Genomic DNA, 55696 nt, shown 5'->3' with positions numbered 1-55696 from the left:
GTCGGTCCGCGGATCATCACCGAGGAAACCAAGGCCGAGATGAAGCGCGTGCTCGCCGACATCCAGTCGGGCCGCTTCGTCAAGGCGTTCGTGATGGACAACCGCGCCGGCCAGCCCGAGCTCAAGGCCTCGCGCAAGGCCTCGCAGCGCCACCCGATCGAGGAAACCGGCGCCAAGCTGCGCGCGATGATGCCGTGGATCGCGAAGAACGCGCTCGTCGACAAGTCGAAGAACTAAGGCTAGTCAGCACCCCGCGCGTCGCGAGGCAATCATGCACCGCGACGCCGGGAGGCTACGGCCATGACGTTCAGGTCCCTGCTACTTTCCACGACCCTCGTCGCGCTTTCGCTTTCGGGCTGCGGCCAGTCCGCCGACAGCGACGCGGAGGACGATTTCGCCAGCCGGATCGCCGGCAAGCCGCAGTTGCAGATCGACAAGACCCCCGTCCCCGAGGCACCGATGGAGCCGGGCACGGTCACCGACCCCCAGTCTTCCTCCTGCGGGGCGCCCCAAGTGAAGGGCTTCATCGGGCAGGTCGACAGCCCCGACATCCGCGCCAAGATCACCGAAGCGGTCGGCGACAAGGCGCCGGGCGGCGTCCGGTTCGTGCTGCCGGGCGAGGCCACCACCGACGACATGCGTCCCGATCGCCTCAACGTGATGATCGATACGATCAACATCGTGCGCGACCTGCGTTGCGGATGACCGGAAATTCCGCCAGGAACCGTCGCACCCGGCAAGGGTTCCCATCCCGAATATCCATCATGCAAGGAACGACCGCATGAACCGCAAGCTTGCCGCCGCCTGTACCGCCGCTCTCCTCTTCTCGATGCCGCTCGCGGCGCAGAGCGATCCCGCGCAGACGGCGCCCGGCTCGCCCGACGCCTCGCGCATCACCGGCGGCACCTATCAGGCCGATCCCAATCACACGCTCGTGGAGTGGGAAGTCGATCACCTGGGCTTCTCACCCTACTTCGGCCTGTTCGGCGACGTAACGGGCACGCTCCAGCTCGATCCCGCCGCGCCGCAGAACGCCAAGGTCGACGTGACCATCCCGGTCGCCAAGGTGACGACTGCCAGCGAGGGCCTGACCGGACACCTGCTGCGCGCCGGCAAGGACGGTGCGAAGCCAGACTTCTTCGGTCCCTCGCCCGAGGACGCGCGGTTCGTGTCGACCTCGGTCGAGCCGATCGGGCCTGACAGCGCCAAGGTGACCGGCGATCTCACGCTCAACGGCGTCACCAAGCCGGTAACGCTCGATGTGCGCTTCTTCGGTGCCGGCACCATGGCCGACAAGGAAAACGTCGGCTTCGAGGCCGAGACGACCATCATGCGCAGCGACTTCGGACTGGGTTTCCTGGTCCCCCTCGTATCGGACGAAGTCGAACTGAAGATCGCGGCGGCGTTCGCGAAGGGCGAATAGTGGCCGCAAGCCGACTCCATGCGCTCGGCGCCGCGGGCGTGGCGGCGCTCGCGCTCTCTGCCTGCGCGGCGACGAGCGTGGAGTCACAGCCGCAACGGCCCGCCGACGAAGCGGATCAGTGCGGCGCAAGCCGGTTGCAGGACTATCTCGGCACGGTCGCCCGGGGCCCGGTGGAAGCGCGCATCCGCGAATGGGCCGGTGACCGGCCGGTGCGCGTCATCGGCCCCGATGATATGGTGACGATGGATTTCCGTCCCGACCGGCTCGATCTCGAGACCGACGCGCAAGGAAGGATCACGCGCATCCGCTGCGGCTGATCAGCGCATCAGCGCGAAGCACGCCCGCAGTTCGGCGACGAAGGCCTCGGGCTTCTCCCAGGCGGCGAAATGCCCGCCGCTGTCGAGTTCGTTCCAGTAGACGAGGTTGGTGACGCGCCGGTCCACCCAAGGGCGCGGCGCGGGCAGGATGTCGCCGGGAAAGACGCTCACCCCGGCGGGAATCGCGATCTGCGGCGGCTTCGTCTTGCCGAAGCTCTCCCAATAGAGCCGCGCCGCCGAGGCGCCGGTGCCGGGGAGCCAGTAGAGCATGATGTTGTCGAGCACCGCGTCGCGACCGAGCGCGGCGAAGACGTCCCCGGCGTTGTCGCTCCAGCCATGCAGCTTTTCGAGTATCCAGCCCGCGAGGCCGACAGGCGAATCGACCAGTCCGTAGCCGAGCGATTGCGGGCGCGTGCCCTGGATCTTGGCATAGCCGCCGTCGAAGTCGCGATAGTAAGCCATGCGCTCGAAGGCGCGGCGGTCCTCGGGGCCGGGATTGGCCTTCGCCGCCTCGGTCGGTCCGGCGATCGGCATGTTGACGTGAATGCCGATGCAGCCTTCGGGCGCCTGTCCACCGATCGCATTGGTGACGAACGCGCCCCAGTCACCGCCCTGGGCCGCCCAGCGCCGGTGCCCGAGCCGCCGCATCAGCTCCGCCCAGGCACGCGCGATGCGCTCGACCCCCCAGCCCGGCGCGTCGGGCCTTTGCGAGAAACCATATCCGGGCAGCGAGGGGATCACGAGATGGAAGGCGTCCTCGGCGCGTCCGCCATGCGCGACCGGATCGGTCAATGGGCCGATCACACGCATGAACTCGACCACCGAGCCCGGCCAGCCGTGGGTCATGACCAGGGGCAGTGCATCTTCGTGCGGCGAGCGGATATCGAGGAAATGGATATCGAGCCCGTCGATCTCGGTGACGAACTGGCCCAGCGCATTGAGCCGCGCTTCGAACGCGCGCCAGTCGTAACCGCGGCGCCACCAGGCCGCGAGGTCCCGGAGGTCGGCGAGCGGCGTGCCTTGCGACCAGTCGTCGACGGTTTCCTTCTCGGGCCAGCGTGCGTGGTCTAGCCGGCGATGCAGGTCGTCGATGCGCTCGGGCGCGATCGAAAGCGGAAACGGACGTATCTGGGGCATGACGATGGCGAGGCTAACCGCTGCGATCGTCCTGGCAAGAGCGCGGCTAGGCCCTTTACATCACGCCGATCGATCCCCATAGGCAATGCCATGACGCTTCAGCTCGGCCTGCTTCTGCGACTTACGCGCCCTTGGGCGTGAGGTGACGCGTCGTTCCGTGCGGCGCGCTCGGCGCTCAAGGGACGAAAGCAGCCATCCCGAATAAGCAGAATTTCCGAGCGAGACTAAATCAATGACCATGCTGAAAGACCCTTCGGTCAAGTATCGGCCCTTTCCGCAAATCGCCCTGTCCGACCGGCAGTGGCCGAGCCGCACGATCGAGCGCGCGCCGCGCTGGCTCTCCACCGACCTGCGTGACGGCAATCAGGCGCTGATCGATCCGATGGGCGCCGAAAAGAAGGCGCGGTTCTTCGAACTGCTCGTGAAGGTCGGGCTCAAGGAGATCGAGGTCGGCTTCCCGAGCGCGGGCGCCACCGAGTTCGATTTCATTCGCGGCCTCGTCGACTCGGGCAAGGTGCCCGAGGACGTGCTGGTCCAGGTGCTCACCCAGTCGCGGCAGGACCTGATCGAGCGCTCGTTCGAGAGTCTGGCCGGCGTCCACGCCGCGATCGTCCACCTCTACAACGCGGTTTCACCGCTGTGGCGCCAGGTCGTGTTCGGCATGGAGCAGCACGAGATTCGCGGCATCGCCGAGAACGGCGCGAAAGTGCTGCGCGACCAGATCGCGAAATACCCCCAGACGAAGTGGCACGTCGAGTACAGCCCCGAGACCTTCTCGACGGCCGAACTCGATTTCTCGATCTCGTGCTGCGAGGCGGTGATGGACATCCTCCAGCCCACGCCCGAGCACCCGATCATCCTCAACCTGCCGGCGACGGTCGAGGCGGCGACGCCCAACATCTACGCCGACCAGATCGAGTACTTCTGCCGCAACCTGCCCAATCGCGAGAGCGCGGTGATCTCACTGCACACGCACAACGACCGGGGCACCGGCGTCGCGGCGGCCGAACTCGGCCTGATGGCGGGCGCCGACCGCGTCGAGGGCTGCCTGTTCGGCAACGGCGAGCGTACCGGCAACTGCTGTCTGGTGACGGTCGCACTCAATATGTATACGCAGGGCGTCGATCCGGGGCTCGACTTCTCGGACATCGACGAGGTGATCCAGACGGTCGAGTACTGCAACCAGCTCAAGGTCGCCGAGCGCCACCCCTACGGCGGCGAACTCGTCTTCACCGCGTTCTCGGGCTCGCACCAGGACGCGATCAAGAAGGGCTTCGCCGCGCAGGAGCAGCGCAACGACCAGCTCTGGGCCGTCCCCTATCTTCCGATCGACCCCGCCGATCTGGGCCGCAGCTACGAGGCGGTGATCCGCGTGAACTCGCAGTCGGGCAAGGGCGGCTTCGCCTGGGTGCTCGAACAGGACCAGGGCATCAAGCTGCCCAAGCGGATGCAGGCGCACTTCTCGCGCCACGTTCAGCAACTGGCCGACGAGATGGGCCGCGAGCTTCAGGCGGGCGATATCTGGACGGTGTTCCGCAAGACCTACCGGCTCGACGAACCCCAGCGGTTCCAGCTCATCGACTACGAGGAAGCCCGTGGCGCGGACGGCACCCGGATCTTCACCGGCAAGATCGGCGTTAACGGCAAGGAGCAGACCGTCTCGGGCCGCGGCAACGGCCTGATCTCGTCCGTCCTCGCCACGCTCGCCGAGAGCTTCGGCGTGAAGCTGGAAGTGCGCGACTATGCCGAGCACTCGATGGGCAAGAGTTCCGACGCGCGCGCGGCCGCCTACGTCGAGTGCATCAAGCCAGACGGCTCGGTCGTATGGGGCGTGGGCATCGACGAAGACGTCGCGACCGCCAGCGTGCGCGCCGTGCTGAGCGCGGCCAACGCCTGAGCTTCAGGGCGTCTTCCCCGCAAGGAAGACGCCCTTTCGCGTTCAGTCCGGCTTCTTCGGCAAGGCGATCTCGCCAGTGCCGAGGCACATCTTGACGCCGCGCTGGTTCACCATCTGGTGCATGACGTGGACGAGATGGCGCCCCTCCTCGTCCACCGACTTGTCGACCACTTCGGCGGTCTGGATGGTCACGTCACCGGTGAGCGCGGGACCGCGATAGTTGGCGACGGTGTGCACGACCATGCCGTGCTCACCCGCCCAGCCGGCAAGGAAATCGGTCACCCACGAGCCCATCGAAGCGCCGTAGCCGTAGCCGCGCGGCATGCCGATGCGGCGTGCGTATTTGGGGAACAAGTGCCCGCGCGAGGGACCGTAGTAGGCGCCGTCGGTCAGTTCGGGATTGACCAGCAGCATGTCGGGATCGTTCTCGTAGCCCGCCATCTCGCGCGTGAAGCCGAGCGCCTCGAGATCGTTCTTGCGCAAGTCCATCGTGCCCCAGGTGTTGACGATGTAGGCGCGCCATTCGGTGGCGAAGCTGGCGATCGAGTGCGGCCCGAACACGCGCTCGGGCAGCTTGTCGCCGACCGCGACATCGTCCCACCAGCGTTCCTTGTGCCCCAGTTCGTGAAGCATCTTGACCCAGGCGAACTTGCGGTCCTCCAGCGCCTCGATCTCGTCATCGGTCCATTCGGGCTCGTCGAAATCGGCCTCGTTGACCGCCGCGCCGCCCGCCTGCGCGTTGTAGCGCAGCGAGGTCGAGCGCTGGCGCGCGATCAGGTCGCCGTTCTGGTTGTAGTAGTTGTTGTCGCCGCGCTGGAACGCGGTGGGGCCGAAGCCGGTCTCCTTGACGGTATAATCGAACGGGATGCGCTCGTTGCGGATCATGTCGCCGGGCCTGATACGCGGGCCGAAGTGCCAGTATTCGTCGCCGGCGAAGAGCAGGTGCGAATTGGGAATGCAGCCGACGCAGGCCGGCGCGGCGCCGTGGCCGTCGTCGGTCGCGATCGGAAAGCTCTGCGGCGCTACGATCCCGCCGAACCGGCTCGCGGCGGCATAGGCCGGGTCGAAGTGCAGCAGGTTGGCGTAGTGCATCGCATGCGCCCAGCGGCGGATGTCGTTGGTGGCGATGGGCTCGCGCAGCGGCGAGAAATCCATGACCTTGCCGAGGTACTGGTCAATGTCCGAGGTATCGAGCGTCTGAGTCTGCGTGGCCATCCTCTGGGTCCTCTATCCGCGCTTTACTGATCGACACTGGTGTCTATTACATGCTGCGAGCGACTGTCACGTCTAATCGCGCCTGCGCGCGCACGGCAACGCCATGGCGACGCTCCGAGCGCTCTCGACAGGGGCCGCGGCCCGGACTATGCGGCGCTTTAATCGAACGATTAAACGGACCTTGCGATGCCCCTTCCCGCGATCCTCCAGAGCTTGCGCATTCCCGTCATCGGCTCGCCGATGTTCATCGTCTCGACGCCCGAACTGGTGATCGCGCAGATCAAGGCGGGCATCGTCGGCAGCTTTCCCGCGCTCAACGCCCGGCCCGCCAGCCAGCTCGACGAATGGCTGCACCGGATTCGCCAGGAGACCGAGGGTTGCCGGGCGCCCTTCGCGGTCAACCTTATCGTCCACAAGACCAACACCCGGCTCGAGCATGACCTTGCCTTGTGCGAGAAGCATCGCGTCCCGCTCGTCATCACTTCACTCGGCGCGAACGCCGAGGTGAACGCCGCAGTCCACGGTTGGGGCGGCTTCGTCATGCACGACGTGATCAGCAACCGGTTCGCGCGCAAGGCGATCGAGAAAGGCGCCGACGGTCTCATTCCCGTTGCGGCGGGTGCCGGCGGCCATGCCGGATCGCAGTCGCCCTTCGCGCTGATGCAGGAAATCCGGGCGTGGTTCGACGGCACGGTCGCGCTTTCGGGCGCGATCGCCTGCGGCCGCTCGATCCTGGCGGCCCAGGCCATGGGCGCCGACCTCGCCTATATCGGCTCGCCGTGGATCGCCACGCCCGAAGCCAACGCGGTCGACGCCTACAAGGCGGCGATCGTGGAGGCGGGCGCCGGCGACATCGTCTACTCGAACCTCTTCACCGGCGTTCACGGCAACTACCTGCGATCCTCGATCGCCGCCGCCGGGCTCGATCCCGACCACCTGCCCAGCAGCGACACGTCGGCGATGAACTTCGGCTCGGGTGGCAATATGGAGCAGAAGGCCTGGAAGGACATCTGGGGGGCCGGTCAGGGCATCGGCGCGGTCGACAGCCTGCTCAGCGTCGAGGAACGCGTCGCCCGGCTCGAGGACGAGTATCACGCCGCGCTGCGCGCGCTTTCCGAGCGCACCGGATCGACGGCGGATGCTTCCTCGGTCTGACCGGGGTCGGTCACGCCCCAGAGCGAATCGACCAGCGCGTCGAGATCCGAAAAGTCGGCTGCGATGCCGGCCGGGTCCCTGGTGTTGAGCCGCAGTCGCAACTTGCAGCGGCCCAGCAGAAAGCGCCGCAAGGCGCCTTGCAGCAGCGCCAGCCGCATCCGCGCCTCGACGATGGCCCGGAGCGGATCGTGGAGACGGGCCCGCGACCAGTCACTCTCGATCCTCCCGACCCGTTCTGCCACGAGCGCATTGTAATTCCAGTGCGGGCCGCGATGGAGCGGAAGCCCGAAGCGCACGGCCGCCGGCTCGTCGCAAGGAAGCAGCAGGCCGTTGCAGCGGAAGTCGTCGAAGCCCACCGACTGCCGGCCGATATCGTCGAACATGGTGCCGAAGCACGCGCGACCGGCGATCTGCCGCGGCAGGATGTGATGCCTTTGCAGGCCGGGATCGTAATCGGGATCGCCGCGACGATTGACGTCGCGAAACAGCAATCGGCTGCGGGTGGCGGCGCTCACTCGGTCATGCGTCTCGCCAGACCAACACCAGTTTTCCGAAGCGCGAGGGTTCCACGGTCAGGATCTCGTCGGGCAATTCGATCTCGCCCGCCTGTTCGACGGGCCCGCGCCGCATCAGCAGATCGATGACGCGGATGGCAATCTTCATCGTCTCCGCAATCGGCTCGCCGTCCTTGGCCTGAAGCTGGATTTCCTGGCCCAGAAAGTGGGCAAGGCCGCTGCTGCGGACCGTGCCGTCGTCCGAGACCGACAGCGCCGTCAGCCCAAGCGCGGGAAAGGGACCGCCGGCAATCCAGTTGCGCACCACGCGCGAGAAATAGCGCGGCTCCATCAGCGTGCGCGCCGAGCGCCAGCCGACGGCGCGAACCGGCAGATTGTCGCACAAGATCGCGGCGACCAACGCCATGGTCCGCACCACCGGCGGCATGCCCGCCGCGCCCGCGAGATGCGGCCCCGGCCGGATCTCCAGCGCGCCGAGTTCGGAGAGGTCGGGGCCTTCGGCAAACCCGTAGCGATGAACGGGCGGATCGGACTCGGTTTCGGCGGGCTCCGCCGGGACCAGACCGCCGAGGTCGAACGTCAGGCCCTGGGCGAGGATTTCCGCCCGGCCCGGCTCAGCTTCGGAACGATGGATGACACGCGCCCGATGCCCCTCGCTCCCGCCCGCGCCGAGCGCGCGCGCGAGTTGATCGGCGTCCGGTCGATCGCCGGAGCCGAAATAGAGCGACAGCGCCGCGTCGCCTGAAGACCTTGCCAGCGTGTCCCTCCAACCTACGGCAGTCTCGCGACCCATTTGACTTGCCGGAACCCGATTGCACCCGCACACGTCCCACGCCAACATCAAGTCTACGAGTCTCGTGGAAATTCAATCAAAAAATGCCCAGCGAAAGCCCCTCGGCGAACGCCGCTCCCATTTCACGGCAAGTCTCGAGGTCGCCAGTCGGGACGGTCTTGGGCGCAAGGATCGCTTCGGGAGACTGCGCATCGAGATTGACGATGATCGGATCGGCGATTCGCCGCAGGCGCCAGCCCGTCACGATCCGATCGATCTGTGCCTGTGCGCCGCGCCCGTCCGAACCGGCGGCGATCGCGGTGGCATAGGGCCGGCCCTCGACGCGCCCGAGCAGCGGATAGTAGCAGCGATCGAACATCTCCTTCATCACGCCCGTCATCGCGGCGAGATTCTCGGGGCAGACGAACAGGTATCCGTCGGCAGCGAGCAGGTCGTCCGGTCCGGCCTGCGCCGCGCAGAGCAGCCGGCCCGAATCGCCCGCGCCTTCGGCGGCGGCCCGCGCCAGGGCCTGCGCCGCTCCGGTCCTGCTATGCCAGATGATCGCCAGCAAGATTTCGCCCGTGCTCCCCTTCATCCTTGGCGTCTCCAGCTCAGGAGCCGGAGGGCGAGCGCGCCATGGCCTCATCGAGAGCGCCCGCGCGACTCCGCGTCGCCGAAATAGCCGGTGGTAGCCGCCATGGCGACTCTTTGCCGGTGCGCCGCAATCGTATAGCTGTCGTGGACATGGCGACGCATACCGCACCGATCTCCACCACCCGCACATCGATCACGGGACGGACCTGGCGCTGGCGCGGCGGCAACATGGACTTCGGCTCCGGTCCGATCGGCCTCGAGGATGACATCGTCGCGCAGCTCCTGCTGGCGCGCGGCGTCGAGCGCGAGGATCTCGAACGCCAGCGCACGCCCTCGCTGCGCGCCTTCCTGCCCGATCCTTCCGAACTGCGCGACATGGACCTGGCCGCCGACCGGCTGGCGCAGGCCGTCATCGCCGGCGAAACGGTCACCATCTACGGCGACTACGACGTCGACGGAGCGACCAGCGCCGCGCTGCTGATCCGCCTGTTGCGCATGCTGGGCCTGGAGGCGCGCCACTACATCCCGGACCGCCTGCTCGAAGGCTACGGCCCCTCGGGCGAGGCGCTGGTGCGGCTGGCGCGCGAGGGCTCGAGCCTTATCGTCACCGTCGATTGCGGCGCTATGGCGCACGAGGCACTCGCCATGGCGCACGACGAAGGCGTCGACGTAATCGTCGTCGACCATCACAAGTGCGCGAGCGAGCTGCCCCGCGCGACCGCGCTGGTCAATCCCAATCGGCTCGACGAGGCCGCGATCGGCGCCGCGCACGGCCATCTCGCGGCGGTCGGCGTCGCCTTCCTGCTGGCGATCGCGACCGTGCGCACGCTGCGCGCCCGCGGCTTCTTCGACAGCCGCGTCGAGCCGGACCTGTTCTCGCTGCTCGATCTCGTCGCGCTCGGCACGGTGGCCGACGTCGCCGCGCTGCACGGGCTCAACCGCGCCTTCGTCGCGCAGGGGCTCAAGATCATGGGGCGGCGCGACAATGTCGGCATGGCCGCGCTGATCGACGCGAGCCGGCTCAGCCGCGCGCCGACCTGCAGCGATCTCGGCTTCGCGCTCGGCCCGCGGATCAACGCCGGCGGCCGCGTCGGCGAGGCCTCGCTGGGCGTGCGCCTGCTCACGACCCACGATCCCGACGAAGCCCGGGCGATCGCGGAAACGCTCTCGCGGCTCAACGAAGAGCGCCGCGCGATCGAGATGGCGGTGCAGGAGGCGGCGGAGGACCAGCTCGCGGCGCAGCACAACCGCGCGGTGCCGGTACTGGCCGGGCGCGGCTGGCATCCAGGCGTGATCGGCATCGTCGCCGGCCGCATCAAGGAAAAGACCGGAAAGCCGGCGATCGTCATCGCGCTCGGCGACGAGGACGGCGCCCACGGCAAGGGATCGGGCCGCTCGATCCCCGGCGTCGATCTCGGCGCCGCGATCATCGGCGCGCGCGAAGCAGGGCTGCTCGTCGCGGGTGGCGGGCACGCGATGGCCGCGGGCCTCACCGTCGCGCACGACCGCCTCGAACACTTCGCCGACTGGCTCGACGAGCGTCTCGCGGCCGATGTCGCGGCGGCGTCGGTCAGCCGCAGCGTCGCGCTCGACCTCGCGCTGGCGCCCGCCGGGCTCACCCCCGCGCTGGTCGAAACGCTGGAGGGCGCCGGGCCTTTCGGCATGGGCTGGCCCGGTCCGCGCGTCGCGGTTGGGCCGGTGCGGATCATCAAGGCCGACGTGGTGGGTTCGGGCCATGTCCGGCTGATCACATCCGGGGCGGATTCGGGACGCATCAAGGCGATCGCCTTCCGCTCGGCCGAGACCGAGCTGGGTCAGGCGCTGCTCCATGCCGGCCCGGATCGGCGCCTCTGGCTGGCCGGCCGCGCCAAGATCGACGACTGGGGCCCGCGCCCGCAAGCCGAACTGCTTCTCGACGACGCCGCCTGGGCCGATTGACGCGCGCGCCGCGCAAATATTGCGGTGCAGGACTTGACCCCCAAGTCGCGCTTGCCTAAAGGCGCGGCCTGCTTTCGCTGCAGCCCGGTATGGCCCCTTCGTCTAGCGGTTAGGACGCGGCCCTTTCACGGCTGAAACACGGGTTCGATTCCCGTAGGGGTCACCAACCCGGCTCGGCGCAAGGCACCTGAGTGACAAGGCCCCTTCGTCTAGCGGTCAGGACGCGGCCCTCTCACGGCTGAAACACGGGTTCGATTCCCGTAGGGGTCACCAGGTGCTTTGCAGAGCGCGGTTCGGTCGATGTGGCCGGACCCGGCTCGCTCCCCAACCCAGCATATTCGCCAGCTTTGACGCACAGCTTGGCGGCAATGGCGTTTGCGCGTGTGCGCGACGTCGAAGCGCTGGCCGCGCTGTGTCCGATTGTTGAACGGGCTTCATCGAACCATTGCGCGCGAACGATCTAATCCCGGCCCGGCAGAACGCCTAAATCCGGACCACTGATGGTTCGGTTGGCGCCGCACCAGACCGGAAAAGGGCGCCGCCGACCAGACATCGCCCCGATGCCCGGCAACGACGGCCCGGAGCGGCAACGCTATTCTGGAAGGACAACACCATGCTGGCCGATAACCATTTCACCCTGTCCAACGGCATCGAGATCCCGCAAGTCGGCCTCGGCACCTGGATGATCCCCGACGATGCAGTCGCCCAGGTCGTGCGCGATGCGCTCGCGATCGGCTATCGCCATGTCGATACGGCGCAGGCCTATGCGAACGAGCGCGGCGTCGGCGAAGGCGTGCGGACGAGCGGCCTCGCGCGCGACGCCGTATTCGTGACGACCAAGCTCGCCGCCGAGCACAAGGACTACAAGAGCGCGGCCGAGGCCATCGACGAATCGCTGAGGCAGATGGGCCTCGACCACGTCGACCTGATGCTGATCCACAGCCCCCAGCCCTGGGCGGAGTTCCGCGCGGGCCGGCACTTCCACGAGGGCAACCTCGAGGCCTGGCAGGCGATGGAAGACGCCTCGAAGGCAGGCAAGATCCGGGCGATCGGCGTTTCGAACTTCGAGCGGGCCGATCTCGAAAACCTCATCGAGAACGGCGCCATCGCGCCGATGGTCAACCAGATCCTCGCGCATATCGGCAATACGCCCTTCGACCTGATCGACTATTGCCGCGGCAAGGGCGTGCTGGTCGAAGCCTATTCCCCTGTCGGCCACGGTGCGGTGCTGAACAACCCGGACCTTGCCGCAATCGCCGGAAAGTACGGAGTAGGAATCGCGCAGCTCAGCATCCGCTACTGCCTCCAGCTCGGATTGCTGCCCCTGCCCAAGACGGCCAATCCCGCTCACATGCGCAGCAACATCGCGCTCGATTTCACTATTTCCGAGGCCGACATGGACCTCCTGAAGGGGTTTCGCGGCGGAACCGACTACGGCGAAGCGAGCGTTTTTCCCGTCTTCGCCAAGTCGCGCCAGACCGACACCGAAGCAGCGGGGGCCTGAGCCATGAATCCCACCTATGATTTCAAGGGACAAGTCGCGCTGGTGACGGGTGCGGCGAAGGGCATGGGCCTTGCCACGGCGCGGGCCTTCGCCGAGAACGGCGCATCGGTCGTGCTCGCCGACCTCGACGGAGAGCTGGCGAAGTCCGAGGCGCGCAGGATCGTCAAGGAAGGCGGCGAGGCGATCGGCCTCGCCTGCGACGTTGCCGAGGAAGCGCAGGTCGCCGCCATGGTCGAGCGCACCGTTGCTGAATACGGTCGCCTCGACATGGCCTTCAACAACGCCGGCATCCAGGTGCCGCCCTCCGATGCCGCGGACGAACCGCTCGACGCGTTCGAACGCGTCACCGCCGTCAATCAGCGCGGAGTCTGGGCATGCATGAAGCACGAGTTGCAGGTGATGCGCCGCCAGGGCTCGGGCGCGATCGTCAACTGCTCGTCGCTGGGCGGCCTCGTCGGACTGCCCGAGCGGGCCTCCTATCACGGAACCAAACATGCCGTCATCGGGATGACGAGGAGCGCCGGGGTCGAATATGCGCCGCGCGGCGTGCGGATCAACGCGGTCTGCCCCGGCACGATCGACACGCCGATGGTGCGCGACATGCTCGATGGCCAGGCCGAGGCGATGACCGAGATCATGAAACAGCAATCGATCGGCCGCCTCGGACGGCCGGAGGAAGTCGCGGCAGCGGTGCTCTGGCTGTGCAGCCCGGCTGCCAGCTTCGTGGTCGGCGTGGCCTTGCCGGTCGACGGCGGCTTTACCGCGCACTGACGCCGGGCGCTGCGTGCCCTCGTCGCTACCGCCGTGCCTCGGCTAGCGGCATGCCGACCACCCGCCGGTCCTGTCCGCCTGGTCGAGATGGAGATGATCGGCGTGGGCGGAATTGTAGTCGGGCGAGAGCACGGTGGTGAAGGTCTCGCAGGCGCCGTCGCGCACGTCGTGCAGGAAGGCGCTCGCGTCGGAATCGTCGTCCCAGTCGCCGAGCACGGCGATGCGGCGGCCGTCGGCGAGGAAGAAGCCGCCGATGTCGATGGCGTTGCCGGTCGCGTGCTCGCTCCATTGCCCCTCCTCGCCGCCGCCGATCCGGCGGCAGTTGGCGGTGCCGAGCTGATCGAGCGCGACGACGCGCGCGCCCAGCCGCTCTTGCGCGGCGGGCTGGACCGCGTGACGCATCCATAGGGCGAGCGCGGCGTTGACCGGGCAGGTCGCCTGCGGGTTGGCGGGACGCAACGCCAGTCCGGTTTCGGCGTCGTTGATGAGGACCGTCCGGTCGGCGCGGCGGCAGGCCCCCTCGCCGATCGGCTCGAGGCTGCGATAGGCAATGGCGGCGCGATCGAGGAAGGCGCGGCATTCGGCCGGATCGTCGCGCAAGGCGGCAAGCTTGCGCTGGGTCGCCCAGCCCACCGGATCAGCGATGTTCAGCGGGGCCCAGGGATTGTGCTCGGGATGATCGTGGAGCCAGACGCGGACGAAAAGCGCCAGCGCGCCCAGGGCGAAGGCCGCGAATATCCAGCCGTCGACCGACGGCGCCGCCCTGCTTCTGCTTCCTGCCACCGCCACGCAACGCGCCGAAGCCGCGCCGGTTGCATGGCAGGTCCGGCATGGGGCGGATTGCGGCGGACTTTCAGTCGGTCATCCAGTAGAGCGACGCGGCGAGGCCCGTGGCGGCGAGGAACAGCGGCCACGACCAGTACATCGTGTGTCCGTCGAGGTTCACCCGGGCGATGTCGAGGAATCCGCCGCGCGACCCGTTCGAGCCAAGCACGCCCGCAACGATCCATGTCAGCAGCGATCCTGGGATGAGTCCCTTGATCAGTGGCACGAATTTCACCTTTTGGGGTTGGTCTTCGCATTCATGCTTAACGCGGCGGCTTTAAGAAATGGTTTCGATTGTCTTTCCGCTCAGTGGAAGTCGCGCGATCTGGGCAGCATGCGCGGGATTACCCTGAGGTCGCGCGGATGGCCCTGGTGGAAGCCGCATTCGCGGTTTCCCGGGCCTGGCGGCTGCCACGGTTCGACCGGCGCGAAGGGATCGTCGGCCCCCTCGCGCAAGCTGTCGCGCGGGTTCGGCTTGCCGGCGGGGAGCGGGTGGTTGACATGATCGGCACGCGCGATCGTCGCGGGCAGCAGGTCTTCGGACAAGCGATGCAACTCGTACGTCGCGTCGGTCATATGCGCGGCGATGACGTGGATCACCTCGTCGTCGTATTCGACCCGCCCGCGCACTTCCATCAACCGCGCGCCCATCACCACCTTGCGCTGCTTCTCCTTGAGATGCGGCCAGACGACGAGATTGACGACGCCGGTCTCGTCCTCGAGCGTTATGAAGCACACCCCCTTGGCCGAGCCCGGCCGTTGGCGGATCAGCACCACGCCCGCGACCTGCACCATCGAGCGGAACTTGCGCTCGCGCAAGTCGCAGGCCCGCACGAAGCCGCGTTCGGCCAGGCTCGCGCGCAGAAAGGCCATCGGATGCGCCTTCAGCGAGAGCCGTTGGGTCTGGTAGTCGGCAACGACTTCCTCGCTGAGCGGCATGGGCGGCAAGCTGGTCATGACGCGTTCGGCACCCTCGTCGCGCGCGCCGGGATCTTTCAGGCGCGCCGCGGCAAAGAGCGGCAGGTCGGGCCCGGCGATCAGACTGCGCGCATCCCACAGGGCCTGCCGTCGGCTGAGCGCGATCGAGCCGAAGGCGTCGGCCGAAGCGAGCCGCTCGATCAGCGCGGGCGAGAGCCCGGCGCGCTCGCGTAGCTGGGCGACGTCGGTGAAAGGTCCGCCCTCCTCGCGCGCGCTCACCAGCTTCGCGGCGGCCGCCTCGGGAAACCCGTCGATCTGGCGCAGGCCCAGGCGCAAGGCGATGGTGTGGTCTGCCCTGGGCTTCGACAAGCTCAGGCCGAGCGGATCAGGCGCTTGCGCCTCATTCGCGCCATCCCCGCTCACCCCGAGCCTGTCGAAGGGCTCCAGGGTGCAGTCCCAGTCGCTCGCGTTGACGTCGGCGGGCAGTACCGTGACGCCGTGGTCGCGCGCGTCACGCACGATCTGCGCGGGAGCATAGAAACCCATGGGCTGCGAATTGAGCAGCGCGCAGCCGAAAGCGGCGGGGAAGTGGCACTTGAGCCAGCTCGATACGTAGACGAGGTGCGCGAAGCTCGCCGCGTGGCTTTCGGGAAAGCCGTATTCGCCGAAGCCCTTGATCTGGTTGAAGCAGCGCTCGGCGAAGTCGGGATCGTAGCCGCGGGCGATCATCCGGCCGACCATCATCTCCTGCAACTCGTCGACCATCCCGCGCGAGCGGAAGGTCGCCATCGCCTTGCGCAACCGGTTGGCCTCCTTCGAAGTGAAACGCGCCGCGTCGAGCGCGATCTTCATCGCCTGTTCCTGGAAGATCGGTACGCCCAGCGTGCGCTCGAGGATGCTCGACAGTTCGTCGGGCGGGCCGTGTTCGGGGGCGGGGGCGGGGATCTCCACCCGCTCCTCGCCGCGGCGGCGCTTGAGGTAGGGGTGGACCATGTCGCCCTGGATCGGTCCGGGCCTCACGATCGCCACCTGGATGACGAGGTCGTAGAACTCGCGGGGGCGCAGCCGGGGCAGCATGTTCATCTGCGCGCGGCTTTCAACCTGGAACACGCCAAGCGAATCGCCCTTGCGCAGCATCGCGTAGACCTCCGGGTCCTCACGCGGAACGGAGGCGAGTGTCAGGCGTCTTTCATGATGGTTTTCAAGAAGATCGAGGCACTTTCTGATGCAGGTCAGCATGCCGAGCGCAAGCACGTCGACCTTGAGGATGCCGAGCGCATCGATATCGTCCTTGTCCCACTCGATGAAGCTGCGCTCGGGCATGGCGCCGTTGCCGATCGGCACGGTCTCGGTCAGCGGTCCCTGGGTAAGGATAAAACCGCCAACGTGCTGACCGAGATGGCGGGGCATTCCGATCATTTGCTCGGTCAACCTGATAACACGCTTGAGGTGTGGATCGCTCGTATCCATGCCGGTTTCGGCGACGTGCTTCTCGCCGATCTCGCGGCCCCACCCGCCCCAGACGGTGCGCGCCAATGCGCTGGTCACATCTTCGGACAGCCCCATCGCCTTGCCGACCTCGCGGATCGCCATGCGCGGGCGGTAGTGGATCACCGTCGCGCAGAGCCCCGCGCGCTGGCGGCCGTAACGGCTGTAGATGTACTGGATCACCTCCTCGCGCCGCTCGTGCTCGAAATCGACGTCGATATCGGGCGGCTCCTTGCGCTCCTCGGAGATGAAGCGGTCGAACAGCAGCGCGTGCCGGGCGGGATCGACGGCCGTGATCTCGAGACAATAGCAGACCGCCGAATTGGCCGCCGAGCCACGCCCCTGGCACAAGATCGGCGGGTCCTGATTACGAGCGAAATCAATGATATCCTTGATAGTCAGAAAGTATCGCGCGAGGTTGAGCTTGCCGATCAGTGCCAGTTCGCGCGCCAGCGTCGCGCGCACGCTTTCGGGAACGCCTTCGGGATAGCGGCGCCGCGCCCCTTCCCAGGTGAGCTTTTCGAGCCGGGCTTGCGGATCGAGCCCGCCGGGGCAGATCTCCTCGGGATATTCGTATTGCAGTTCATCGAGACTGAACCGGCAGGTGTCGGCCACCTCGCGCGCGGCCGCGATCGCATGCGGCCAGCGCTCGAACAGGCGGAGCATCTCTTGCGGCGACTTCAAATGCCGCTCGGCATTGGCCTCGAGCCGCAACCCGGCGCACGCCACCGTGGTCTTGTGCCGGATCGCGGTCATCACGTCCTGCAGCGGCCGGCGTTCGGCCGCGTGGTAGAGCACGTCGTTGGTTGCGAGGATCGCAAGGCCGCTGGCGCGCGCCATGGCGTCGAGCGCCTCGATCCGCGCCCTGTCGTCGCCGGTGTGGAGATAGCAGGCGGCGACATGGCCCAGCGTGGGCAGGCCCCGCGCAAGATGAGGAAGCAGGTCCGCGAGAGGGCCGGTCGTCGGGATGCGCGAGGCCGGATCAAGTTCGCTATGACGGTTCACGGACAAGGGCACCACGTTGCTCTCGATCCCAATCGTGAACCGCGCCTCCAGATCGCGCGGCGGCACCAGCACGAGCTGCACGCCCTCGGCGTGACCGGCGAGCATCGCCAGCGAGATCTCGCAGACCCCCTTTTCCTGCCACTCGCCCGCCAGCGTCCTCATCCGCCCCGCCGAGATCAGCCGGCACAGGCGTCCGTAGGCCGCGCGGTCGATGGGATAGGCGAGGAAGACGAGCCCCTCGACAGTCTCGATTCGGCAGCCAATCACCGGCCGCAGCTTGAGCGTCTTCGCCTCCGTATGGACGCGCACCACGCCCGCCATCGAGTTGACGTCGGCGATCCCCAGGGCGTCGTAGCCGAGCGCGCGCGCGGTCGAGACGAGGTCGACCGCGTCCGAGGCCCCGCGCAGGAACGAAAAGCAGCTCGCCACGCCCAGTTCGACGAAAGGCGCGCGCGGCGGCGCGGCGATGATATCGGGATCGACCGCGATGCGGCGGCGATCAGGCGTGAGAGGACCTTCGGGCATCGTCCGGGAACCAAGCGAAAACAGAAATGTTCCTTATATGTTCCATTTAAGGCGAATGCGAGTCTCCTTTTCGTCCCACATGCGAGACGTTTGGCCCCACTTGCGGAGCACAGCGCCGAGCGCCCGGAACGCCCCGGCTTCCCACGGATTGCATTGTGGAGGAGATGTTCCATGCCCATGATCCAGACTCGCGACACCACGCGGCTTTACGTCAAGACACTCGGAGAAGGCCGTCCGGTCCTGCTCATCCATGGCTGGCCGCTGTCAGCCGATTCGTGGGACCCGGTGATGATGGCCCTGGCTCGCGAGGGCTATCGCGCGATCGCCTACGACCGGCGCGGTTTCGGCCGGTCGGACCAGCCTGCGAAGGGATACAACTACGATACCTTCTCGGACGATCTCGCCGACGTCATGGCCGCGACCGGCGTGACTCGCGACGCGGTGCTGGTCGGCTTCTCGATGGGTGGCGGCGAAATCGCGCGCTACATGTCGCGCCATCGCGGCAAAGGCGTGAGCCAGGCCGCGCTGGTTTCGTCGGTCGTGCCGTACATGCTCCAGACTCAGGACAATCCCAAGGGCGTGCCCGACGCGGTCTTCCAGGAGATGACCCAGGGAATGAAGAGCGATTTCCGCCATTTCTTCAAGGGCTTCTTCAAGGATTTCTACGGCATCGGCATGATGAGCCACCCGGTCAGCGACGAAGAGCTGGAATGGGCCTGGATGACGGCGATGCAGGCGGGCCAGTATGCGACACTGCAGTCGGCGGCGGCCTTTGCCTATACCGACTTCCGCCCAGACCTCGCGCATTTCACCGTGCCGACGCTGGTGATCCACGGGACAGCCGACAAGACCGTGCCGATCGAGGCCACCGCTCATCAGGTCGCCGAAAAGGTGCCCTCGGCCGAGCTGATCGCCTACGAGGGTGAGCCGCACGCCGTCTTCGCGACACAGACCGAGCGGCTGATCGACGACCTGCTGAATTTCCTCGCGGGCCGCAAGGCCGAGACCCGGCAGGAGATCGTCGACGCGGTCACCGCCGGCAGCCTCGCCGAGAGTCCGCTCTGAGCCGCCGTGCTCAGGCCGGAAGTTCCATGCGGATACACTGCCTCGCGGTCCCGGTCGCCAGGCAGTGCTGCGCCTGCACGCCCGCTTCGACAAAGCCGAGCTTGCGCAGCACACGGCCCGAGGCGAAGTTGTCGATGAAGTAATCCGCGGTGATCATACCCGGACAGCCGAGGCCGATGCCATAGGCGATCACCGCCGCGGCCGCTTCGGTGGCAAAGCCCTGCCCCCAGAAGGGCCGCGCGATATAGTATCCCAGATCCGCCGCCCGGGTCCGGCGATCGAGATGCAGACCGATCATGCCGACCAGTCGATGCCGCTCGCCGGAAAGGATCGCCCAGACGAGATCGGGCGGGACGACATTATCAAGAAAAAACTCGGCATCCGCGACGGTATAGGGATGCGGCACGCGCGCCACGCGGCTCGCCACCTCGAAGTCGTTGGCGATGGCGACGATGGCGGGAATGTCACTTCGCTCGGGGCGACGCAGCACAAGCCGCGCGGTACGCAGAACGTCATTGCGGGAAACGGCGTCCTCGTATCGCTGCATGGGGGGCCTCCTGCGCTTTGGCTATGGTGGCGCGGCTTCGCGGTCAATCCGTGAGCCTCCGGTGATTACGCCGTTCTGGCGGGATCGTCGGCACTGGGACACGGAGGACAAGGAATGCCGTAGACATTGCGGGCAATGCCGTCGGGAAAGGTCTCCCGGGCGATCATGGTCCCGCCCAGCTTCCGCACGAGACCGCGCGCGGCAAGGTTCTCGTCGCGCATATGGGTCTCGACGAGGGCCCAGCCGAGATCGCGATAGCCGAAGGCCACCGCCGCGCGCGAGGCTTCGAGGGCATAGCCCAGGCGGCGCGCGGCAGGCACGATCCACCAGGTCAGCTCTGGACGCGGATAGCCCTGCGGCCACCACAGGCCGCAGCCGCCGATCATCGTGCCGCTGTCGCGCACGACCACGGCCCAGCGGCCGTATCCGCGCAGATGCCAATGGCCGATATCGGTGGCCAGGACGCGCCAGGCCTGCGCTTCGTCGAGCGGCCCGCCATAGAAGCGCGAAGCGTCCCCATCGGCGAAGAACGCGCGATAGACCGGAAAGTCGCCGCCGCAAGGCGCGCGCAAGTGCAGGCGCGCAGTCTGGATATCGGGGATCATCGCGGGACGATAGCCGCCCCCGTTCACGCGAACAGCCCCTGCAGGAACCATCCGGGCGTGCCGCCGCGGCCGTCGCCGGCGAGACCGCTGCGATAGATCCAGTAGCGGCGTCCCTCCTCATCCTCGATCCGGTAATAGTCGCGCAGCCGCGCCGAGCCGCGCTCGCGCCACCATTCGGGTGCGATCCGCTCGGGCCCCTCGGCGCGCGCGACCTCGTGGACGCCGCCGCGCCAGCGGAACCGGCGCGGCAATCCGTCGGGCGTCTCGTAGATCACCGCGATCGGTTCGGCGCGGTCAAGCAACTTCGCCGGGCGAACATGGAACTCGAAGGTGGCCTGCGAGGTCTTCTCGGGCTCAAGCGGGCCCTGCCAGCGCTGCGCGCGCTCGGGCATGTGGCTGGCACGCGCCACCGGGCGGCGTACCGCATCCGCCCCCAAACGCACGACAAGCCGGTCGACACAGGCGGCAAGGCTGGTGCCGCCGTTCTCGGCCGAGCGCTCGATATCGGCCTGAACCAGCGCCAGCGGCTCGGTCCACGAGGCGCGCAGGCGCACCATCTCGAAGCCGAACCCGGCATCGATGCCTTCGAGCCGGCGGTCGAACAGCCCCGCGACATGCGACGCGTCGCGGCTCGGCGCGGCCAGTTCGAGCCGGCGCACGATCACTTCGCCGTCGACGCGCCACAAGTCGAGCTCAAGCCGCCGCGCACCAAGGCCCCTGCCCTCGAGCTGGCGCGCCATATCGGCGGCAAGGTCGGCGACGACACGGTCGAGCAGGTCGCGGTGGCGGATCGGCTCGACCAGCCGGCGCTGCGCGAGCGGCGCCTCGGTCGCGAGCACCGGCAGGAGCGGCTCGGGCACGCGACCAAGCAACTGGTCCATGCGGATCAGCGGATTGGCCGCGGCCGAGCGGCGATTGCGGAAGCGGCGTACCAGCGCCTCGCGCTGGACGCCGTGGAGATCGCCCAGCCGCTTGAGGCCCAGCCGGCGCAGGACGGTGAGCGTATCGGCATCGAGCCGCAGCGCCGCGATCGGCAGTCCGGCAAGGCGCGTGGCGGGGTCGTCGCCCGCACGCAGGATGGTCTGCGCCTGCGTGCCCGCCCGCCCGTGATGAGCAAGCGCCCAGGCCGCGCCCGCGGTCGGCGCGATCGCCATGCGCACGGCGAGGCGGCGGCGCGCAAAGGCCGCGTGGGCATCGGCGAGCAGCGCCTCCTCGCCGCCGAACAGGTGGGCAACCCCGGTCACGTCGACGAGGAGGCCGTCGGGCGGATCGAGCGCACTCCACGGCCCCCAGCGCTGCGACCAGAGCGCGAGCTTCTCGAGGAAGGCAAGATCACCCGCCGGGTCCGACGGCGCGACCGCCAGGTCCGGGCACAGCGTGCGCGCATCGGCGAGCATCATGCCCGGCTGCGCGCCGGCCTCGAGCCCCGCGTCGTTGGCCGCGACGATGCGCGGTCCGTGCGCGGTCTCGGTCACCAGCGCGAGCGGCGCGGCGTCGGCACCCTCCCCCGGCGCGAGCCCTGCGCCCAACCGCCAGCGATCGACCGCCAGCCGCGCGCACCAGATCGCAAGGATGCGCGGATCAGCACGCGGTTCGGTCATACGCGCGCCTTTCTCCTGAGCACCACATCGCTCGTCCTGAGCGGCATGGCTGATCCTCTCATGCCAGAGCCCGTTCGGCCCGGATCACGCCGCTTTCATCCGCCCCGTCCGCATTCGGCCTCACCGCCAGTGCACCCTCGTCACGCAGCACCCATTCGCCGGGGGGATGACGCCGCGCGCGGAACAGCTCGGCGCGCCAGGCGGGCGTTCCCGGCGCCTGCGGATTCCAGCGCGGGCGTATCGAAGGCGCGGACGCGGCCTGCCAGCGCATCCGCGCCGAGGACAAGTCGCGCGCGGCGTCGATCCGCACCAGCCAGAGCGGCACGCCGTGGCGCTCGGCCGCCAGCGTCAGGCGGCGCGAGACGGTGAAGTCGAGCGCGCGGGGATTGCCCGCGATCTCACCGATGACGAAGGCGAGATCGCGGCAACGCAACCCCTCCTCGAGCGCGAAGAGCGCATCCTCCGGACTCTTCGCGGCAACGTGAATCAAGCGGTGGCGCAGCCCTTGCGGCAAGCCGGGACGATAGGGCCTGCCGGTACGGCGCAACGCCTCGCGGTCCTGCACCCAGAGCCACATGCGCTCGTCGGGCACGTCGGCGACCGGATCGGAGCGCCGGGCGCGCATGTGGTCGAGCGCGAAGGCAAGCGCAAGCGCGGCTCCGGCCGCTTCGGAGCCTGCGGCGAAGATTTCGCCATGGGGGACGTCCGCCAACGCCGCGCCGGGCCGCCATTCGGCCCTGCGCTTGGCCACGAGCGCGCCCGCCGCGGGGATCGGAAAAGTGGCCGGATCGAGCGCCGAATCGGCCATGGGATCGGGGGGTGCCTGAATCATGTTCCATTTATGTTCTTGGACTCGGTGATTGGCAATGGCCCGTTTGGACAGGGCAAAAAAGAAGGGGGCGCTCGGCCCCCTTCCCTCATCCGTAACGGACGCGCCTCAGACCGGCGGCACCGGCTGCGGCGGCGCGTCGGGATCATCCTCGTGCACCTCGATATGACCCAGGCCGACGTGGCTCTTGCGATAGCCGTAGGCGAAATAGACGATTAGCCCGATCCCGCCCCAGACGGGCAAGACCATCTTCGCTTCGAACGGCAGGTTGGCGTACAGGCCCAGCGTTCCCAGGATCGCCAGCGGCGCGACCACCCAGACCAGCGGCGTGCGGAACGGACGCGGACGGTCGGGCTGGGTGCGGCGCAGGATCAGCACCGCGATCGCCACCATGAAGAACGCGAAGAGCGTGCCCGAGTTCGAGATGTCGGCGAGCTGGCCGACCGGCAGGAAGGCAGCGAAGAAGGCGACCGCGACGCCGGTGATCATCGTCACGATGTGCGGCGTCTTCCACTTGGGATGGATCGTGGCGAGCTTCTCGGGGAGCAGGCCGTCGCGCGCCATGACGAAGAAGATGCGCGTCTGGCCGAACAGCATGATCAGGATGACCGAAGGCAGCGCGAGGAAGGCGGCGACACCGATCAGGTCGCCGATCCGCTCCCACCCGACCTCGCGCAGAACATGCGCCAGCGCCTCGCGCGAGCAGACCAGCGGCTCGGTGCCCGCGGCGGCAAGCGCCTGGCACTGCGCCGCAAGCTCGGGCGTCCCGGGCGCGAGGATCTCGCCGTTGGGCCCGGAGACCGGCTGCGAGCCGATCGCGCCGATCGCGCCGGCGGCCACGAGCAGGTAGAACACGGTACAGATCGCGAGGCTGCCGACGAGCCCGATCGGTACGTTCCTCTGCGGGTTCTTGGTTTCCTCGGCCGCGGTTGAGACCGCGTCGAAGCCGACGTAGGCGAAGAAGATAGAGGCCGCTGCACCGACCGCGCCGAGCCCGGCGCCGTGGCCGTTGCCGAACCAGCCGTTGGGCAGGAACGGCTCGAAGTTCTCGCCCTTGAGCACCGGCAGCGTCAGCACGATGAACACGGTGAGCGCGGTGACCTTGATGGTAACCAGCACGGCGTTCACCCGCGCGCTCTCGGTCGTGCCGACCATCAGCAGCAACGTCACCAGCAGCGCGATGACGAGCGCGGGCAGGTTGACGATGCCGCCCGCATAGGGCCCGACCACCAGGGCCTCGGGCAGCGATATGCCCCAGGAATTGAGCAGACCGACGAAATAACCCGACCAGCCGACCGAGACCGCGCTCGCCGCGACCGCGTATTCGAGGATCAGCGCCCATCCGACCATCCAGGCGAGCAGTTCGCCCATCACAGCATACGTGTAGGTGTATGCCGAGCCCGAGACGGGCACCATCGAGGCAATCTCGGAATAGCACAAGGCCGCGACGCCGCAGACCACGGCGGCGATGACGAAGGCCCACATCATCCCCGGCCCCGCCTTCTGCGCCGCCTCGGACGTCAGCACGAAAATACCCGTTCCGATGATCGCGCCGACACCCAGCAACGTAAGCTGAACAGCGCCGAGCGTGCGGGTGAGCGATTTCTTCTCTGCCGTCGCCAGAATGGCGTCGAGCGGCTTGACGCGTCCGAAAATCATGCGGGGAAAGGCTCCTGCGAGGCGCGCGACGGACCCGACCGCCGCATCGAGTGCAAGGCGTAATGCTTATGCTCTTTTTTGCACCGCGCAATCCCGCTTCACGCAACTAACCCCGGGAAAAGACCGAAGAGCACGATGAGAACGACCGTCGGGGCGGGTGAGCAAAGCCCGGCGATCGTTTGCGAACCAGCTTGCCCTTTGCGGGACCGCTCGCCGGCGCTAGAAGCCCCGCCATGTCCACGACCTTCCAGCTCGACACGGCGACCAGCCGCGCAAACCCCACGCCGCAGCCGATGAAGCGGCTCACCGTCCCGGCAATCAAGCGCCGCAAGTTCGAAGGGAAGACCGAAGAGCCGCTGGTCATGCTGACGGCCTATACCGCACGGCAGGCGCAATTGCTCGATCCGCACTGCGACATGCTGCTCGTCGGGGATTCGCTGGGGCAAGTGATCTACGGCCTCCCCTCGACGCTGCCGGTGACGCTCGAGATGATGATCGCCCACGGCGCGGCGGTGGTGCGCGGCAGCTATCACGCGGTGGTGATCGTCGACATGCCCTTCGGCTCCTACGAGGCAAGCCCGCAGCAGGCTTTCGAAGCGGCCAGCCGGGTCATGGCCGAGACCGGCGCCGCGGCGGTCAAGCTCGAGGGCGGGCAGGCGATGGCCGGGACCATCGCCTTCCTCTCGCAGCGCGGCATTCCGGTGATGGCGCATGTCGGGCTTACCCCGCAGGCGGTCAATGCGCTGGGCGGCTACGCCGCGCGCGGGCGCAGCCAGGAAGAGCATGAGAAGATCATATCCGACGGCAAGGCGGTCGCCGATGCCGGCGCCTTCGCGGTCGTCGTGGAAGGCGTGATCGAGCCGATCGCCGTTTCGCTGACGCAATCGATCGAGATCCCGGTCATCGGCATCGGCGCTTCGGCCCAATGCGACGGACAAGTGCTCGTGACCGAGGACATGCTCGGCATGTTCGAACGCGTGCCGCGCTTCGTGAAGCGCTATGGCGACATGGCCGGATTCATCGGCGAAACCGCCGCCAAATACGCCGAGGACGTGCGCTCGCGCGCGTTTCCGGGGCCTGAGCAGACCTACCAGCCCAAGCCCTGAATTCGGGCGGAGGCGCGATTTTCAGCCCTGCGCCTGATCGGCGAGGCGCAGGCGCGCCTCTGCGAGCAGCGGACTGTCGCCCATCAGCAGCCGCGTCTTGTCGAGCAGCGCCGCCGCCTGCTGGCGCTGCTGCCGCAGCGCGGTGAGCGCAACCCCGAGCGCCTGCGCCGCGACCGGATTGGCGCGCTGCAGGCGATAGGCCGCCCGCGCCCGCGCTCGCGCGGCGACGGAATCGCCGAGGCGCACCTCAACCAGCGCCAGATCCGAGAGCAACTGCACGTCGCGCCCCGTTCCGGTCGTCGCCAGGTAGTCGAGCAGCGCCCGTGCGCGGGTGCCGTCGCCTTCGGCCAGCGCGAGCAGCGCCGCGAGCCGCAGGCCGGTCCGGTCGGTCGGGTTCTGCGACACATAGCTTTCGACCAGCGCCTGCGCCTCGGCCATGTCGCCGGCGAGCGCGAAGGCCTGGAAGCGACGTTTCAGCAACGAAGCGGGCATGCGGATTTCGGCTGCGGCGGCATAGTGCTTCTCCGCCTCGCGCGGGCGCCCGAGGACGAGGTCGACATCGCCCGCAAGCAGTTCGTTCGTGTAGTTGCCCGGCAAGGCGCGGCGATAGCCATCGACGATGCGTTCGGCCTCGGCGGGGTGATCGCCCGCCAGCATGACGCCAATCGCGCCCTGTTCGGGCTCGACGCTGAATCCCGCCTGACGCGGCGCCGCAGCGCGATCGAGCAAAGGCGCGGCGAGGTCACGCCGTCCCAGCGCTTCCCAGGCGCGGGCCACCGTCGTGAGCACGTAGGGGTCGGCGCCGGGCTCTTCGACTTCGGGGCCGAGGCGCCGCGTCAGGTACCGGTACTGCCCGTCGAGATAGAGCGCCCGCGCCAGCAGCATCTTCGCACGGTCGTTGGTCGGCCGGCGCTCGAGGAACAATTCGAGCTCCTCGGCCGCCGCCCCGGCATTGCCCTCGGCCAGATCGAGCACCGCGTCGAACAGCATGACCGCGGGCACGTCTTCCAGCTTGTTGCGCGTGCGGTTCATCAGCGCGCGGGCCAGTCCGTAGTCGCCCGCGCGCGCCGCGATCACCGCCTGGATGTAGTAGGCGCGCGGCTCGCCGGGCTGGATCTCGAGCACGCGCCGCGTCAGCGCCACCGCCTCGCTCGCGCGGTTGAGTTCGCCCAGTGTCGCGGCATATTCGAGCAAGGCCGGCCCGTCGCGCGGATCGAGCGTCAGCGCCGTCTCGAACCACGGCAGCGCCGCCATGAGGCCATAGCGGTCGCGGATGAGCTGGCCGCGAAAGGTCAGCGCGGCAACGTCGCGCGGATCGAGCGCCACGGCCTGCTCGGCCGCGTCGATCGCCAGCGCATGCTCGCCGCCCGCGTAGCGCAGCCGCCCGATCTCGATCCACAAGTCCGCGCTCTCGCGGTCGATCGCGAGCGCCTTGTCGAAGGCCCTGCCCGCCTGCGGCAGATTGCCCTCGGCCTGTTCGAGCCGACCGAGCGCGCGCCACCCGGCAAAGGCGCTCTCCTCATCGAATTGCCCGGCTTCAAGCCACGCGCGGGCGGCGTCCCGGTCGTCCTCGGTCAGCAGCGCCTCGCCCATGTAGGCCGCGACCGCCTCGCGCGGGGCCCCGGCCTTCAGCGCCTTGGCCAGCTTCGCCTCGGCATCGATCCCGTCGCCGCGCCGGATCGCCTCGCGCGCCTCGCCGATCAACGCCGCAGCGCCGCCGTCCTGGGCTCCCAGCGGACCGGCAAGCGATGACACGAGCAACAGGAAGGCCGCCCCGAGCGGCCACGCCCTCGTGCATCGCGTCAGTGCCGGATCAGGCGCTGAGATCGTATTGCTTGAGCAGGTCATAGAGCGTCGGCCGGCTTATCCCGAGCATCTTGGCCGTGCTCGAAATGTTGCCCTCGCTGCGCGCCAGGGCGTGGCGGATGACCTTGCGATCGGCAAGCTCGCGCGCCGACTTGAGGTTGAGCGCGCTCACCGCCTGCTCGTCCGGGTTTTCGAGGTCGAGATCGACTGCGCCGACCAGCTTTTCGTCCGCCATGATCACCGCGCGCTTCACCCGGTTTTCGAGCTCGCGCACGTTTCCGGGCCAGGGCCAGGAATCGATCGCGGTCAGGGCGTCGGACGCGAAGCCGCGCACCTTGGGGTTCATTTCCTTGGCGAAGCGCGAGAGGAATGCCTTGGCGAGCAGGATCGCGTCGCCCGGCCGCTCGGCCAGGCTCGGGATCTTCACCACGATCTCGGCGAGCCGGTAGTAGAGATCCTCGCGAAACCGCCCGTCGGCGATCATCGCCTCGAGATCCTGGTGCGTGGCGCAAACGATGCGCGTGTCGACCGGGATCGATTCGCGCGATCCCACGCGCTCGATCACCCGTTCCTGCAGGAAGCGCAGCAGCTTGACCTGAAGCTGGAGCGGGATGTCGCCAACCTCGTCGAGAAACAGCGTGCCTCCGGCGGCCTGCTCGATCTTGCCCGGCGTGGTCTTGACCGCGCCGGTGAAGGCGCCCTTCTCGTGGCCGAACAGTTCGCTTTCGAGCAGGTTCTCCGGAATCGCGGCGCAGTTGATCGCCACGAACTCACCGTCGGCGCGGTCGCTCGCATCGTGCAGGCCGCGCGCCAGCAGTTCCTTGCCGGTGCCGCTCGCGCCGAGCAGCATGACCGAGACCTTGGTGTTGGCGACGCGCTCGATCGTGCGCGCCACCCGAACCATCTCGGGCGCGGCGGTGATCAGGCGGCCGAGCACCTGCTCTTCCTTCTCGACCTTCGAGGCGAGCTTGCGGTTCTCGGCCTCGAGGCGGTGGAGCTGCAGCGCACGGCGCACGATGAGGCCGATCGCCTCGATGTCGACGGGCTTCTGGTAGAAATCGTAGGCACCGCGCGCGATGGCCGTGAGCGCGCTTTCGCGAGCGCCGTGGCCCGAGGCGACGATGACCTTGGTATCGGGCTTGAGTGCCATGATCTCGTCGAGCACAGCAAAGCCTTCGGAGGTGCCGTCGGGATCGGGCGGAAGGCCGAGATCGAGCGTGACCACGTCGGGTGCCTCGGAGCGCAGGAGCGCGAGCGCCGAGGGACGGTCGCCGGCTAGGATGACCTCGAAATCCTCGTAGGCCCACTTGAGCTGTGCCTGAAGCCCCGCGTCGTCCTCGACGACGAGAAGCTTGGGTTTGGTTTCGCTGGTCATGCCACTCTCTGTTCGATGCCGTTGATGTTGTCGAAGATGTCGGTCGCCGCGCTCAGCGGAATGCGGACCACGAAACGCGAGCCCAGGCCTTCGCGCGATTCGACCTCGAGCCGCCCGCGCATCGCGCGAACCAGCTCGCGGGCCTCGAAGGCGCCGATGCCGAACCCGCCGTTCTTGGTCGAGTAGAACGGCTTGAACAGCTTGTGCCGGACGAAATCGGGCGACATTCCCGATCCGGAATCGAGAACTTCGAACCGCGCGTTGAGGCCTTCGGTGCTTACCGACACGAAAACCGGGGATTCGGACTGGCTCGCGTCGAGTCCGTTCTGGACGAGATGGACCAGCACTTGTTCGAGCGAATCGACGTTCGCGGTGATGGCGATGTTCTGCGCCTGGGTCAGCACGACCTGCTCATTGCCCTGAAAGTGGCTCATCACGCGGGCCAGCACGTCTTCGGCAGATACCGTTTGGAGCCGGTCGACCGCGCCCTTGCCGTAGCGCCCGAGCCGGGCGAGCAGGGCGGTGAGCTTGTCCGAGGAATTGCGCAGCGTCACCAGCATGTCGGCGCGGAACTCGGGATTGTCGGCGTGCTTTTCCGCATTGCGGGCGAGCAGCGAAAGCTGGCTCGCGAGATTCTTGATGTCGTGCATCACGAAGGCGATGCGGCGATGGAATTCGTCGAAGCGGCTCGCCTCGGCCAGGGCTTCCTGGCTGGAGTTCTCCGCGAGATAGCTCGCGAGCTGCTGGCCGACGACGCGCAGCAGATCGAAATCTTCCCAGTCGAGCTTGCGGACCAGCGCCGGCCGCGCGAGCACGACCATGCCGATCAGACGTTCGAAGTGCACCAACGGCACCAGAGCCCAGGCTTGCCGCGCCTCGATCAGCCAGGCCGGAATCTGCTCGCGGATCGCCGACAATTCGTCTTCGGCGCGGATGTCGTCGAGATCGACGATGTAGTTCTCGCGCTCGAAGAAGCCGACGGAGGCCGTCGGGATTGCCGCCGCCGGGACTTCGAGTTCGGGCCAGTTCCACCGGGCCGCCAGCGTGAGATCGCCGTGGTCGCCGGGAGTCAGCAGCAGCCCGGCGGGGCAATCGGGAATATCGGCCACGGCCTGGACGACCCGCTCACCCAGCGGCGCCGCTTCCGACCCGCTGTTGCCGATCGTGCGGGTGAAACGCAGCCATTCCTCGCGGTAGTCGTAGCGGTGCTGGAACAAGTGCTTGGCGAGAGTCACCTTGAGCCACCCACGCACCCGCTTGGACGGCAGGACCAGCAAGGCGGTCGCGCTCGCCAGCGTCACGAAAACGAGCTCCATGACCCGCGCGAAGTCGCCGCCCATGTACGAGAGCCACTGGGCGATGGCCACCATGGCGACGAGGTAGATGCCGATGACCATGAGCGAAAAGGTCTGGAAGGTCACCGCGCGCGAGGGCCGGATGCGCACGAAATCGCGCCCCTTCGAAGCCCCGACCATGATCAGGCCGCCCATGATGATCGTCGCCGCGCCGCGCAGCACGGCGATCTCGGCCGGCCAGGCGTCGGAGAGGTAGGCGATGGTGTAGAGATTGAGATCGAAACCGTAGACCACCGCAAGCGCGGCCGCCGGCCAGCGCAGGCTCGTGCGCACATCGCGCGAAGCGCCCGCGTAGAGGTTGTGGATGAGCACCAGCGCGCCCACGGTCAGCAGAAGACGCACGATGATGCTGAATTCGAAGAGGGGTCGCAGCGCCAGTCCCGCATCGGGCAGCCGGGTCACCACGAAGGCGGCCGAGAGCTGGAGGCACTCGACGAAGGCCAGCGACAGCACCACCGGCCGGATCGGCGCGAGGCTGGCGTGACGGCCGTCCCCCGAGAACAGGCGGTAGATCACCAGCAGCCAGCCGAGGTTGCGCAGCGATTCCGCGATCGTCGCGCCAAGATTGCCCGGCGGCGCGGCGACGTTTGCGATCTCCATGACCGCGGTCAGCAGCAGCGCGGCGGCGATCGCGGTTCCGGCGGGTCGGAACGCAGCGCGGCGCGGCCAGAGCCACGCGGCCAGCGCGGCGCAGACGATGGCGGCGCAAATGCCCAGGACGTGGCCCATGAAGATCCACATATCGCCTGCGGCCACCACCATCACCGCGCGCCCTCGTGCCAGAGCACGACCCGCAGCGTCTGCAGGATGATCAGCAGATCGAGGAAGGGCGTGTAGTTCTTGGCGTAGTAGAGGTCGTATTCGAGCTTGTTGCGCGAATCCTCGATCGAGGCGCCGTAGGGATAGTTGACCTGCGCCCAGCCGGTTATTCCCGGTTTCACCATGTGGCGTTCGGCGTAGTAGGGTAGCTGTTCCTCGAGGTCGGCGACGAATTCGGGCCGTTCGGGACGCGGGCCGACGAAGCTCATCTGGCCTTTCAGCACGCTCCAGGCCTGCGGCAACTCGTCGATGCGCACCTTGCGGATGAACCTGCCGATCCGTGTGACGCGCGGGTCGTCCTCCGTCGCCCACTGGGCGCCGTCGGCCTCCGCGTCGGTGCGCATCGAGCGCAGCTTCACGCATTCGTAGTTCTGGCCGAACAGCCCGACGCGGGTCTGCCGGAAGAACGCGGGGCCCTTGCTGTCGAGCTTCACCAGCACCGCGAAGATCACGATCAGCGGCGCGGTCAGAACCAGCAGCAACGCGCTCGCCGCGACGTCGAACACGCGCTTGGACGCGCTAGAGAGCATGCGACCGGACGAGAACCCGTCCGAAAAGATCAGCCAGCTCGGATTGAGCGTGTCGAGATCGACGCGGCCGGTCTCGCGTTCGAGGAAGCTGGAGAATTCGTTGACGTGGACGCCCGCGGTCTTGATTCGCAGAAGGTCCTTTAGCGGGAGCGCGTTGCGCCGCTCCTCCAGCGCGAGGACCACCTCGCTGACGCCGAGATTCTCGACATAGCGCGTGAGGTTGTGGATCGCCCCGCGTGCGATCGCCTCCTCGACGGCCGGCGCGGCCTCGCCCATCGCGACATAGCCGACGATCGCGAATCCCGCCTCGGGACGGTGACTGAGCTGACGCAGGCGCTCGGCGCGGTTGCCCGCCCCCAGCACGAGCACGCGGCGACGAAAGGCCGCGGTTCCCAGGAGGCTGCCCAGCAACACGCGGTTGAGCATGAGCAGAACGATCGCAAGGCCCATGGCGTAAGCCAGCGTGGAACGCCAGAAGGTCTGGCCGCCAAGCAGGAAGTCGACGAAGGCAAGCGCGATGACGCCAAGCGAGATCGCGACGAGGATGCGCGCTCCGGCAAAGCGCAGCGAGCGCAAGGCATCCGATCCGTATACCCCGACCGCAGTCATGGCCAAGAGGATCATCAGCGCGAATCCGGAATGCGCGGCAAGTCTGGTGGAGAGCGCCGCGGGCTCCATGCCGATCTGGCTTGCACGCAACTGCCAAGACAGCTCGTTCGCACCCACCAGCAGAATCGCGTCGACCAGCCACAACAGGATGACCGCATGCGGGATGTAGTGCTTGAAAAGACGAATCATCGTGCGCGGGGTCTCTCTCGAACCTTCGTTGGCTCGCTCGAAGACTCTAGGACCAATGCGTAAAATGTCGGTAAATCTGACAGGTTGCGCGATGCGCCGCGCTGAACCGAATTGGCGATCACGGGAGATCGTTCGCCGAATGTCGGCGCAGTTTACAGCCGGCTCGCAAGCTCGGGCACAATGCGCCGGGCCTCGGCAAGCCAATGGTAACCATACGATCCTGAAGATCGATTAACCGGTTCGCTCTAGATTGCCGCGCCATGCCACGGCTCGCCCGCCCCCCGGCGCTCAATGCCAAGATCTACCGCCATTTCGCGGTGGTGACGATTCTCGTCACCGGCGCGGTCGCGCTCGTGACCGATGACGGCGGCGACGGGGGACTGGGGAGCCAGGCCGCGGCGTATCAGTCCGATTCGGTCGATCTGGCGATCGAGGCCGACACCAAGCGGCGCAGCAGCAGACGCCTCGCACAAGAACTGGCTCCCGATGACTGGGGGGACGACAACGATCTCCTGCCCACCAACTACGTCGACGCGGACTTAGGCGGCTCGCCCTCCTACAGTTCCGTCGCCACGCAAGCGATCGCCCCGGCCCGCGCCGGTCTCCGGCAAGGACCGCCGCCGGGCATGACCTACGAGGAATGGCTGGCCTGGCTCGAATCGACCAGGAAGCGCTCGCTCAATCCGGATTCCGACGATGCAGCGCCCTCGTCGGGCGATGTTCAGAACCTTATCAACCAATCGCGCATGCGCGCCGGCGAAGGCAACGAATAGCGCCTTTCGCGATTCTTTCGCTCAGCTTTCGCCGGATTTGGCGAGCAGGCGCATCGTCGTCGCGGTGAGCGCTTCGGCGGCCGTGCCGACCACGGCCTCGGCATCGGGCGCCCAGAAGGGACTGTGCAGCGACGGAAGCTCGGCACCGTCGCGCCGCGCCGCCGCGAACTTCTCCGCCGGAACCCCGCCGACGCGAAACAGCATCGATTTCCTGTGCTCCGGATCGGCGAGGTAGTATTCGCCGAAGTCCTCGCCGACCATGGCCGGCGGGAGCACCTTTACGCGATCCGTGCCGAACCGCTCGCGGAAGTTCGCCAGCATGTCGGCCGCGAGATCGGGGGAGTTGTACGTCGCGCGCGTGTACTCCTCCTTCACCATGACGACCGGCAAGCTGTCTTCGGCGATTCCCGAGGCGATTGCCTCGCCGCGCGCGATCCGCTTGATCGCTGCGAGCACGCGCTCGCGCGTCGTGTCGCTGTAGGTGCGCACGGTCAATTGCAGTTTCGCGGTGTCCGGGATGATGTTGTAGGTCGCCCCGGCGTGGATCGAGCCGACAGTGACGACGGCGGGATCGGTCGGGTTCTGCTCGCGGCTGACGATCGTCTGCAGCTTGTTGACGATGGCGCTGGCGAGCACGATCGGATCTTTCGTCGTGTGCGGCGAAGCACCGTGACCGCCCTCGCCCTTGACCTCGATGTCGACGCTATCGGTGTTGGCCATGGCAAAGCCCTCGGTCCCGCCGAGCACGCCGGCGGCGAGATCGGCCGAATCGTGGAAGGCGAGCACGTAGTCGGGCTTGGGAAAGCGCTCGAAGAGCCCGTCCTTGATCATCGCTCGCGCGCCCTGCCCGAGTTCCTCGGCGGGTTGCCCGATCATCACCAGCGTACCCGACCATTGGTCACGGCGCGCGGCGAGGAGTCGGGCCGTCTCGATCCAGGCGGTCATGTGCGTGTCGTGCCCGCAGGCGTGCATGACGTAGCTCTCGACCCCGGAGGTGACCGAAGCCGCACGCTTGGTCGACGCGAAGGGTAGCCCCGTCTTCTCCTCGAGCGGCAGTGCGTCCATATCGGTACGGATCATCAGGGTCGGACCCGGGCCGTTGCGCAGAACCGCGACCACCCCGGTCTTGCCGACGTTCTCGGTCACCTCGAAACCGGCCTCGCGCGCGGCCTTGGCGAGGATCGCGGCAGTGCGGACTTCGGTGAAGCCCAGTTCGGGATTGGCGTGGAGATCGCGGTAGATCTCCATCAGCCCCGGCATGTCCGCCGCGACCTTTTCGCGCAACGGCGCGGTCTGGGCGGAAGCGGGCAACGAGGAAGCGGGCAACGAGAGCGCGAGCGCGGCGAGCGGGACAATGTGACGAAGCGACATCCCCACAGGCTATGACCGAAGGCGCCGATCCGCAACGGTCGAACCTTGCGTTTCCCGCATGATGACGTTGCGCCCCGGCGTGGTGCCCCTGGCCCGACTCGAACGGGCACGTCTTGCGACAAACGATTTTGAGTCGTTCGCGTCTACCATTCCGCCACAGGGGCACGGCCTGGAGCGCGACGCTTAGCCGCGTGTCCCGCGCCGTTCAAGCGTCAGCCGTATCGTTTCAGAATTGCCAATCGACCCCGACATTGAGCAGACCCGCGCGGCTGTCGCGGCCGGCGCCGAGTGCGCTGACCTCGAAGCTGGGGCCCTCGCCCGTCGGCCGGTAGGACCAGCGCGGCCCGAGCGGGTCCTCGGCGAAGCGCGGCGCTTCGCGGCCGACGCGCTCACGCTCACGGTCGCCGCGCGGCATGGCGCGGGCCGAGATCGAGCGCGCGAGATCGAAATCGCGCGCGCGCTCAAGTTCGTGGACGGAGTTTTCCCCGCGCGCCTGAGCGGCGGAAGCGCCGGCGGCCCAGGCGACCGGGACAAGACAAGCACAGGTGAGACCATTGCGCGTCATACGATTCCCAACCCATCGGGGAGCCGTATGTTTCCCATCGCGTGGTTAAAATAGCGATAAGCCCCGCGCCGCAGCGCCGGTCAGGTCTTGAGCGCGTTGGCGACCAGCTTGTGCAGCTTGGAGTGCAGGCCGTCGTTCGCGGCGAGGATCTCGGTGTCGCAGACCGCCTGCGAGCGACCGCGCCAGTCGGTCACGAAACCCCCGGCCTCGCGCACCAGCAGGCATCCGGCGGCGGTGTCCCACGGGCTGAGACCGCCTTCCCAGAAACCCTCGTAGCGGCCCGCCGCGACCCAGGCGAGATCGAGCGCGGCCGAGCCGAACCGCCTGATTCCGGCAACGTCGGGACCGAGCGCGTGATAGATCTTGGTCCACTGGCCCATGTCGCCGCGACCCGAGAAGGGAATGCCGGTGGCGATCAGCGCCTCGTCGAGATGGCGCCGCGCGGAGACGCGCAAGCGGCGATCCTGGAGCCAGGCGCCGCGGCTCTTCTCGGCCCAGAAGCTCTCGTCGGTGATGGGCTGGTAGACGATCGCGGCGATGACGTCGCCCCAGCCGCCGTTGATCGACTTGTTGCCGTCGAGACGCGGCTCCTGCGCCGCGATCGAGACCGAGAAGTGCGGGATGCCGTGGAGGAAGTTGCTGGTGCCGTCGAGCGGATCGACGATGAAGCGCGGCATGCCGGGCTCGCCCTCGATCACGCCCCCTTCCTCCATCACGAAGCCCCAGCCGGGCCGCGCGACCTTGAGTTCGTCCCAGATCGTACGCTCGGCCGCCTGGTCGGCCTTCGAGACGAAGTCCGAGGGCCCCTTGCGCGAGACCTGCAGGTGCTCGACCTCGCCGAAGTCGCGGCGCAGGCGCTGCCCCGCCTTGCGGGCGGCCTTCTCCATCACCCGGATGAGACCCGATACTGCGGCCATCGTATAGTTTTTCCGTTCCTGTCGCCCGACGCGCGGGCCTTGTCGCTTAAGCGACCCTGCGGAGAGTTCGCTCTAGCGGCCCTGCGGAGTCGAACCGGTCGCTGCCGGCGCGGCGGCCTGCTGCGGGCGATAGCCGCACACGGCGGCCATGGCGCTCAGCACCTGGTCGGCATTGTCGCGCGAGATCTTGCCCGGATTGTCGGCGATGACCTTGTCCAAAGATTCGCTGATCTTCTTGAGCGGATTGCCGTAAAGGCACCCGACCAGCGCGCTTTTCACCGGCTGCTCGACCTTGTCCGACTGGAGCCCTGCGATCATCACCTTGAGGTAGAGAACTGCGTTGTCCATGTCCGCCTTGCTCGGCTGGGTGGCCTCCTGGGCGGAAACCGGCCCGGCAACGAGCGCCAGTGCGACGAGGGGTGCGAGGGTGATCTTGCGCAGCATCAATCCGCCTTTCGTACGTATGTCTTTTCGTAGACGTCCACGACGATCCGGGTGCCGCTCTCGATATGCGGCGGGACCATCACCCGCACGCCGTTGTCGAGGACGGCGGGCTTGTAGCTCGAGGAGGCCGTCTGCCCCTTCACCACCGCGTCGGCCTCGACGATCGTCGCCTCGACCTGTTCGGGGAGCTGGACCGAGATGGGACGTTCCTCCCACAGCTCGAGGAGAACCTGCATGCCGTCCTGAAGGAAGGCGGCCGCATCGCCCAGCAGGTCCGCCGGAAGCTGTATCTGCTCGTATGAATCGGTATCCATGAACACAAGCTGATCGCCGTCGGCGTAAAGGTACTGGAAGTCCTTGGTATCGAGGCGCACCTTCTCGACCGTGTCGGCGCTGCGGAAGCGCACGTTGGTCTTGCGGCCGTCGATCAGGTTCTTCATCTCGACCTGCATGAACGCACCGCCCTTGCCGGGCTGGGTGTGCTGCGTCTTGGCGACCTTCCAGATGCCGTTTTCGTATTCGAGAATGTTGCCGGGGCGAATGTCGACGCCGCTGATCTTCATGGGGAGATGCCTTCGATGGGAAAGAGCGCGTAAAAAAACAGGCCGCGCCCTTAGCGTGCGTGGCCGCCCGTGGCAATTCCCCCGGGCCGATGCTAGGCTCGCGCGCGATGAAAAGACACACGCTGATAGCGCTGGCATGCGGGCTGGCCGCCGCGAGCCCGGTGCTCGCCTCGCCCGCGCCGCCACCGGTTCCGGGCGGCAGGCTGGGGACGCTGGTACAAGGCCGTTACGTGTGCGAATCGCCCGGTGACGCGACCGGGCCGGCGGGAATCGCGCTCGAGGATCTCGAGTTCCTGGTGGTCAACGGTTCGGGCTACCGGGTGCCGGCGGGGCGCGGCAGCTACCTGCTCACCGGCGACGACGTGATCATGACCGGCGGCCCGCTGCAGGGGCTTCGCCTGCACCGCATCTCGTCCGGTTTTCTGCGCCGGATCGAGGCCGACGGCGAGGACGGCGAGGTGCGCTGCGTGCTCTCCGTGCGCACGGTGGCGAATGCCCCCTATCTCACCAGCCCGGCCTCGGAGGACGACGAGGCCGACCAGCGCGAGGCCGCCGAGGCGTCGCCCTCGCGCTAACCGAATAACGCAAACCGGGACGCAAGATGCGGCCGGACCATGGGAGGGGACGACAATGGCGCAAGACACGAGCGCGGCCACCGCCGAGGCGATCCGGGCCCTGATCGACAAGGAGGCGATCCGCGACCTCGTGCTGCTCTATTCGCGCGCCGTCGACCGCAAGGACCCGGAACTGCTGCGCGATCTCTACACCGAGGACGCGACCGACACTCACGGCGACAGCTTCGACGGGTCCGCCGAGGACTATTGCAAGTTCATCGAGGCGGCGCTGCCGTACATGCCCTACAGCGGCCACCACGTGTGCAACCACCTGATCGCGATCGAGGGCGACCGCGCCAGCGGCGAGGTCTACGCGCTAGCCTACCACGTGATCTCCGACCAGACGGGCGGGAATGCGCGCGAGGAAGACTTCATGGCGGTGCGCTACATCGACAATTACCGGCGATGCGCGGACGGCAAGTGGCGCTTCTCCAAGCGGGTCGTGACCTACGACCTCAAGATCCGCAGGCCGTTCGACGGCGGCGGGCTGCTCGGTCTGGGCGCCGACGATCCCAGCTATACGGTCTGCGAGCAGGCGCTGTTCCGGCGCGGCGCGCGCGCCTGACGGCGCTCATCCGCCGCCGACGCGCGGCAGGACGATCACCTCGCTGGCGTCGGCGAGGCTCGCCGACCAGTCGTGCACGACCACGCCGTCGATCGCGAAGGCCGCGCGCACATCCGCCACGCTTGCGAAGCCGGGCGCGAGTTCGTCGAGCTTCTCGACCATGCCGAACAGGTTGGCCGCTTCGAGATCGAGCCGGTCGCTGCCGAAGAATTCGCGGTCGAGCGGGGGCATGACCACGATGCGCACGGCGCTCAGCCCTCGGGATGGAGCGCCGCGTGGACCCGGTCGGGCGAAAGCGGCAAATCGCGCAGGCGCACGCCGGTCGCGCGCGCCACGGCATTGGCGACGGCGGCAAGCGGCGGCACGATTGGCACTTCGCCGACGCCTTTCACGCCGTAGGGGTGATCGGGATTGGGCACTTCGACCATCACCGCATCGATCATCGGCAGATCCGAGGCCACGGGCATGCGGTAATCGAGGAAGCCCGCGTTATCGAGCTTGCCCTGCGCATCGTAGATATAGGTCTCGTTGAGCGCCCAGCCGATGCCCTGCACCGCGCCGCCCTGGATCTGGCCCTCGACGTAGTCGGGGTGGATGGCGCGGCCGACGTCCTGGATCGCGGTGTAGCGCAATACCGTGGTGTGCCCGGTCTCCGGATCGACCTCGACATCGCAGATGTGCACGCCGAAGCCGGGCAGCCAGCCCGCCGCGTTGAGTCCCACTTCGGCCGCGATCGGACCGCCCGAGAAAGCCGCACGCCCGGCGATCGCAGCGATCGGCATGGTCTCACCCGCCTTCGCGCCGTCGACGCAGACCGCGGCGCCGTCGCGCCATTCGACCGCCACGGGTTCGACACCCCACATCTTCGCCGCGCTCGCGAAGCGTGTCGCGGACCTTCGTCGCCGCCTCGATCACCGCCTTGCCGGTCGCGAAGGTGACGCGGCTGCCGCCCGTCACCATCGAGAAGCCGATCGAGGAGGTGTCAGTGATCGTGCAGCGCACGCTCTCGTACGGCAATTCGAGCGTCTCGGCAGCCATGATCGCCATCGAGGCGCGGCTGCCGCCGATATCGGGGCTCCCGGTGGTGACGAGCACCGACCCGTCCTCGCCGAGCGAGACCGCCGCGGTCGAAGGGCCGCCGTAGTTGCCCCAATAGCCCCCGGCGATGCCCCTGCCCTGGTTCTTGCCGAGCGGCGCCGACCAGTGCGGATGCGCCTTGGCCGCATCGAGGCATTCGATCCAGCCGATCTTGCCGTATGGCACGCCCGAGGTCTGCGGATCGCCGGGCGCCACCGCGTTCCTGAGGCGCAGTTCGAGCGGATCGAGCCCGAGCTTCGCAGCCAGTTCGTCGATCGCGCTCTCGACCGCGAAGTTCACCTGCGGCGCGCCGGGCGCGCGATAGGCCTTGGTCGCGGGCCGGTTGCACAGCACCTCGGTGCCGACCACGCGGATCGCGCCGACCTTGTAGTGGCCGATCGCGCTCGCCACGCCCGAACTGGCGGTGATCGCGGCGAAAGCGCCCGAATGATACTTGAAGTCGATGTCGGCGGCGACGAGCGTGCCCTCCGCGTCGGCCCCGATCCGCACCTCGATCACCGCTCCGGGCGCCGGGCCCGAGGCCTTGAACACCTCCTCGCGGCTCATCGCCAGACGCACGGGACGCCCCGCCTTTTTCGATAGCAGCATCGCCACCGGCTCGAGATAGACCGTTGTCTTGCCGCCGAAGCCGCCGCCGATCTCGAGCGGCGTCACGCGGATGTCGGCCTGCGGGATCATCAGCGTCGAGGCGACGAGCGAGCGGATCGCGAAGTGGCCCTGGCTCGAAGCCCAGATCTGCGCCTGCCCATCGGCATTCCACGAGGCGACGCAGGCATGCGGTTCGAGGTAGCCCTGGTGGACCGGCTCCATGGTATAGCGCCCCGCGACGACCGCCGCCGCACCCGCCAGCGCGGCTTCGACGTCGCCCCTGTCCACCGTGACCTGCATCGAGGCGTTCGACGGCGCGTCGGGCTTCGGCTCGACGCCGCGCGTGAAGTTGGCCTCGTTGACGAGCGGCGCGCCTTCGGCGAGCGCTTCTTCGAGGCCCAGGACATGCGGGAGAACTTCGTATTCGACCGCGATCAGCGCGACCGCTTCGCGCGCCGCCTCGGGGCTGGTCGCGGCGACGGCGGCGACGGCGTGACCCTCGTAGAGCGCCTTGTCGAGCGCAAGGCAGTTCTTGGCGATGTCGACCACGTCGGACGAACTCTCGCCCACGGCCATGACCTGCGACTGGAGGCTCGGGAAATCGCGACCCGTCACTATCGCCTTCACGCCCGGCAGTGCTTCGGCCTTGCGGCTGTCGATCGATACGATCCGAGCGTGGGGATGCGGGCTGCGCACGATCGCGCCCCACAGCATGCCCGCCGCCTTGAAATCGGGGCCGAACACCGCCTTGCCGGTGACCTTGTCGATCCCGTCGGGCCGGACCGGCCGCGTGCCGACATGGCGGAAGTGCTGGAAAGCTTCGGGCTTTTCGGGCGCGTTCATGCCGGCGTCCTTTCCTGGCGGAGTTCGGCTGCGGCGGCCTGCACCGCGCGCACGATCTTGTCGTAGCCGGTGCAGCGGCACAAGTTGCCCGCGAGCCAGTAGCGGATCTCGGTCTCGGTCGGGTCGGGGTTCCGGTCGACCAGCGCCTTGGCCGCGACGATGAATCCCGGAGTGCAGAAGCCGCACTGCAGCGCGCCCTTCTCGAGGAACTGGCGCTGGACGGGATGCAGCGCATTGCCCTCGGCGACGCCCTCGATCGTGGCGATCACGCGTCCCTCGGCCTCGGCGGCGAGCACCAGGCACGAGCAGACCATCTCGCCGTCGAGCACCACCGTGCAGGCCCCGCAGTCGCCCGAGCCGCAGCCTTCCTTGCTGCCGGTCAGGTCGAGTTCGCCGCGCAACACGTCGAGCAGCGTGGCGGCGGGATCGCAGAGGAACTCCGCCGCATCGCCGTTGATCGTCGTGGTGATGTGGAGCTTGCTCATGCGGCGCCTCCCGCGCGCTTGACGGCAATGAACAGGGCGCGCCGGGCCAGCGTGGCCGCCATGGCCTTGCGATAGGCGACGGTGCCGCGCTTGTCGTCGATCGGATGACACGCGGCGCGGATCGCCACGGCCATGGCCTCGAGCGCGGCATCGTCGAGCCGCGTGCCGACCAGCGCGGCGGCGGCCTCTTCCACGAGCACGACCTTGGGGCCCACCGCGCCGAGCGCGATTCGCGCGGCGGCGCAGGTGCCGTCCGGAGCCATCTCGACACTGACCCCGGCCCCGGCGACGGCGATGTCCATCTCGGTGCGCGGCGTCGAGCGCAGATAGGCGTCGCCGCCCCGCTCCAGCCGCGGCGGCAGGCGAATCTCGGCGACGAACTCGCCGGGCGTAAGCGAGGTCTTGCCCGGCGATAGCGGGATGTCGAGCACCGGCACCTCGCGCTCGCCGTTCGGCCCCGCAACCAGCACGCGCGCGTTCGCCGCAGCGAGCGCGGGAACGCTGTCGGCTGCCGGAGACGCATTGCACAGGTTGCCCGCCATGGTCGCGCGGTTGCGAACCTGGACCGAGCCGATCAGGTTGGCCGCCTCGACCACGCCCGGCCAGGCGGCGGCCAGCGCGGCGTCGGCCTTGAGCGCCGTGCACGGCGTCGCCGCGCCGATGGCGAAACCCTCGCCCATAGCGCGCACGCCCGACATGCCCGCGATCCGCTTGAGATCTACGACCGCGCTCGGCACGAAGCGGCCGCTGCGCATCTGCACGACGAGATCGGTCCCGCCCGAGAGCGGTCGCGCTCCCGGATCTGCCGCGAGCAGCGCGATCGCCGCCTCGCGCGTTTCGGGGGCGTGAAAGGACGGTGACGGCATGGACTTCTCCCGGCGGATCGCGATATTTGTCGGACCCTGCCCCGCCGCGTCAACCGCTTCTCGTCGATCCGCCCGCGGGCCGCCTCACATCGAGGGCGCGTAGCCTCCGTTGAGCGGATAGGTCTGCCCGGTGATCCAGCTCGCGGCGTCGGAGCACAGGAACGTCACCAGCGCCGCGACGTCCGCCGACTTGCCGTAGCGCCGGATCGTGTAGCGCGACAACTGCGCCTTCGCCTGTTCGGTCTCCATGAACGCGGCGAGCTGCTCTTCGGGCATGTCGGGCATCAGCGAGGACAGCGAGACCGCATTGCAGGTGACGTTGTAACGGCCCAGTTCCTTGGCGATCGAGCGCATGAAGCTCTGCGCGCCTGCCTTCGCCGAGGCATAGACCGCGAGCCGGGGCTCGCCGATACGGCCCGAATCGGAAACGATCGTCACGATCCGGCCGCGCTTGGCCGCGACCATCGCGGGAATCGCCGCGTGGCAGCAGTTGTAGACGCCGTAAAGGTTGGTGCGCAGGTAGCGATCCCAGTTCGCCGGGTCCTCCTCCCAGAACATCTGCGTGGGACGCATTTCCACGCCCGGCCCGGCCATGCCGGCGTTGTTGACGAGCACGGTCGCGGGGCCGAGTTCGTCTGCCACCGCCGCTACGGCCGCGTGCGCCGCGTCGAGATCGCCAACGTCGAACGGCGCCGCCATCGCCGGAACGCCGGTCTCGCGGATCTCCGCCGCGACCGACTCGGCGCGCTCGGCCACGAAGTCGTTCACCGCGACGCCGCCTGCGCCTTGCCGTGCGAGTTCGAGCGCGATCGCGCGCCCCGCGTTCTGGCCCGCGCCGGTTACCAGCGCCACTTGTCCGCCAAGATCAATCATGTTCCCTCTCCCAACCCGCGCGTCGTATCGCGGCGCCGCAGTCACTCCCAGAGCGCGTCCGCCGCCGCCAGCGCCTGCGCGCCGCGCCCGCCGAGTTCGGCAGTGAGCAGCTTGAGCCGGTAGGTCCACAAGTGCAGCGGATGCTCGAGCGTCATGCCCATGCCGCCAAGGAACTGGTGGTAATCGTAGCACACGCGCTTGGCCGCTTCCTGCGCGTGGAGCGCGGCGAGTGCGGCATCACCCTGATCGCCGGTCCCTGCGGCGCGCATCGCCAGCCAGTAGACGCTGTTGGTCATGACCTGGTCCTCGGCCAGGCGGTGGCGCAGGCCCTGGAACGTCGCGAGCGGGCGGCCGAACTGCTTGCGCTCGCTGGTATAGGTGACGACCGACTGCAGCGCGGCGGCGAGTAACCCGGAGGCTTCCGCCGCCAGCGCGAGACGCCAGCAGCGCAGGATCTCGGCAGCCTCGACATCGTGCGAAGTGAGTGCGTCGGGCAGCTCGGTGAGGAACGCGACCGGGTAGGCGTAGAGCGTATCTTCCTGCGCCGGGCGAATCATCTCTGCGGAAGCGGTGAAGCTGCGCACGCCCGAGGCCCCGACGACGAGCACCGTCGCCCCTTCCTTGAGGAAGCGCACCGGCTTGCGCAGGCGGCCTTCCTCGACGAGGCATAGCGGCCGGGGCAGCTCGGGATCGACCGCATGGCGCACGAGCGCCGAGGCAGCGGCCTCGACCGCGAAGGGCAGCCGCGCGAGCCGCTCGACCACGAGCGCGGCGGTCACCGGCCCCAGTTCCTCTTCGGCCATGACATCGAGAAACCCGCCCTCGACGAGCTCGGCATCGAGCGCGTCGCTGGACAGCGCCAGCGAAACGTCGTGCATCGGCACGCTGGCGAACGGTTTCGTCAGCGTATCGACGAAATCGAGGATCTGGCTCTGGTCTTCGCTCAGCGACAGCTTCATCAGCGCGGCTCCCTCGGCAGTTCGAGCACTTCGCTCGCGATGATGTTGAGCTGGATCTCGGCCGATCCGGCGGCGACGCCGGCGACGATCCCGCGCTGGTGATGCATCTTGAGGTAGGGCGCGGCGCCCGCCAGCGCCTCGGGAACGAACTCGACCACGAATTCGCAGACCGCGCGCTCGGCCATCACCGTCGCATAGCGCGCCGAACTCGATTCGGCGCCGATCGAAAGCCCGTCGACGCGCTTCTGGACGACGGCGTAGTTCGCCGTGCCCGCCGCCTCGCAGAGCGCGGCGCAGCGGGCCGCCTCGATGCGCACCGCCTCGCCGCCGAAGTCGCCGGCCTGCTTGAGCATCGCCACCGCCCGGTCGAGCGCGGCGCGCGCCAGCACGAAGCGCGGGATGCCGAGCCGCTCGTTGCGCAACGAATAGGCGATGATCTCCCAGGCCTGCCCCTCGTCGCCGAAGCGCGCGCTTTCGGGCACCGTGACGTCGTCGAAGAAGACTTCGTGGATGTCGCCCTCGCCGATCAGCGACGGGATCTGCCGCACGGTGATGCCCGGCGTATCCATCGGCACGAGGAAAATGGTGATGCCCTTCTTGCGGTCGTCGCTGGTGCGCGTGAGCAGGAAGCAGGTGTCGGCGAGCCCGGCGTAGCTGGTCCAGATCTTCTGGCCGTTGATGACGTAGTTGCCCTCGGTGAAGACCGCGCGGGTGCGTAGCGAGGCAAGGTCGGAGCCCGCGTCGGGCTCGGAGAAGCCCTGGCACCACAGCGATTCGCCGCGCGTGATCGGCGCGAGATAGCGCGCCTTCTGTTCGTCGCTGCCGTAGCGTTCGAGCGTCGGGCCGATCCAGTTGACGTTCATGTACTGACCGCCGCGCGGCTCGCCCGCGATCCACATCTCCTCGGAGAGGATCTGCTGCTCCCAGGGGCCAAGGCCCTCGCCGCCCATCTCCCTGGGCCAATGCGGGAAGAGAAGACCCGCCTCGGCGAGTTTGACGCAGAATTCGCGCGCGAAGGCGGTCAGCGCGGGAGACGCCGGGCCATGCTCGGAGAAATTCTCCCAGTCATCGGGCAGGTTCGCGCCGAGAAAGTCGCGGATCGTCTGCCGGAAGGCCTGCTGATCCTCGGTCCAATCGAATTCCATCGCGTCCCCTCGCCTCTCGGATACGTCCTGTACGGCCGCTCAGCGCGTTAGCCAGACGGCCGCGCTCTAACAAGGGGTGGCGCGATCCGACGCCAGGGCGATCGCGCCCGACAAGCGCGGCTTGTCATGGCTGCAAACCCATACAGGCCCGTTCTGTATGGGCTTCACAGCCTTACAGGCGCACAGACACGCACTTACACATATGCGTGTAAACACGTGCCGATTCGCACAAAGATTCCTGTAAGACCTTACTGACGCACCGCCCCGACCGCTTCCGGCGCGAGATAGCGCGTGGTCGAGATGCCCCCGTCGACCGCGATCGTCTGGCCGTTGATGAACCCCGCCTCGTCCGAGCAAAGGAAGACGACCATGTTGGCGACGTCCGCCGTGGTCGCTTCGCGGTCGCTCGGAGTGAGTTCGTGGTTTGTGCGCCGGAAGAAGTCGAGGTCCCAGAACGCGTCGGTCATCTCGGTGCGCACCACCGAGGGCGCGACGTAGTTGGTGCGGATGCCCTTCGCGCCGTACTCCGCCGCCATTGTCTGGGTAAGTCCGATCTGGCCCGACTTGACCACCGAGTAGGCCCCGCCCCCGGGCGTGCCGTAGAGACCCCAGGTCGAGCCGATAAAGACGAACGAGCCGCCCTTGCCGATGTGCTTGAGCGCCTCGCGGCACAGGCGGAACGGCGCGCGCATCGAGATCGAGAGCACTTCGTCGAGCATCTCGTCGGTGGTCTGGTCGACCGGGCCGAAATTGAACGACCCAGCATTGTTGACGACGATATCGAGCCTGCCGAACGCGGCGATCGCGCCGCCGACGATCTTCTCCGGAGCGTCGTCGGCGGTAGCGTCGACCGCGACGAAATCGAAGTCCATCGTACCCGCAAGCGCGTCCTTTAGCGCCTGGAGCTTGCCCGCGTTGCGTCCCGTGCCCAGCACCTTGACGCCCCGCGCGCCCAGCGCCCGCACGATCGCCTCGCCGATCCCGCCGGCCGCGCCGGTGACGATCGCTACCTTGCCTTCCATCTCGTTCATCCCGTCTGGAGTTGTCGTGTCAGCCGCGCAGGTTGCCCGACCGCTCGGCGATGTCGTTCGCCGCGATATAGCCGAAGGTCATCGCCGGGCCGATTGTCGCGCCCGCGCCGGGATAAGCGTCGCCGAAGGGCGTGCCCGCGTTGTTGCCCGCCGAATAGAGCCCCGCGATCGGCCGCCCCTCGCCATCGAGCACGCGCGCGCGCGCATCGCAGCGCAGCCCGCCTTTGGTGCCGAGATCGCCGTTGTTGATCGGCACGGCATAGTAGGGCGCGGTATCGATCGGTCCGATGTTGGGATTGGGTGTCGAAACCGGATCGCCGAACATCTGGTCGTAGGCGTTCATACCGCGTCCGAATTCGGGATCGATGCCGGTCCTGGCATAGTCGTTCATCTTGGCGACGGTCTGCTGCACCGCATCGACCGGCAAGTGGACCTTGCGGCACAGTTCCTCGATGGTGTCGGCGCGAAAAACGTAGTGATCCCACCAGTCCTTCGGCACCTTCTTCTCGGGTGTGTGAACCGTGGGCATGAGCCCGCCCGCGCTGAACTTCCTGCGGAACTTGGCGTCGAAGATCAGCCAGCACGGCATGTTCGCGCCGGTCGCGAGGTGGTCGCGCACCATCGCCTGCCCGAACTGGTCGTAGCCGCAGGCCTCGTCGACGAAGCGCACGCCATTGCGGTTGACGACGACGCTCCATGGCCGCCCGACGTCGAAGGCCGACTGATGGATCTCGTGGAAATTCGACGCACCTTTCATCGGCAGCGTCATCGTCGGCATCCACCAGCCCTGTTCGGTATGCTCGGTCGATGCGCCGATCTTCTCCGCCGCGATCAGCGCCTCGCCGCGGTTGGCGTCCTCGGGGGTTGAGGAATGGCGGGTCAGGCCCGGAATCGGGTAGAAACGGTCACGCAGTTCCTGGTTCCACTCGAACCCGCCCGCCGCGAGCACCACGCCATGCCGCGCATGGACCTCGTAAGAGCGGCCGAAGTTGGAGACCTCGGCGCCGGTCACCCGGCCCGACTCGTCCACCACGAGCCGTTCGAGCTTGGTTTCGAGCCGCAGTTCGACCCCTCGCGCGAACACTTGCTTGTAGGTCGCGCCCATCAGCGCCGCGCCCTGCGTGAAACGCCGGTCGCGATGCGAGACCCGGCGGGTGCCACGGTCCAGCCAATAGCGCCCGATCACCTTGCCCGCGACCGTGCGCCAGCCCTTGGACTGCATCATCAGCGCGAAAGTTTCGGTGAGGTCCATCGCGTAACGGCCGAACAGCTTGAAGCGGTTGTACTGCTCGCGCATCAGCGCATAGCGATCATCGCCCAGTTCGCGCCCGTCGAAAGTGGGCACGATCACCGAACGGTCGGCGCGCGCCCCCGGATTGTCCGGAAAGTAGTCGGGCCAGGCGGCGGCCATGACCTCGACCCCGGTATTCTTGAGGTAGTGCAGCATCTTGGGCGATTCATCGACGAAGGCCTCGAGTCGTTCGCGATTGACCTCCTTGCCGATCACGCTGTCGAGATAGGTGAATGTCGATTCGCGGCTGTCGCCCTTGTCGCCTTCGAGCTGGTGATTCGGAATCCACATCACCCCGCCCGATGTCGCCGACGTGCCGCCGAACTTGTGCGCCTTCTCCAGGATGAGGACCGTCATGCCGAGATCGGCGGCCCGCAGTGCCGCCATCGCGCCCGCCGCGCCCGACCCGACGACAACGACGTCGAACGTCTCATTCTCTATCAATTTGCTCTCCCGGATCTGCCGCGTGGGGCATCGCGCTCCTTATCACCAGCACGACTTGCCGGAGAAATGACCGCCGGGGTACAGCAACTTGCTTGCCCCTGCTCTGGCCCGCCCGGCTGGATTGCGCCATGGCGTCTCGCGAAGCAGGGCGTGGGGCGCAATATCTTGAGAAGAGACGAACCTATCCGATGAGCGAGAAGACATTCGTAGCCGTAGCCAAGACCGCGGACGTGCCCGCCGGCGGCAAGATCGTGGTCGAGGTGGAAGGCACCTCGATCGTGCTGTGCAACACCAAGGACCGCATCTTCGCGGTGCGCAACTTGTGCAGTCATGCCTACGAGACTCTCGAGTGCGGCCGCGTGCGCAACGGCTGGATCTCCTGCCCGGTCCACGGCGCGCGGTTCGACCTCGAGACCGGACAGCCGATGAACCCGCCCGCAACGATGCCGATCGACACCTTCGAGGTGCGCATCGCGGGCGACACGATCGAAGTCGCGGTCTGATTTCGCCTTGGCGTCCGGCAGGGTCTGGACGTGCGTACAGTCTGAGGGCATGGAAGCGCCGATGAGAGAAGAGGACACCCTGGACGCGCTGCGGACCGAAGTCCGCGGCTGGATGGAAAAGAACGCGCCAAAGGACTGGCGTGACGCGAGCCGCACGCAGGACGATTTCGTCGCGACCCAGCGATCGTGGTTCGCGAAGCTCGTCGAGGGCGGCTACGCGATTCCGCACTGGCCCGCCGATTGGCCGGGCGGCGGCCGCAGCCTTGCCGAGCAGAAGGTGATCTACGAGGAGCTCGCGCGGATCGACGCGCCGCGCCTGCTGCTCTCGTTCGTCTCGACCTACCACGCCTTTGCCACGCTCCACGAATGCGCCAGCGCCGAACAAAAGGCCAAGTATCTGCCGCGCATCCTCAAGGGCGAGACTTGGTGCCAGGGCTTTTCCGAGCCCGGCGCGGGCTCCGACCTCGCCGCGCTCAAGACCAAGGCGGTGCGCGAGACGCGCGACGGCCGCGAGGTCTATGTCGTCAACGGCCAGAAGGTCTGGTCGACCATGGCCCAGTTCGCCGACATGTGCCTGCTGCTGGTGCGCACGTCGAACGACGGCCCCAAGCAGGCCGGGATCACCTACCTGCTGATGGACATGAAGACGCCCGGCGTCTCGGTGAGCCCGATCAACCAGATCCAGGGCGACGAGGAATTCGCCGAGATCTTCCTCGACAACGTCGCAATTCCGGTCGAACAGCGTGTCGGCGAGGAAGGCAAGGGCTGGGCCGTGGCCCAGGCGACTCTCGCGTCCGAGCGCGGCCTGACGCTGATGGAGCTGAGCTACCGCATGCGCGGCGCCTTGTGGCGCGTCGCCGAACTGATCCGCAAGAACGGCTACGAAAACGATGCCGGGGTGCTGCGCGACTTCGGCGGACTGGTGACGCAGGTCGATGCGGTCTGCGCGATCGCCGACCAGTTCCTCGACAACCGGATCAAGGGCATCGAGCGGGTCGGCGACGCCTCGATCGTCAAGAACGCCTATAGCCGGGCCCTGCGCGCCTATTCGCTGCTCGGGCTGCGGCTGGGCGGCATGGACGAGCAATATCTCGCGCCGATCACCTTCGGCGATCTCAATACCGGCAACTGGATGGCCGACTTCATGAACTCCTACGCCTGGACGATCGCCGGCGGCAGCGAGGAAGTGCAGCGCAACATCATCGCCGAGCGCATGCTCGAACTCCCCCGCGAACCGAAGACCTGGGTGCTGGCATGATCGAACTTCGCGAACTCACCGACGCCGCGCAGAAGGCCTTCCCCGCCGACACGCTCTCGCCCGGCCGCGACGCGAGCTGGGAACTGGTCGCCGAGATGGGCTGGCTGATGATCCGACTGCCGGAGGAACTCGATGGCCTCGGCCTCGGCCGTGAGGCATCGACCGCGATCCACTACGAGATGGGCCGCGTGCTCTCCTCCGCGCCGCTGATCCCGGCGCAGCTCGGCTTGCAGACAATCCTCGCGAGCGAAACTCTGGCAAGTCGCGGCGAATGGGCCGAGCGCATCGCCGGGGGCGAATACGTGCCGCTGCACATGCTGCCGACAAAGCTCGAGACCGGGTCCGACGGCGCGCTCAGCGGCACCGTCTCGGGCGTGTTCGAGGCCGACATGGCGAGCGCGGTGGTCGCGTTCCTGCCCGGCGGCTACCAGATCGTCCCGCTCGACGCGACCGGCGTTTCGGTCAGCGAACGCGCGATCTGGGACCCGAGCCGGCGGCTGTTCGACCTCGTGCTCGACGGCTACACGCCCGATCCGGCGCTCGCCATCGCCGACCGCGACCGCTCGATCGCGCTCCACGATGCGCTGGCGCCCGAAGCGCACCTCGCACTCGCCGCCGATTGCCTCGGCGGCGCGGCGGCGGCGCTCGACATGTCGGTCGAATACATGAAGATGCGCAAGCAGTTCGAACGGCCGATCGGGATGTTCCAGGCGCTCAAGCACCGCGCCGCCGACTGCAAGATCCGCGTCGTGTCGAGCGAGGCGATGCTTTGGGGACGTGCGCGCGACGAGACGGTCAGCTACGTCCAGATGGGCGCGCTCAAGACGCACGCGGCCGAATGCTTCCAGTGGGTGACCGAGGAAGCGATCCAGTTCCACGGCGGCATCGGCCTCACGGAGGAACACCAGTGCCACCTCTTCATGAAGCGCGCGATGCTCAACCTGCAGCTTTGCGGCGCGCCCGATCTGTGGAAGGAGCGCGCCGGCCGCGCGGCCCTCGCGGCGCTGGCCTAGGTTCGCGCGCTCAGGTCATGCGGCAGGGATAGACCGTCTGCCGATCGGCGAAGTAGTCCTTCAGCAGAAATGTCTTCGAGCCGGTCGAAATGATCTGCAGCGTGCGCTTGCCCGAATAGCCGCCGTTGACAGGAATCGCATCGACGAAGTTGTTCTCGCCGCTGAGCGTGTAGCGCCCGTAGACGGTATCGATATGGCCTTTCCAGTGGGTGGTCGTGTTGCCCGAGCCAACGATGCCGGCGAAACGGCCGCCGCTGGCATAGACATCGTAGTCGCCGTAAATCTCGTACTGGGCGTAAAGCAGCGCCGAAGCGCCGCCGACATTGCACGTCGCCTTGACGAAGCCGGACGACGGCCCCGCCGAGGCGGGCGCGCCGAAGCTCGCGCCTGCGAGAGCCAGACCGCCAAGACCGAGCGCGAGATTGCGATGAAACCGAAGTCGCATGTGAGGACCTCCATCTCTGCCAATGATGCTGCGATTGTCCGCTTTTCCGCAGGGACGGGCAACGTGAGTTATGCCACATCGGACAGGCTCCGCAGGGCATCTTGCCGAAGCCCCGAAGCCGCGGAGCGCAACGCCGCGAGTTCTCGCGCGTTTGCCCCGGCATGAGCGAAACCTCCGGGACCGTCACCCACATCCGCAAGAACATCGTGCTCTACGGCGCGCTCGTGGCGAACCTGGCCATTGCCGTGGCCAAATTCATCGCCGCCGGGCTGAGCGGCTCGTCCTCGATGATGACCGAAGGCATTCACTCGCTGGTCGACAGCGGCAACCAGGTCCTCCTGCTCTATGGCCAGAAGCGCGCGGCGCGACCGCCCAATCCGGCGCATCCCTTCGGCTACGGCCGCGAACTCTATTTCTGGGCTTTCGTCGTCGCGATCCTGATCTTTGCGGTCGGCGCCGGCGTTTCGATCTACGAGGGGGTCGTCCACATCCAGAACCCGCACCCGATCGAGGACCCGACGCTTAACTACGTCGTGTTGGCGATCGCCTTCGCGCTCGAGGGCACATCATGGACGATCGCGGTGCGCGAGTTTCGCGACAAGGTCGGCGATGAAACCTGGTGGGAGGCGGTGCGCCGGTCCAAGGACCCGCCCGCGTTCATCGTCCTGTTCGAGGACAGCGCCGCGCTGATCGGCCTCGTCATCGCCGCGATCGGCGTCTGGGCGAGCGTCCACTTCGGCGATGCGCGGATCGACGGCGCCGCCTCGGTCGCGATCGGGCTGGTGCTGGCCACCGTCGCGATCCTGCTCGCCCGCGAATCGAAGGGGCTGTTGATCGGAGAAGCGGCCGATCCCGACCTCATCGCCAGACTGCGCGGCGTACTCGACGGCCACCCGGCGATCGATGCGGTCAATCACGTGCGCACCGTTCACACCGGACCCGAAAGCGTGTTCGTCGCGGTCAGCGCCGACTTCGCCGACGACCTCGCGATGGGCGAGGCCGAGACGCTGATCGAGGAGATGGAAACGCGGATGCGGGCAATCTCGCCGATCATCTCGTCGATCTATATCCGGCCCGAGAAACGGGGCGACGCCTACGTCGAGTAAAACGGCGAGGCCCCTCCCCGCGCGGGCGGGCAGGGGCCTCGATACGATTGCAATGTCCCGCGCGTCACACGAGAGCCGAGCGGTCGCCCGCCTCGCGGCAACGCGTCGCGAACTACTTCCCGCAGATCGTCTTGGCGGCAGCCACAACGTCGGCCGGCTGGATCAGATAGGCGTCCTCGAGCTTCTTGGCGAAGGGCACCGAACAATAGGGGGCGCCAAGCCGCATCGGCGCGGCCTTGAGCTTGCCCCACAGGTTCTCGCTCGCGGTCTGGCAGATCTCCGCGCCCGGGCCGAAGTTCTTGCCCGCCTCGTGCACCACGAGCAGCCGGCCTGTCTTCTCGGCCGAGGCCAGCACAGTCTGCTTGTCCCACGGCGAAATCGTGCGCAGGTCGATCACCTCGGCCGAAATGCCCGCTTCGCCCAGGCCCTCCATCGCCTGCATCACGCGGTACATTTGCGAGCCGTAGGAGACGATCGTCACGTCGCTGCCCGGGACCACGACATTGGCCTTGCCGAGCGGGATCGGCCCCTGGTTCACCGGCACTTCACCCGGCACGAACAGCGTCATGCCGGTCTCGATGATGATCACCGGATCGGGGTCCTGGATCGCCGAGAGATAGAGGCCCTTGAAGTCGGCCGGGAAGGTCGGGACGACGACCTTGATGCCGGCGGTGTGGCAGAACCACGCCTCGTAGAAGTCGGCGTGCTGGCCGGCGGTCTGGTTGCCCGCCCCGGTCAGCGTGCGGATCACCAGCGGCACCTGGCTCTGGCCGCCCGACATGAAGCGCAGCTTGGCCGCGTGATTCACGATCATGTCCATCGCCACGGTCGTGAAGTTCATCAGCATGATCTCGGCGATCGGCTTGTAGCCGGCCATCGCCGCGCCGATCGCCGCGCCCATGATCGACTGCTCCGCGATCGGCGTCGAGCGCACGCGCAAGTCGCCGTACTTGGTCGACAGGCCCCGGCTGACCCCGACGACACCGCCGCCCTCGCGGTCGGCGACATCCTCGCCCAGCATGATGACCTTCTCGTCGGCGGCCATCGCCTCGTCGATCGCGGCGTTGATCGCGGCGACACCGGTCATCTTCACGGTTTCAACCTTGTCCATGGTTTCAGCACTCATGCCGGAATCTCCTCGGCGAATACGTCGCGACGCAGCTCCTCCATCGGCGGGAATTCGGATGCGACGCCGAATTCGATCGCTTCCTGAACCTCTGCCTCGATCGCGGTCTTCATTTCCTCGAGCTGCGCTTCGGTCACCACACCGTCGTCGATCAGCTTCTGGCGGTACTTGGGCAGCGGGTCCTTTTCCTTGGCGGCATCGAGTTCGCCCGGGTCCATGTACTTGTTGTCGTCCCCGATCAGGTGGCCGCAGAACCGGAAGGTCTTGCACTCGAGCAGCGTCGGCCCCTCGCCCGCACGGGCGCGCTCGATCGCCTCGTAGGCATGCTGCCAAACGTCGACCGGATCGTTGCCGTCGACGGTGTAGCCCGGCATGCCGTAGCCGATCGCGCGCTTGGCGATATAGTCCACCGACGTGCCGTTCTCGTAGCGCGTGTGCTCGGCGAACCCGTTGTTCTGGCACACGAAGATCACCGGCAGCTTCCAGACCGAGGCGAGGTTCAGCGATTCGTGGAAGGCGCCGATGTTGCTCGCACCGTCGCCGAAGTAGGCGATCGTGACCTGCTTGCTGCCGTCGAGCAGCGCCGCCCAGCCGAAGCCATTGGCGATCGGCATCGACGAGCCGACGACGCCGGTGGTGACCATCACGCCGGTCTCGGGATGGGTGAGGTGCATCGGCCCGCCCTTGCCCTTGCAGGTGCCGTCGACCTTGCCCATGATTTCGGCCCAGAGCGGCTTGAGCGGCATGTCCTTGGCGACCATGTCGTGAATGCCGCGATAGATCGTGCAGATCTTGTCGTCGTCGTTCAGCAGGTTCGAGATCGCCGCGGGAATGCACTCCTGCCCCCGGCCCGAATAGTAAGGCGCGGTGATGCGGCCGCGACGAATCTGCGTCTGCGTCGCATCGTCGTTGCGCTCGATCCGCAGCATGCGGCGATAGATGTCGAGCTGCGTGGCGGCATCGGGCGTGGCCCTGTTGGTCAATGTGTCGCTCATCATTCCTCTCTCAAAAGCCTCCGTGACCGACGTACGGCTGAACAACAGTTCAGTACCCGTCGCACGCTACGTTTCAAGGGGGACGTTTCAAAGGGGGCTTCAGGCAACCGGCGCCGTCGCGGCCCCGAGCCGTTTCGCCGCCAGATCGCGCACCACGCTTGACTTCACCTTTTCGCTCCCGGTGATCGCATAGTCTTCATCGGTGAAGAACAGCACCCGGCGCGGCACCTTGAAGCTGGCGATCTCCGCCTTGCAGCGCGCGATGATGGTGCTTTCGGCGAGCTCGGCGCCGTCGATCGGAACCACGCAGGCGACCACGATCTCTCCCAGCATATCGTCGGGCACGCCGACCGTCTGCGTACGCTTGACCCCCGGAATCCGGGCGATCACGTCGTCGACCTCGACCGGCGAGACGTTCGCCCCGCCGGTCTTGATCATCTCGGTGAGCCGGCCTTCCCAGTAGAATCGCCCGGTCTCGTCGACCCGGCCGCCGTCACCGGTACAAAAAAAGCCCTCGGCGTCGAAACAATCCTCCGGGGCCTTGCCGAGGTACCCCGACATCAGCGTCGGCCCCTTGATGCACATCTCTCCGACGACGCCGCGCGGCACGATCCGTCCCGATATCGGCTCGACGATCTTTAGCGTGTTGCCCGGCAAGGGCGCGCCGAAGCTGCCTTCATAGAACGCCGCGTCGGTGTCGGCGGTGAACGAGGTGCAGATCGTCATGGTCTCGGTGCAGCCGAACGACATCGGCACGCGCCAGTCGGTATCGACCGTGGGATGCTCCCAGATCCGCTCGCCGCGCGGCACGTACTTGAGGCTCGACAAATCCGCCGAAGCCCAGCCCTCCGCCGCCTGCAGACGTGCCCACTGATGCGGACGCCCATTGATGAAAGCGAGCTTTTCGGCCTGGATCAGCGCCAACGCCTCGTCGGCATCGAAGGTCTGCTGGAGCACGACCGCGCCGCCGGTCGAAAGGGCCGCGCCGACGACCATGCTGACGTTGCCCGACCAGAAGAAGCCGTTGCCGGTCCAGCTTCGCACCGGCTCCTTCATCGCGAAGACGCGCGGCCAGCGCCACCACTGGATGGCGAAGGCGCGCTGCGAATGGACGATGCCCTTGGGCAGGCTGGTCGTGCCCGAGGAGAAGAAGATGCCGCCGGTGTCCGCCGGATGCACCTTGTCGGCGCGCACGAAGACCGTCGCCTCGTCGACCGCCGCTCCGCGCGCGAGGAACTGGGCCCAGGTCTCGACCTTGCCGCCGGCGCTCGAGCCGGGGTCCTCTCCGATCACGCCGCCGAGCGAGACGAGATGGCGCAGGAACGGAAAATGCGGCGAAACCGTATCGATAGGATCGTTCGCGATGCCCGGATCGCAGCCGATCAGCATCTCGTGAAAGTCCTTCTTGAGCACCCGCTGCTCGAACAGAAGAAGCGAAACCTGCGATGCCGAGACGAGGTGGTCGAGTTCGCCCGGGGTCGAGAACGTGCTCAGCGCGACCGGCACGCCGCCCGCCAGCGCGATCCCGAACAGGCTCGAGAGAAACTCGGGCCGGTTGGTCATGAGGATGCCGACGCGCGTTTCCTTGCCCACGCCGCAGGCGATCAGTGCGCGAGAAACCTCGACCGCGCGCGCAAGCAGATCGTCGCCGGTGAAGAACGCTGAAGCCCGCAGGAAAGCGTGGGTTTTATCGAAGTCCAAGTAATCGAAATCACAAGGTT

At 67.5% G+C, this 55696-nt stretch carries 52 protein-coding genes, 3 tRNA genes and 1 pseudogene (1 of these 56 cut by a window edge); 20 read left to right on the top strand and 36 right to left on the bottom strand.

Annotated elements, in window-relative coordinates; translation table 11 throughout:
• From ilvC to B2G71_RS18685, 4 genes are all read left to right on the top strand, one after another.
• Nucleotides 1-237: the final stretch of a ketol-acid reductoisomerase gene (gene ilvC, locus B2G71_RS18700; protein WP_098108231.1), read on the top strand. 783 nt of this gene lie to the left of the window's left edge; only the last 237 of its 1020 coding nucleotides appear in the window; the start codon falls outside the window, past its left edge; the stop codon is at nt 235-237.
• 63 nt (nt 238-300) lie between these two features.
• Nucleotides 301-705: an I78 family peptidase inhibitor gene (locus B2G71_RS18695; protein WP_098108230.1), complete on the top strand. Its 405-nt coding sequence runs from the start codon at nt 301-303 to the stop codon at nt 703-705.
• Between the two features lie 124 nt (nt 706-829).
• Nucleotides 830-1423: a YceI family protein gene (locus B2G71_RS18690; protein ID WP_240530234.1), complete on the top strand. Its 594-nt coding sequence runs from the start codon at nt 830-832 to the stop codon at nt 1421-1423.
• The gene (locus B2G71_RS18685; RefSeq protein ID WP_206049455.1) at nt 1423-1740 is read left to right on the top strand and encodes an I78 family peptidase inhibitor; all 318 of its coding nucleotides are present in this window, start codon (nt 1423-1425) and stop codon (nt 1738-1740) included. The genes B2G71_RS18690 and B2G71_RS18685 overlap by 1 nt, the downstream gene beginning before the upstream one ends.
• Here the strand turns inward: B2G71_RS18685 and B2G71_RS18680 are convergent, their stop codons facing one another.
• Nucleotides 1741-2877, bottom strand: coding sequence for an epoxide hydrolase family protein (locus B2G71_RS18680; RefSeq protein ID WP_098108228.1), 1137 nt, complete (start codon nt 2875-2877; stop codon nt 1741-1743).
• A gap of 232 nt (nt 2878-3109) precedes the next feature.
• On the opposite strand from B2G71_RS18680, the gene leuA reads away from it, so the two are divergent.
• Nucleotides 3110-4774, top strand: coding sequence for a 2-isopropylmalate synthase (gene leuA, locus B2G71_RS18675; protein WP_098108227.1), 1665 nt, complete (start codon nt 3110-3112; stop codon nt 4772-4774).
• Nucleotides 4775-4816: 42 nt separating this feature from the next.
• Here the strand turns inward: leuA and B2G71_RS18670 are convergent, their stop codons facing one another.
• Complete coding sequence (locus B2G71_RS18670) at nt 4817-5989, bottom strand: MaoC family dehydratase N-terminal domain-containing protein (RefSeq protein ID WP_098108226.1); 1173 nt, start codon at nt 5987-5989, stop codon at nt 4817-4819.
• Nucleotides 5990-6175: 186 nt separating this feature from the next.
• Between B2G71_RS18670 and B2G71_RS18665 the strand changes: the two genes are divergently transcribed.
• Nucleotides 6176-7144, top strand: a complete 969-nt coding sequence (locus B2G71_RS18665) for a nitronate monooxygenase family protein (protein WP_098108225.1) — start codon at nt 6176-6178, stop codon at nt 7142-7144.
• Here the strand turns inward: B2G71_RS18665 and B2G71_RS18660 are convergent.
• From B2G71_RS18660 to B2G71_RS18650, 3 genes are all read right to left on the bottom strand, one after another.
• Nucleotides 7081-7659: an AHH domain-containing protein gene (locus B2G71_RS18660; protein WP_240530227.1), complete on the bottom strand. Its 579-nt coding sequence runs from the start codon at nt 7657-7659 to the stop codon at nt 7081-7083. The two genes, B2G71_RS18665 and B2G71_RS18660, sit on opposite strands and share 64 nt — an antisense overlap.
• Nucleotides 7660-7663: 4 nt before the next feature.
• The gene (locus B2G71_RS18655) at nt 7664-8452 is read right to left on the bottom strand and encodes a hypothetical protein (protein ID WP_098108224.1); all 789 of its coding nucleotides are present in this window, start codon (nt 8450-8452) and stop codon (nt 7664-7666) included.
• A gap of 76 nt (nt 8453-8528) precedes the next feature.
• Nucleotides 8529-9026 (bottom strand): NAD(P)H-dependent oxidoreductase, encoded by a 498-nt coding sequence (locus B2G71_RS18650; RefSeq protein WP_098108223.1) that lies wholly within the window; start codon nt 9024-9026, stop codon nt 8529-8531.
• A gap of 149 nt (nt 9027-9175) precedes the next feature.
• Here B2G71_RS18650 and recJ point away from each other — a divergent pair, with 149 nt between their 5' ends.
• The 5 genes from recJ to B2G71_RS18625 all read left to right on the top strand — a co-directional run bounded on the left by recJ (nt 9176) and on the right by B2G71_RS18625 (nt 13238).
• Nucleotides 9176-10963 carry a single-stranded-DNA-specific exonuclease RecJ gene (gene recJ, locus B2G71_RS18645; RefSeq protein ID WP_098108222.1) on the top strand — a complete coding sequence of 596 codons (1788 nt, stop codon included), beginning with the start codon at nt 9176-9178 and terminating at the stop codon, nt 10961-10963.
• A 91-nt stretch (nt 10964-11054) separates the two neighbouring features.
• Nucleotides 11055-11129 (top strand) — tRNA-Glu (locus B2G71_RS18640).
• Between the two features lie 32 nt (nt 11130-11161).
• Nucleotides 11162-11236 (top strand) — tRNA-Glu (locus tag B2G71_RS18635).
• A 340-nt stretch (nt 11237-11576) separates the two neighbouring features.
• Nucleotides 11577-12467 (top strand): aldo/keto reductase, encoded by an 891-nt coding sequence (locus B2G71_RS18630; RefSeq protein WP_098108221.1) that lies wholly within the window; start codon nt 11577-11579, stop codon nt 12465-12467.
• Nucleotides 12468-12470: 3 nt separating this feature from the next.
• A complete protein-coding gene (locus B2G71_RS18625; protein WP_098108220.1) occupies nt 12471-13238 on the top strand; it encodes an SDR family oxidoreductase in 768 nt (255 codons plus the stop codon).
• Between the two features lie 42 nt (nt 13239-13280).
• Here the strand turns inward: B2G71_RS18625 and B2G71_RS18620 are convergent, their stop codons facing one another.
• The 3 genes from B2G71_RS18620 to B2G71_RS18610 form a co-directional block, all read right to left on the bottom strand.
• Complete coding sequence (locus B2G71_RS18620) at nt 13281-14021, bottom strand: extensin family protein (RefSeq protein WP_240530226.1); 741 nt, start codon at nt 14019-14021, stop codon at nt 13281-13283.
• 70 nt (nt 14022-14091) lie between these two features.
• Nucleotides 14092-14289, bottom strand: coding sequence for a hypothetical protein (locus B2G71_RS18615; protein ID WP_098108295.1), 198 nt, complete (start codon nt 14287-14289; stop codon nt 14092-14094).
• Nucleotides 14290-14369: 80 nt separating this feature from the next.
• Nucleotides 14370-17999, bottom strand: a complete 3630-nt coding sequence (locus B2G71_RS18610; protein ID WP_098108219.1) for an error-prone DNA polymerase — start codon at nt 17997-17999, stop codon at nt 14370-14372.
• Between the two features lie 171 nt (nt 18000-18170).
• Between B2G71_RS18610 and B2G71_RS18605 the strand changes: the two genes are divergently transcribed.
• A complete protein-coding gene (locus B2G71_RS18605) occupies nt 18171-19064 on the top strand; it encodes an alpha/beta hydrolase (protein WP_098108218.1) in 894 nt (297 codons plus the stop codon).
• A 10-nt stretch (nt 19065-19074) separates the two neighbouring features.
• On the opposite strand, the gene B2G71_RS18600 is transcribed toward B2G71_RS18605, so the two are convergent.
• The 5 genes from B2G71_RS18600 to B2G71_RS18580 all read right to left on the bottom strand — a co-directional run bounded on the left by B2G71_RS18600 (nt 19075) and on the right by B2G71_RS18580 (nt 24305).
• Complete coding sequence (locus B2G71_RS18600; RefSeq protein WP_098108217.1) at nt 19075-19611, bottom strand: GNAT family N-acetyltransferase; 537 nt, start codon at nt 19609-19611, stop codon at nt 19075-19077.
• Between the two features lie 65 nt (nt 19612-19676).
• Nucleotides 19677-20243: a GNAT family N-acetyltransferase gene (locus tag B2G71_RS18595; RefSeq protein WP_206049454.1), complete on the bottom strand. Its 567-nt coding sequence runs from the start codon at nt 20241-20243 to the stop codon at nt 19677-19679.
• Nucleotides 20240-21817 carry a DUF6504 family protein gene (locus B2G71_RS18590; protein ID WP_098108215.1) on the bottom strand — a complete coding sequence of 526 codons (1578 nt, stop codon included), beginning with the start codon at nt 21815-21817 and terminating at the stop codon, nt 20240-20242. Before B2G71_RS18590 ends, B2G71_RS18595 begins: the two co-directional genes overlap by 4 nt.
• Nucleotides 21818-21875: 58 nt before the next feature.
• Entirely contained in the window at nt 21876-22649 is a 774-nt protein-coding gene (locus tag B2G71_RS24560; RefSeq protein ID WP_240530225.1) for a hypothetical protein, read from the bottom strand.
• Between the two features lie 105 nt (nt 22650-22754).
• The gene (locus B2G71_RS18580) at nt 22755-24305 is read right to left on the bottom strand and encodes an amino acid permease (RefSeq protein WP_098108214.1); all 1551 of its coding nucleotides are present in this window, start codon (nt 24303-24305) and stop codon (nt 22755-22757) included.
• Nucleotides 24306-24538: 233 nt separating this feature from the next.
• Between B2G71_RS18580 and panB the strand changes: the two genes are divergently transcribed.
• Nucleotides 24539-25411 carry a 3-methyl-2-oxobutanoate hydroxymethyltransferase gene (panB, locus tag B2G71_RS18575; protein WP_098108213.1) on the top strand — a complete coding sequence of 291 codons (873 nt, stop codon included), beginning with the start codon at nt 24539-24541 and terminating at the stop codon, nt 25409-25411.
• A gap of 21 nt (nt 25412-25432) precedes the next feature.
• Here panB and B2G71_RS18570 read toward each other — a convergent pair whose 3' ends face one another.
• The 4 genes from B2G71_RS18570 to B2G71_RS18555 are packed head-to-tail and all read right to left on the bottom strand — an operon-like array spanning nt 25433 to nt 32094.
• On the bottom strand, nt 25433-27166 hold the full coding sequence (locus B2G71_RS18570) for a tetratricopeptide repeat protein (protein ID WP_240530233.1): 1734 nt from the start codon (nt 27164-27166) through the stop codon (nt 25433-25435).
• A 58-nt stretch (nt 27167-27224) separates the two neighbouring features.
• On the bottom strand, nt 27225-28592 hold the full coding sequence (gene prsR, locus B2G71_RS18565; protein WP_098108211.1) for a PEP-CTERM-box response regulator transcription factor: 1368 nt from the start codon (nt 28590-28592) through the stop codon (nt 27225-27227).
• Nucleotides 28589-30709, bottom strand: coding sequence for an XrtA/PEP-CTERM system histidine kinase PrsK (gene prsK / locus B2G71_RS18560; protein ID WP_240530224.1), 2121 nt, complete (start codon nt 30707-30709; stop codon nt 28589-28591). The genes prsR and prsK overlap by 4 nt, the downstream gene beginning before the upstream one ends.
• Nucleotides 30709-32094, bottom strand: a complete 1386-nt coding sequence (locus B2G71_RS18555; protein ID WP_098108210.1) for a TIGR03013 family XrtA/PEP-CTERM system glycosyltransferase — start codon at nt 32092-32094, stop codon at nt 30709-30711. The genes prsK and B2G71_RS18555 overlap by 1 nt, the downstream gene beginning before the upstream one ends.
• Before the next feature lie 260 nt (nt 32095-32354).
• On the opposite strand from B2G71_RS18555, the gene B2G71_RS18550 reads away from it, so the two are divergent.
• Nucleotides 32355-32867 (top strand): hypothetical protein, encoded by a 513-nt coding sequence (locus B2G71_RS18550; protein WP_098108209.1) that lies wholly within the window; start codon nt 32355-32357, stop codon nt 32865-32867.
• 21 nt (nt 32868-32888) lie between these two features.
• On the opposite strand, the gene B2G71_RS18545 is transcribed toward B2G71_RS18550, so the two are convergent.
• The 6 genes from B2G71_RS18545 to efp all read right to left on the bottom strand — a co-directional run bounded on the left by B2G71_RS18545 (nt 32889) and on the right by efp (nt 36727).
• Nucleotides 32889-34238, bottom strand: a complete 1350-nt coding sequence (locus tag B2G71_RS18545; protein ID WP_098108208.1) for an amidohydrolase — start codon at nt 34236-34238, stop codon at nt 32889-32891.
• 80 nt (nt 34239-34318) lie between these two features.
• Nucleotides 34319-34402: transfer RNA gene (locus tag B2G71_RS18540), tRNA-Leu, on the bottom strand.
• A gap of 62 nt (nt 34403-34464) precedes the next feature.
• The gene (locus tag B2G71_RS18535) at nt 34465-34803 is read right to left on the bottom strand and encodes a hypothetical protein (RefSeq protein ID WP_098108207.1); all 339 of its coding nucleotides are present in this window, start codon (nt 34801-34803) and stop codon (nt 34465-34467) included.
• A gap of 80 nt (nt 34804-34883) precedes the next feature.
• The gene (locus tag B2G71_RS18530) at nt 34884-35720 is read right to left on the bottom strand and encodes an inositol monophosphatase family protein (protein ID WP_098108206.1); all 837 of its coding nucleotides are present in this window, start codon (nt 35718-35720) and stop codon (nt 34884-34886) included.
• Nucleotides 35721-35792: 72 nt separating this feature from the next.
• The gene (locus B2G71_RS18525; RefSeq protein WP_098108205.1) at nt 35793-36164 is read right to left on the bottom strand and encodes a hypothetical protein; all 372 of its coding nucleotides are present in this window, start codon (nt 36162-36164) and stop codon (nt 35793-35795) included.
• Nucleotides 36164-36727 carry an elongation factor P gene (gene efp, locus B2G71_RS18520; RefSeq protein ID WP_098108204.1) on the bottom strand — a complete coding sequence of 188 codons (564 nt, stop codon included), beginning with the start codon at nt 36725-36727 and terminating at the stop codon, nt 36164-36166. The genes B2G71_RS18525 and efp overlap by 1 nt, the downstream gene beginning before the upstream one ends.
• A 107-nt stretch (nt 36728-36834) precedes the next feature.
• Between efp and B2G71_RS18515 the strand changes: the two genes are divergently transcribed.
• Nucleotides 36835-37302, top strand: a complete 468-nt coding sequence (locus tag B2G71_RS18515) for a hypothetical protein (protein WP_206049453.1) — start codon at nt 36835-36837, stop codon at nt 37300-37302.
• Between the two features lie 55 nt (nt 37303-37357).
• Nucleotides 37358-37906, top strand: a complete 549-nt coding sequence (locus B2G71_RS18510; protein ID WP_098108203.1) for a nuclear transport factor 2 family protein — start codon at nt 37358-37360, stop codon at nt 37904-37906.
• A gap of 6 nt (nt 37907-37912) precedes the next feature.
• On the opposite strand, the gene B2G71_RS18505 is transcribed toward B2G71_RS18510, so the two are convergent.
• The 9 genes and pseudogenes from B2G71_RS18505 to B2G71_RS18465 all read right to left on the bottom strand — a co-directional run bounded on the left by B2G71_RS18505 (nt 37913) and on the right by B2G71_RS18465 (nt 47529).
• Entirely contained in the window at nt 37913-38152 is a 240-nt protein-coding gene (locus B2G71_RS18505; protein WP_240530223.1) for a MoaD/ThiS family protein, read from the bottom strand.
• Nucleotides 38153-38157: 5 nt separating this feature from the next.
• Nucleotides 38158-40306 (bottom strand): annotated as a pseudogene (locus B2G71_RS18500) (xanthine dehydrogenase family protein molybdopterin-binding subunit).
• 125 nt (nt 40307-40431) lie between these two features.
• Nucleotides 40432-40920 (bottom strand): (2Fe-2S)-binding protein, encoded by a 489-nt coding sequence (locus tag B2G71_RS18495; RefSeq protein ID WP_098108202.1) that lies wholly within the window; start codon nt 40918-40920, stop codon nt 40432-40434.
• Nucleotides 40917-41786 (bottom strand): xanthine dehydrogenase family protein subunit M, encoded by an 870-nt coding sequence (locus tag B2G71_RS18490; RefSeq protein ID WP_098108201.1) that lies wholly within the window; start codon nt 41784-41786, stop codon nt 40917-40919. Before B2G71_RS18490 ends, B2G71_RS18495 begins: the two co-directional genes overlap by 4 nt.
• A gap of 84 nt (nt 41787-41870) precedes the next feature.
• Nucleotides 41871-42659, bottom strand: coding sequence for an SDR family NAD(P)-dependent oxidoreductase (locus B2G71_RS18485; protein WP_098108200.1), 789 nt, complete (start codon nt 42657-42659; stop codon nt 41871-41873).
• A gap of 41 nt (nt 42660-42700) precedes the next feature.
• Nucleotides 42701-43618 (bottom strand): acyl-CoA dehydrogenase family protein, encoded by a 918-nt coding sequence (locus tag B2G71_RS18480; protein ID WP_098108199.1) that lies wholly within the window; start codon nt 43616-43618, stop codon nt 42701-42703.
• Nucleotides 43618-44763, bottom strand: a complete 1146-nt coding sequence (locus B2G71_RS18475) for an acyl-CoA dehydrogenase family protein (protein ID WP_098108198.1) — start codon at nt 44761-44763, stop codon at nt 43618-43620. The genes B2G71_RS18480 and B2G71_RS18475 overlap by 1 nt, the downstream gene beginning before the upstream one ends.
• A 248-nt stretch (nt 44764-45011) precedes the next feature.
• Nucleotides 45012-45785: an SDR family oxidoreductase gene (locus B2G71_RS18470; protein ID WP_098108292.1), complete on the bottom strand. Its 774-nt coding sequence runs from the start codon at nt 45783-45785 to the stop codon at nt 45012-45014.
• A 28-nt stretch (nt 45786-45813) separates the two neighbouring features.
• Entirely contained in the window at nt 45814-47529 is a 1716-nt protein-coding gene (locus tag B2G71_RS18465; RefSeq protein ID WP_098108197.1) for an FAD-dependent oxidoreductase, read from the bottom strand.
• Nucleotides 47530-47717: 188 nt separating this feature from the next.
• On the opposite strand from B2G71_RS18465, the gene B2G71_RS18460 reads away from it, so the two are divergent.
• The 3 genes from B2G71_RS18460 (at nt 47718) to B2G71_RS18450 (ending at nt 50303) form a co-directional block, all read left to right on the top strand.
• Nucleotides 47718-48032 (top strand): non-heme iron oxygenase ferredoxin subunit, encoded by a 315-nt coding sequence (locus B2G71_RS18460; RefSeq protein WP_098108196.1) that lies wholly within the window; start codon nt 47718-47720, stop codon nt 48030-48032.
• A 61-nt stretch (nt 48033-48093) separates the two neighbouring features.
• A complete protein-coding gene (locus B2G71_RS18455) occupies nt 48094-49290 on the top strand; it encodes an acyl-CoA dehydrogenase family protein (RefSeq protein WP_240530222.1) in 1197 nt (398 codons plus the stop codon).
• A complete protein-coding gene (locus tag B2G71_RS18450; RefSeq protein ID WP_098108194.1) occupies nt 49287-50303 on the top strand; it encodes an acyl-CoA dehydrogenase family protein in 1017 nt (338 codons plus the stop codon). The genes B2G71_RS18455 and B2G71_RS18450 overlap by 4 nt, the downstream gene beginning before the upstream one ends.
• 10 nt (nt 50304-50313) lie before the next feature.
• Here the strand turns inward: B2G71_RS18450 and B2G71_RS18445 are convergent, their stop codons facing one another.
• The gene (locus tag B2G71_RS18445; RefSeq protein WP_098108193.1) at nt 50314-50748 is read right to left on the bottom strand and encodes a hypothetical protein; all 435 of its coding nucleotides are present in this window, start codon (nt 50746-50748) and stop codon (nt 50314-50316) included.
• 161 nt (nt 50749-50909) lie between these two features.
• Here B2G71_RS18445 and B2G71_RS18440 point away from each other — a divergent pair, with 161 nt between their 5' ends.
• A complete protein-coding gene (locus tag B2G71_RS18440) occupies nt 50910-51854 on the top strand; it encodes a cation diffusion facilitator family transporter (RefSeq protein WP_098108192.1) in 945 nt (314 codons plus the stop codon).
• Between the two features lie 112 nt (nt 51855-51966).
• Here the strand turns inward: B2G71_RS18440 and B2G71_RS18435 are convergent, their stop codons facing one another.
• From B2G71_RS18435 to B2G71_RS18425, 3 genes are all read right to left on the bottom strand, one after another.
• The gene (locus B2G71_RS18435) at nt 51967-52980 is read right to left on the bottom strand and encodes a transketolase C-terminal domain-containing protein (RefSeq protein WP_206049452.1); all 1014 of its coding nucleotides are present in this window, start codon (nt 52978-52980) and stop codon (nt 51967-51969) included.
• Entirely contained in the window at nt 52977-53975 is a 999-nt protein-coding gene (locus B2G71_RS18430) for a thiamine pyrophosphate-dependent dehydrogenase E1 component subunit alpha (RefSeq protein ID WP_098108291.1), read from the bottom strand. Before B2G71_RS18430 ends, B2G71_RS18435 begins: the two co-directional genes overlap by 4 nt.
• A 99-nt stretch (nt 53976-54074) precedes the next feature.
• Nucleotides 54075-55696, bottom strand: a 1622-nt coding sequence (locus B2G71_RS18425) for a class I adenylate-forming enzyme family protein (protein ID WP_141521610.1), incomplete at its 5' end; no start/stop codon positions are given.

Source organism: Novosphingobium sp. PC22D (assembly GCF_002556635.1).
Lineage (GTDB): Bacteria > Pseudomonadota > Alphaproteobacteria > Sphingomonadales > Sphingomonadaceae > Novosphingobium.
Note: the sequence above shows the minus strand (reverse complement) of the source record. Positions and strands in the feature narration are given on the sequence as shown.

What these genes read in the sequence shown, in the direction of transcription:
- B2G71_RS18695 (WP_098108230.1), top strand. Translation starts at nt 301, where the DNA reads ATGACGTTCAGGTCCCTGCTACTTTCCACGACCCTCGTCGCGCTTTCG.
- B2G71_RS18690 (WP_240530234.1), top strand. Translation starts at nt 830, where the DNA reads ATGCCGCTCGCGGCGCAGAGCGATCCCGCGCAGACGGCGCCCGGCTCG.
- B2G71_RS18680 (WP_098108228.1), bottom strand. Translation starts at nt 2,877, where the DNA reads ATGCCCCAGATACGTCCGTTTCCGCTTTCGATCGCGCCCGAGCGCATC.
- leuA (WP_098108227.1), top strand. Translation starts at nt 3,110, where the DNA reads ATGACCATGCTGAAAGACCCTTCGGTCAAGTATCGGCCCTTTCCGCAA.
- B2G71_RS18670 (WP_098108226.1), bottom strand. Translation starts at nt 5,989, where the DNA reads ATGGCCACGCAGACTCAGACGCTCGATACCTCGGACATTGACCAGTAC.
- B2G71_RS18665 (WP_098108225.1), top strand. Translation starts at nt 6,176, where the DNA reads ATGCCCCTTCCCGCGATCCTCCAGAGCTTGCGCATTCCCGTCATCGGC.
- B2G71_RS18655 (WP_098108224.1), bottom strand. Translation starts at nt 8,452, where the DNA reads ATGGGTCGCGAGACTGCCGTAGGTTGGAGGGACACGCTGGCAAGGTCT.
- B2G71_RS18650 (WP_098108223.1), bottom strand. Translation starts at nt 9,026, where the DNA reads ATGAAGGGGAGCACGGGCGAAATCTTGCTGGCGATCATCTGGCATAGC.
- recJ (WP_098108222.1), top strand. Translation starts at nt 9,176, where the DNA reads ATGGCGACGCATACCGCACCGATCTCCACCACCCGCACATCGATCACG.
- B2G71_RS18630 (WP_098108221.1), top strand. Translation starts at nt 11,577, where the DNA reads ATGCTGGCCGATAACCATTTCACCCTGTCCAACGGCATCGAGATCCCG.
- B2G71_RS18625 (WP_098108220.1), top strand. Translation starts at nt 12,471, where the DNA reads ATGAATCCCACCTATGATTTCAAGGGACAAGTCGCGCTGGTGACGGGT.
- B2G71_RS18610 (WP_098108219.1), bottom strand. Translation starts at nt 17,999, where the DNA reads ATGCCCGAAGGTCCTCTCACGCCTGATCGCCGCCGCATCGCGGTCGAT.
- B2G71_RS18605 (WP_098108218.1), top strand. Translation starts at nt 18,171, where the DNA reads ATGCCCATGATCCAGACTCGCGACACCACGCGGCTTTACGTCAAGACA.
- B2G71_RS18600 (WP_098108217.1), bottom strand. Translation starts at nt 19,611, where the DNA reads ATGCAGCGATACGAGGACGCCGTTTCCCGCAATGACGTTCTGCGTACC.
- B2G71_RS18590 (WP_098108215.1), bottom strand. Translation starts at nt 21,817, where the DNA reads ATGACCGAACCGCGTGCTGATCCGCGCATCCTTGCGATCTGGTGCGCG.
- B2G71_RS24560 (WP_240530225.1), bottom strand. Translation starts at nt 22,649, where the DNA reads ATGATTCAGGCACCCCCCGATCCCATGGCCGATTCGGCGCTCGATCCG.
- B2G71_RS18580 (WP_098108214.1), bottom strand. Translation starts at nt 24,305, where the DNA reads ATGATTTTCGGACGCGTCAAGCCGCTCGACGCCATTCTGGCGACGGCA.
- panB (WP_098108213.1), top strand. Translation starts at nt 24,539, where the DNA reads ATGTCCACGACCTTCCAGCTCGACACGGCGACCAGCCGCGCAAACCCC.
- prsR (WP_098108211.1), bottom strand. Translation starts at nt 28,592, where the DNA reads ATGACCAGCGAAACCAAACCCAAGCTTCTCGTCGTCGAGGACGACGCG.
- prsK (WP_240530224.1), bottom strand. Translation starts at nt 30,709, where the DNA reads ATGGTGGTGGCCGCAGGCGATATGTGGATCTTCATGGGCCACGTCCTG.
- B2G71_RS18555 (WP_098108210.1), bottom strand. Translation starts at nt 32,094, where the DNA reads ATGATTCGTCTTTTCAAGCACTACATCCCGCATGCGGTCATCCTGTTG.
- B2G71_RS18550 (WP_098108209.1), top strand. Translation starts at nt 32,355, where the DNA reads ATGCCACGGCTCGCCCGCCCCCCGGCGCTCAATGCCAAGATCTACCGC.
- B2G71_RS18545 (WP_098108208.1), bottom strand. Translation starts at nt 34,238, where the DNA reads ATGTCGCTTCGTCACATTGTCCCGCTCGCCGCGCTCGCGCTCTCGTTG.
- B2G71_RS18535 (WP_098108207.1), bottom strand. Translation starts at nt 34,803, where the DNA reads ATGACGCGCAATGGTCTCACCTGTGCTTGTCTTGTCCCGGTCGCCTGG.
- B2G71_RS18530 (WP_098108206.1), bottom strand. Translation starts at nt 35,720, where the DNA reads ATGGCCGCAGTATCGGGTCTCATCCGGGTGATGGAGAAGGCCGCCCGC.
- B2G71_RS18525 (WP_098108205.1), bottom strand. Translation starts at nt 36,164, where the DNA reads ATGCTGCGCAAGATCACCCTCGCACCCCTCGTCGCACTGGCGCTCGTT.
- efp (WP_098108204.1), bottom strand. Translation starts at nt 36,727, where the DNA reads ATGAAGATCAGCGGCGTCGACATTCGCCCCGGCAACATTCTCGAATAC.
- B2G71_RS18515 (WP_206049453.1), top strand. Translation starts at nt 36,835, where the DNA reads ATGAAAAGACACACGCTGATAGCGCTGGCATGCGGGCTGGCCGCCGCG.
- B2G71_RS18510 (WP_098108203.1), top strand. Translation starts at nt 37,358, where the DNA reads ATGGCGCAAGACACGAGCGCGGCCACCGCCGAGGCGATCCGGGCCCTG.
- B2G71_RS18495 (WP_098108202.1), bottom strand. Translation starts at nt 40,920, where the DNA reads ATGAGCAAGCTCCACATCACCACGACGATCAACGGCGATGCGGCGGAG.
- B2G71_RS18490 (WP_098108201.1), bottom strand. Translation starts at nt 41,786, where the DNA reads ATGCCGTCACCGTCCTTTCACGCCCCCGAAACGCGCGAGGCGGCGATC.
- B2G71_RS18485 (WP_098108200.1), bottom strand. Translation starts at nt 42,659, where the DNA reads ATGATTGATCTTGGCGGACAAGTGGCGCTGGTAACCGGCGCGGGCCAG.
- B2G71_RS18480 (WP_098108199.1), bottom strand. Translation starts at nt 43,618, where the DNA reads ATGAAGCTGTCGCTGAGCGAAGACCAGAGCCAGATCCTCGATTTCGTC.
- B2G71_RS18475 (WP_098108198.1), bottom strand. Translation starts at nt 44,763, where the DNA reads ATGGAATTCGATTGGACCGAGGATCAGCAGGCCTTCCGGCAGACGATC.
- B2G71_RS18470 (WP_098108292.1), bottom strand. Translation starts at nt 45,785, where the DNA reads ATGGAAGGCAAGGTAGCGATCGTCACCGGCGCGGCCGGCGGGATCGGC.
- B2G71_RS18460 (WP_098108196.1), top strand. Translation starts at nt 47,718, where the DNA reads ATGAGCGAGAAGACATTCGTAGCCGTAGCCAAGACCGCGGACGTGCCC.
- B2G71_RS18455 (WP_240530222.1), top strand. Translation starts at nt 48,094, where the DNA reads ATGAGAGAAGAGGACACCCTGGACGCGCTGCGGACCGAAGTCCGCGGC.
- B2G71_RS18450 (WP_098108194.1), top strand. Translation starts at nt 49,287, where the DNA reads ATGATCGAACTTCGCGAACTCACCGACGCCGCGCAGAAGGCCTTCCCC.
- B2G71_RS18445 (WP_098108193.1), bottom strand. Translation starts at nt 50,748, where the DNA reads ATGCGACTTCGGTTTCATCGCAATCTCGCGCTCGGTCTTGGCGGTCTG.
- B2G71_RS18440 (WP_098108192.1), top strand. Translation starts at nt 50,910, where the DNA reads ATGAGCGAAACCTCCGGGACCGTCACCCACATCCGCAAGAACATCGTG.
- B2G71_RS18435 (WP_206049452.1), bottom strand. Translation starts at nt 52,980, where the DNA reads ATGAGTGCTGAAACCATGGACAAGGTTGAAACCGTGAAGATGACCGGT.
- B2G71_RS18430 (WP_098108291.1), bottom strand. Translation starts at nt 53,975, where the DNA reads ATGAGCGACACATTGACCAACAGGGCCACGCCCGATGCCGCCACGCAG.